The sequence below is a fragment of the Microcystis sp. genome, assembly GCF_048564745.1.
Taxonomy (GTDB): Bacteria; Cyanobacteriota; Cyanobacteriia; order Cyanobacteriales; family Microcystaceae; genus Microcystis; species Microcystis ichthyoblabe_A.
Genome location: NZ_JBLZRT010000012.1, coordinates 115,344 through 173,014, shown reverse-complemented (window position 1 = coordinate 173,014; position 57,671 = coordinate 115,344). Strand labels below are relative to the sequence as shown.

Here is a 57,671-nt window from a genome sequence, read left to right as displayed (position 1 = left end):
ATACTCAAGCAATCAAAGGGATTGGCTGAGAACGAACGGGGTTAATTCGGGAAGATAGTTCTGTTTTTAGAATAGGGAATTCAAGGGAAATAAAAATTTATAATTAAGTAGTCGTGCAAAATAAATTTCCTAGTGAAGAAAGGCAAAAGGCAAAAGGCAAGGGGGGGTTAGATGTGTGTAATTAATTTTGCTTAGGTACTTATTGTCAGCTAAGGTAAAATGGGTGACAGCACGTCAAATTATTCGGCTCTTCGTTACTTGTTATGGTTCGATAGGGGGGCATAAATCGACTAAATCCTTATCTGGCAAGAGACTTAATTGATTAGTTCGCTCTAGATAAAAAACAATTGACAAAAATCGCTAAATGTCTTTCTCTATAAGAGTTTCATTCCTTATAACCCTGTACGTTGCATCAGACAAACCGAAGAACCGCAATTTACTGTTCTGATAGCCTTGGGATGATTCAGAGCTAAACCCACAGGTCAAAAATTAAATCATAAAATCCTGCTTGTTTGGCTGGAAAATCGCCCCTTTCTATCCTAGCAATAATTGATGGTAAAGCTGCAATGAAAGCAGGGCTTCTCTCTTTCGGGTGTAGACTCCAAGCTCTAGGGTTGGTGAGGTTAATCCTCAGATAATCCGTCTGTTTGAGCTTCTCAGAAACCATAATTTCCCAAGAATCTAATTTTCCCTTTCCAGTCCAGATATTTAGGGCTGTTTTCATCCCTTCTGGCCAATTTTTTACAAACTGCTGCCGATATTCATTATACCAGATGATAGGCAGGGGTAATAACTCATCAAACCGGTTACATTTGAGCAAATATAGGCGACTTCCAAAATATTTAAATTCATAAAAACCTTGAGGATTTAATTTGCCCGTATCTGATTCAGAAAACTTACCATCAGAGGTGGGCGGTCCTGTCATAGGACGGACAAACATAATCCGAGGATTTGCTTCCATCAGATCAATTCCTTCAGCAATCCATTTGTAGCCTAGCTCTTGGTACATCATCATATCGCTATCAAAATGCAGCAGATAGTCACTCTGACATTCTTCTATCTTAAAAATCGAGCCAAGGATCGGATAGCCTTTATAGTTATGAGTAGGTTTTATGGCACTGCCGAAATGTTTTAGATATAGTCGTTCTTGATACTTGGCATCGTAATTAAAATCTACAATCCGGTCAACCACCCCCTTGTGCAGCAAAGTTTGCGCACATTGGCGTAAATCTTCCATCGTACCAATACCAGGACGATCAACTTTTTCCCCACTTAAAGCAGCCGTGTCTATGGCTAACACTTTTTCTTGAAAGGGAAAATTACACATCTTAACTATATGGGGGATAGTAAGCATCATAAATGGTAAGTCGGTCCGCGCTACAAAAAACCAAAGCGAACAAGTGGGAGATGCCATTAATCTTGCCTCTAACCATTTAGATATGGGACGGGGCTTATTATAACATCTTCACAGCTTTTTTTACCCCTTTTGGCAGTTTAAACCCCACCCCAGTTCCTAGTCTTATAGAGTTAGTTGACAAGACTGGGGTTTGTGAGGTAATTTTTTAGAAGATGCCCAACTCGGACGATTTATATCTAAGTATTTTATGACTTTCCCCTTTGTCTCGATTATTATTCCTGTTTTTAATGATGTAGAGCACCTGAAAACTTGCCTAGAAGCTCTTGAGCGGCAAATATATCCTACGGACGATTGGGAGATCGTTGTTGTCGATAACGGGCCCGATGATAGCATTAAAGATTGCGTGGCTCGATTTCCTCGATCCTCTTATCTGGTAGAAAGCATCCCCACGCAATTTGCTGCCCGCAACACGGGGATTAGGGAGTGCCGGGGTGAAATCATTGCTTTTACTGATGCTGACTGCCTTCCCGATGCCCACTGGCTGAGAGAGGGGGTAGAGGAGTTGGTCAATACTCCTAATTGTGGTTTGGTTGCAGGTCATATTGAGGTTTTTCCCGAAATCGAAGGCAAGGCCAATGCGGTTGAGCTTTTTGAGATGATCACAGCTTTATCCCAAGAAGAATTAGTTACGAAGATGAAATTTGGTGCAACTGCTAATATTTTTACTTTTAAACAGATTTTTGAAACCGTAGGATTTTTCAATCTCTCTCTTCCCTCGGGGGGAGATTTAGAATGGGGACGGCGAGTCAGTAGAGCAGGTTATCAAGTAGTTTATGCGCCAAAAGCCCTAGTCAAACATCCTGCTCGCAAAACTTGGCCTTCCTTAAGGTCTAGAACCATAAGGGTCATGGGGGGATTGCATCAGATCAATTTAATCAGTTACCCCCATCGGTCTAATTTAAACCGTTTCCGGGGCTTAATCCGTGATATTTGGCGAGATTGGCCTAACCTGAACGATTTTCTGGCTATCTACAAAGATGCCAGAATTCCCAACCAAAAGGATCGGATCAAGGTGGCCTTGGTTACTTTAGCAGTAAAGTGGACGAGGATTTCTGAGAAAGTTAGACTGTTTTTAGGGGGAGGATTAAAGACGGACTACAATAGGGATTTACAAGCAGTGGGTATTAAGTCAGAAAATATCTGATGTATAGGGGTTTTCCCTCGCCTGAAGTCAGTTCTTATACCCCCTCTTTAGGAATCGGCAGAGGAATTGTTTACGTCTTATTGGGGCTTGCCAGAGCTGATAACTTTTGTTTAATTTTAATCAGGATAGTTTTAATTTTATTCTTGAATAGATTAGAATTTTTGGTAGATATTTGAGTTTGGGTGATTAAATTTTCTGCTATCCTAATCCTCAACAACTTGGCGGTATCTTCAGAGATTTTATTTTCTAGGTAACTTAGCGCATTGCCTAAGGCATCATCTTGAAAATCTGGACAAAAAATGTTAGTATTTCCTTGCACTCGACTGACGAAAATGAGCCCCTTAATATAGGCAGTTGCTAGAGTTTCTAAATCTAAATCAGATGGCACAAAGTATTGCAAGATATCTTGGAGAGTCTCCTCACTTTCTGCCGCCGCTAAAGCGACACCATAGTTAAAAAAAACGGCTCGATTACGGAGCTGATTGTAGTAAGAAATATCAATGGGGGGATAGACGTTTTCTAGCTGAATCAGGCGCGGATCTTCCCTGGTTAAGCAATCCAAAACCTGTAAGATTCCTTTTAAGACCCTGAGTCCTTGCCGACTATGAGAGCTACAATTCTGACGGTATTGAGCTAAAAAATCAGGAATATGCAGTAATTTCTGACGGGATCTGGCGAAGCGAATCCAGATATCCCAGTCTTCACCCCCCGCAGTACCATCGAAATTGAACCAGCCTACTTTTTGCAGAGACTGCGAGCGCATCATGATGCCCGCAATCCCCCCCCAAGTATTGTGTTCCAGAATATTGGGCCAGCTAGGAACTTCACTTTGGTCGAGCTGGCCTAGTATAGTCTGGCCATCTTCTGCCACCACCCAAACGTTGGAGGCAACAGCGGCTGCTTCAGGGTTTTTGCTCAAGCTTTCTACACACTTAGCCATCATTGACGGAGCCAGCAGATCATCGGCATCTAAAGTGATTAGAAATTCGCCACGGATCAAAGTGCTGCCGTTTTTCCTAGCCGCTACTTGCCCCTGTCGCTCTTGATATAAATACTTAATCCGCTGGGGATATTTCTGGGCATATTGTTGGGCTACCTGATGGGTGTTATCGGTGGAGCCATCATTGATAATAATTATCTCATGGTTTTGATAAGATTGTCTCAAAACAGATTCCACTGCTTGAGCAAGTAGGTGTCCATGCTGATAACAGGGAATTAATACAGAAACTTTGCCAAGCTCAAAAGGGGAATCGTTCTCTAGCATATCTTGCACTTATAGGGGTTTAATCTCGGGTTTGCGTGATAAACCTTTGAGTTTTTTGCTTAGCCTACTTTTCCAAGTGCGGAAAATTGTTGTCAGGTGATCGCGGATCACATATTGCCAGCGCCAGGGCCAAGATAAATTCTTCAGCCTGTACTTAAGAAACAGATCGCGATTGGGCATATTTGGCCCGTGACCAAAGCCTGCCCAGTGGGTATATAGTATTCTTTTCCCATTTACCTTGTGAGTATTATCGGCAAACTCTATCTTGAATTTTGCCCACTCGGAGCCTAGATCGGGGATAGCCTCAGTAATGGCTTGGGTTTTCAGCCCCTTAATATCCACACAGTAGTTGACAAAGGGCTGGACAATACAATGGTCGGCAAAATGCTGTCTGATTGTGGCTGCTTGTTCAGCCAACTCTTGAATATCATCTAGGCTAAAAGCCCCCCGGGAAGAGATAAAAGAGCCTGCGTTGAAACCGTTTGCCCTATACTCTCGGATCATTTTATCTCTAAACTCCCCCTCTTTATAGACCTGATCGAATATACCTCTATAGTAGTACATAAATTCGACTTCAGAGTTGATATAGGTTCGGAACAGCTCTTGTAAGCTATCTAAAACAATAATGTCAGAATCTAGAAAGATAAAATGCTCTAGGGGTCCCCAGAAGATGGAAAAAATACGAAATCTGTGATTATGTATATCCTCGATACCCCTTACTTTTGCTCCCACTCCATCTAATAGCTCCAAGTTTATATCGCGATAAAAATTGAAATTGTATTTCTGAGAAATTTTACTGAGTTGGGATATATTATCATTAAAAGGTATAATATACAGAGGGCATTCAGGATCATAAGTCCTGAGACTTTCTAAGAAAGGAATCATCCATTCCAAAACCTGATCATTAGCTAAACAGTATATACCTACTTGTCCAAGCGTCTTCATGGGTAAGATTTATCAACGAGTTTACGCTATTCTACTAAGGGAAACTTTTCTTGTCAATGTCAGGGGAAAGGAAAATCCTGAACGCTTACGGCCAAGTAAATTGTGGCCAGGGCTACAAGTCCGTCAAGATACAAAGTTAGTATTTTGTTCCTTCCCTGTTCCCTCCTTTCAAGCCACGAGGACTCTAAGGACAGGCAAGATTTCAACCTAATTCGTTGCTAGGTCTTGCCGGAGCCGGTCTCTAAATCGGTTAACTGTGATATAAGTATTTTTAGATGCGAGCATGAGAAACTTATGAGCAACGGAATCTGTACTTTGGCTAATGATCGGGTTTACGATCAGCTAGTGGCTTTGCTGAATAGCATTGAGGCGAATGGGGGAAAAGACTTACCAGTCTGTGTCTACCCCTACGATGACCAAACCGAGGAAATTGCCAAGTTAATCGCTCAACGCCCCCAAGTTGAACTGTATCGCGAGCGGGAGTCGATGGAGAGGTGGGATAATTTTGCCAAGGCAGCCTGGGATTCCCATCCTACTGCCCGCCTCAGGTGGCAGCAAGCGGGAAGCAATGGCTATCATCGTTTTGGTACCCATCGTCGCTACTGTGCCTTTGACGGACCCTTTGACCGATTCCTCTATATGGATGCGGATACCTTACTTTTGTCTCCCATAGACTATTTCTGGGAAAAGCTAGACGATTATGATTGTGTTGTCTACGACTATCAGTATAAAGATACCTCCCACGTCTATGAAGTTAGTTCGCCAAAGTTACTGAAAATATTCTCCGAAGAACGGATCAAAAAAGAGATTTTCTGTTCAGGAATCTATGCTTCTAAAAAAAACTTATTTGAGGAAGAAAAGAGAAATTGGATTTTGGAACAATTCCGTTCAGGAGAGTCAGAGGTTATTTATCCCATGGCCCCAGATCAGACCCTTCTCAACTATATGATGATGAGAACAGGTACTTCTATATACAATTATGCTTTGAATACTCCTCCAGAAAAGAGAGTAGGTAACTGCGTTACCGATCCCAAATTTGTCGAAAAAGATAATTTACTGTATGACAAAGGATATAGGTTGATTTACCTTCATTATATTGGGATTTCCAGCAGTTTATTTACTAGATGTTGCCAGGGAGAAAATATAGATTTTCCCTATCGTAGTTTATTTTTATATTATCGCTATCTCTACGAACCTGAAAATTATCCTCAATTTAAATCCAGTCCCGTGTGGTACAATCAACCTAAAAGTTTAGGAAAAAGAATGAAGGAAAAATTACAGAGAATAGCCCGTAAAGTTTTTTCTAACTAATAATAAGGGGTTAACTTGTGACAGAAAAAATAGTAGGTATGCTCAGCAGCTATCCCAATTTAAATCAGGGAGATTGGCTATGGAAACAAACTCCTTATCCAATGGGAGTTTGGGGTAATATTTCCCTACAAGCTAACGCTCCTGAGCCAGATTACTTGTTGCTTTATCAGTTTGATTTTCCGCAACCAAAGAAAGAGCAAGACGGCTGGAAAAATTGGCTCAAAAAACCAGCAAAGCCACAGCTGGCACTTCCATCTATTTTGGGGAGAGTTCCCAAGGAACGCATTATCTATCTCTTAAGAGAACCGCCCTTACCGGAAGTGTTATCGACCAATATGGAAAATTACCGCATCGCCAGCGAGTATTGTGGCTATGTATCAGGTCCGGATGATTACGCACCTCAACCATACTATATGCCTGCCGACTGGCACATAAGCAACAGCTTTCGGGATCTGGCCGATTTGCCCTGTCCGGAAAAAATTCGCCTCTGCTCTTGGATTACCTCTGGAACTACCCGCACAGCCAATCATCGCCACCGTTTGGCCTTTATGCAGCTAATCAAAGATAACGAACTTCCTTTCGATTTTTATGGGCGAGGTTTGCCGGACTGGACGGGTTCGAGAGGCTCGGTACAAAATAAATGGAATGTCCTAGCTCCCTACTACTACAATCTAGCCATAGAAAACTACGCACAGAGCAGGTGGTATATCAGCGAAAAGCTCTGGGACCCGCTATTAGCTTGGTGTTTACCTATTTATTACGGTGGAGCGGATGCAGAGAAACTATTGCCACCGAAAAGTTTCTTACGCCTGCCCAGTTTGGATCAAAAAGGAGTTGATTATTTGCGAGAGGTCACTTCTAGTTTGGATGCTTGGCACGAAGCGAAAGAAGCGATCGCCGAAGCGAGACAAGTTATCCTGTATGAGCTGAATCTACTTAACTGGCTCTCTAATTTCGTGGTATCCTAAATGCCAATGGTTCTCTTGGGTTCTGCTGGCAAATCGGGCGTTGCTGAGTTGAGATATGAATCTTCTCTTGTGGGATTTTTAAAACCTAGACCCAAACTAACTTTTGGATACGATGCACAGTTGGCATTCATACCTTCATTCAGCAACCCCAATCGTTCTATATGATACCTATTAGCCGCAACCATGAATGCTCCTAAATCAGGACGAAAACCGGGACGGTAGGGACAGAATCTATTTTGTCGAGTACAGGATAAACAAGAGAGCCAAGCAATTGTTAAAACAACTCTTTCGTATATTGGTGGTTAAAAAATGCTGAAAAAAACTATTGGAGTCTATATGCCCTATTTTATGGGAGGAGGTGCTGAAGCTGTGGCTCTCTGGATACTAGAAGCCTTAAAAGAAAAATATGACTTAACTCTTTTCACCTTTTACTATCCAGACTGGGAAAAGCTAAATAAGTTGTATGAAACATCCCTCAGTCCCAAGGAAGTTAACGTTGTTTCCGTATTACCAAAAAGTTGGCAAGGCATCTCAGAGTTTCTCATCAGTAATAATCCTCATTTTCGTCAGATATCCATTCATTTAAGCCTGCGTTATTTAAAAGAAAGAGCCAAAAATTATTCCTTGGTGCTATCAGCTTGTAATGCGGCCGATCTAGGCGTACCAGGAATCCAATATATCCATTGGGTTAAAGTCCTTGAAGGTGGTAAAATACACCAGAATATGCCCTACCTAAATATCTCCAATTTTTCTGTAGATAACCTCAAAAAGAATCTATCTATTTCTAACTCTTTTGATGTAGCCAAAGCAGTCAAGGAAGTTTACGGGCTTGATAGTACCGTTATCTATCCTCCAGTGGTGATTCCTGTTAAGGATATTGCTCGGGAGCAAAAAGAGAATGCTTTTGTAATTAGCGGTAGGTTAACAGTAGATAAAAGTACAGATTTCGGCATTAAAGTCTTAAAAGCAGTGCGGGAGAGAGGATTTTCCATCAAACTCCATATAACTGGGGGCGCTGGGGGAGCTTTTAATAAAAAGTATCAACACTATATTGAACAATTGGTAGCTGAAAATTCCGACTGGATTCAACTGTATAAGGATCTTCCCTATGCAGATTATTGTAATATACTGTACAAATGTAGGTATGGTATCCATCCCAAGAAAGACCAGTTTGGTATCTCCGTAGCCGAAATGGTGAGAGCAGATATCATTCCCTTTGTACAGAAAATAGGAGGTCAAACTGAAATCGTCGGTAAGCACAATACAGAATTGCAATTTAACAGTATGGAAGAAGCAGTAGAAAAGATTATTGCAGTAATTAGTAATGAAAAGAAACAGGAAGAGCTTTTAATGTCCCTCTCCCATCAAAAGTCTCTTTTTTCATCAGAGAAATTTCAAAGGGAAATCAGTCAATTTGTGGATAATTATTTCTCTGACAACGTTTCCGAAACCTAGGCAAGAGATTCTAACGCTTGCACATATATATTATGTGGCTACATCATCCCAAGTCCACAGGCGTTTCGTCGGGATCATCTCACTGGTGCAATGATTATTAATGCTTAGGGCTGTCAAAAACTATAAAACCTTGAACTTTAAACACCAACTAAGTTGAGACCCGTAGTTTTTCCTCCTCTATTTTAAGATGAGTTTTGCCCCATAAGTGATCGGCCAAAACGAGAGGCGCGCTATATTGATCACTATCCTAAAATGGAAGCAGGGGATTTTTGCTTGAATCTATGACTGTAACACTGCTCGCACCACCGGCTGAAATAATTCACCTGTCCGGGATTAGCTGGAAAACCTACGAAACGCTGCTCGCAGAAATGAGCAATCGCCGTCTCCGGCTGACCTACAATCGTGGCAATTTAGAAATCATGGCTCCTTCGACCGGACACGAAAGATTCAAGAAAGTGGCGGGGCGATTTGTTGAGACAATGGCTGAAGAATCAGCAGTCTCGATTTATCCCCTCGGTTCTACCACCTTTAAACGCCCTCAATTAAGCGGTGCAGAACCGGATGAATGTTTTTACATTGATAATATTGAGGCGGTTCGGGGAAAAAAGCGACTGGACTTAAATGAAGACCCGGCACCGGATTTAGTCATAGAAATTGATGTCACCAGCAGTTCTCAAAATCGCCTTCAGGTTTATGCAGATCTAGGCGTGGCAGAGGTTTGGGTTTATAATGGGGAATCTCTGGTTATCCAACAATTACAAAATGGCACTTATATCACCTCCCCAACCAGTCAGTTTTTTCCTAATTTACCCATCTTAGAAATTGCTATATTTTTACAACAAGCTGGCCAGACAGATTACCTAGAGTTAGTAAAAGCATTTCGGAATTGGGTAAGAAGTCAGCTGAAAAAATAAATCTGAACCGGAGTCTCAAAAATGGAAATTAACAAGTTTCCCCTTTTGGGTCGTCGGTCGTCAATACCAAATCAGGTTACACCTCATCGACCCGAAGGTTAATGCGGATGGAGGGACTCGAACCCACACATCGAAAAGATACTAGAACCTAAATCTAGCGCGTCTACCAATTCCGCCACATCCGCAAATATGTCACCTTACCCTATCATAGCATAAGATACTATAGGAAAGATAAAATTTTTTATTCTTAATAATTTTATGCTCTTAGGTTTTGTCTTTCAGTCTCCCGGCCCCGTCCTCTGGGAGATCGGACCAATTTCGGTGCGCTGGTATGGATTTCTCATCGCTATGGCGGTATTATTGGGTGTCACCCTCTCCCAGTACCTCGCCCAAAAAAGAGCGATCAATCCCGATTTAATCGCTGATTTGGCCATTTGGTTAGTAGTGGGGGCCATACCTGCAGCCCGTCTGTACTATGTTCTCTTTCAGTGGCAAGAATACGCGCAAAATCCTGCTGATATTATCGCCATTTGGAAGGGAGGTATCGCCATTCACGGGGCAATTATCGGGGGTTTGCTGGCGGCCCTAATCTTTGCTCGCATTAATCGGGTTTCTCTTTGGCAATTACTCGATCTGGTGGCACCTTCAGTTATTATCGGTCAAGCGATCGGACGTTGGGGTAACTTTTTTAATTCGGAAGCTTTTGGCAGTCCGACTAATTTACCTTGGAAGTTGTTTATTCCTCCGGCTAGTCGTCCTTTAGAATATATCACCGTCGATTATTTTCACCCCACCTTTCTCTACGAATCTCTCTGGAATCTAGCAGTTTTTGCCCTACTTATCTATCTATTTTTCTGGGGGTTAAAACACCCTAGTAAATTAAAAATTGGCACCCTTACCCTAGTCTATTTTATCGCCTACAGTCTAGGTAGATTCTGGATCGAGGGACTACGCACCGATAGTTTAATGTTTGGGCTTTTGAAAATGGCGCAAATAATTAGTTTAGGAGCGATCGCTGTCGGTCTTTTCGGTTTATTCTGGTTATATAAACTGCAGCGTCCTTTACCGGATGTGGTGGCGACCGTCAGTTATAATCAAAAGTTACCCTAGCTAACCCCGACTATGGATCTAGTAACAATTTTTCAACAGGTTTTAAACGGTTTATCGATCGGTAGTGTCTATGCTATTTTTGCCCTCGGTTACACTTTGATTTTTTCCATTCTAGGAATTATCAATTTTGCCCATGGCGCAATTTTTACCCTCGGTGCCTATTTTACCTACGCTCTAGCGGGGGGAGTTTTCGGTTTTAATGGTTTATTAGCTAATGCCAAATTACCCTTTTCCCTGCCCTTTTTTTTGGCACTCTTGCTAGGCTGTATCCTTTCAGGTTTCACCTCGGTTCTTCTGGAAAGATTGGCCTTTAAACCCCTCCGGGTACGGGGTTCCGATTCTCTCTTAACTCTGGTTTCTAGCCTAGGGGCAGCCGTGGTGATTGTCAATGTCATTCAATACTTATTCGGGGCAGAAATTTATACTTTTCCCGATAGTATTTATGGCAATCTTCCCCCCGCAATTAATTTTGGTACAGCTGATCGCCCCGTGGCAATTCGCACAATTCAGATTATTATTTTTCTGGTTTCAGCAGTTATGGTGGCTTTGCTAACTTATTGGGTTAATTTCACCAAAATGGGCAAAGCTTTACAAGCGGTAGCTGAAGATGTCACCACGGCCAGTTTGTTGGGGATCAATCCCGAAAAATTTATCGTGATTACCTTTTTTATTAGTGGTGCCTTGGCAGGTTTAGCAGGAACTTTAGTCGGTTCTAGTGTTAGTATCGCTGGCCCCTATTTCGGTATTGCTTTCGGATTAAAAGGTTTAGGAGTGATCGTTTTAGGGGGATTGGGAAGTATCCCCGGAGCAGTAATCGGTGGTTTATTATTGGGTATTGCCGAAGCTTTTGTTCCCGCAGAATATTCCGGTTATCGAGAGGCGATCGCTTTTGCTATTCTCTTTATTATGTTGTTAGTTCGTCCCCAGGGTTTACTAGGCAGAAAGTTAATTCAAAAAGTCTAATTCGGTTTAATTAGCCCCGAGAAAAACTGTTTTTCCCGACAAGGAAGATTGATAGGCAGCGTATGCCACTTCTAGGGCATAAAGACTGGCTTGGGGAGTAACATAGAGATGAACCCGATCGAACAGATAATCTAGCACCATTGCGGTATCTTTGGCAAAAAGACCGCGACGGGTTTCCACTTCTAAAGCTTGGCTACCTTCACTATTAATTAACTGCCCTTTTTCCCCTTCAAAAATTAAGCTGCCCCCCTCCCCATGAATAGTGAAAGTTCGCTCATTTTGCCAAAAAACTTCGCCTTTGCCGTAGGTAACTTCAGCAATTAAGCCATTTTTAAATAATAACTGCGCCTCACACAAACAGGCTAGAAAATAATCGGATTCTGGAGCATTCCAATAACGACAATGACAGGATACGGACTCCACTTCCCCAAATAAATTAGTAAAGCGATGGATACGAGAAAGGGCAGCGATCAAAGGAAAACCGAATAAATCCCGATGAAATGTCCAGCGCCGGAGTGCTGGTCTGCCGGGGACGATCGTGGTATAACGGGCTAGGTGGATATTGCCGAGGCTGGCTAAATACTGCTGTTGGGTTTGATGCAGTCCCCCCAAAAGTTCAATATGTTCGACGTGCAGTAATTTGTTCTCGGTTTCGGCTAAGGTGATTAATTCTGCTGCCGCTGCCGGGTGAAAAGCCAGAGGATACTCGACGATAACGTGCTTGCCAGATTTTAAGGCAGTACGGGCGATCGAGGCATGGGCCTGATTAACGTTGGCAATGACAATCAGATCGAGATCGGGATGGCTGGCCAGGCTTACTGCCGAATCTAGGGCAGAAATTTGGTACTTTTGCGAGAAATTAGCGATCGATTCGGGACTATTACCACTAAAATACAGAAGCTGGGCGCGATCATCCGCTTGCAAGCTTTCAGCGCGACGTTGAGCGGCGAACCCTGTGCCAACTATACCAATTTTCAGGGGACGATGAGAAGTCATCAGGGGCATTCTGGCGACATTAATTATTGGGAAGTGGGGTGCGGGGTGTGGGGTGCGGGGTGTGGGGAGATAGGGGAATTTCAACTAATACCCCAAAACCCTAAAACCCCAACTCTCAACTCGTGAATACTTTCTACAGCAATTCTGCCTTTCCCAGCTTTATCTTGGCAATCAACTCATCTATTATCTCAAAAATAGCGCCCGAAAAGATGTGGGAGGGTGAATTCATATTTTTAATGGGCAACGCCAATTTTTTGCTCCTGTTTAGGCCCCGGATATTCTAAACCGCCATCGGTTGTCGGGGAGCATGACGACTAGGGGAGACCACCACGGGAGTTGGCGACACTGCACAGGTTAATTCTAGAGACTGTTCTAAACTAACCACCCGATTGAGTTGTTGCCATTCAGTGCTAAAAGGAGGCATCGCTAGAGCGCAGGCTTTCCAATGAGCTTCGACAGGAACATCTAGTTGTTGACAAGTGCCACCGCGCCGACCTTGGGTTTGATAGTATCGGCAGTATCGACAGGAAGAAGTAAGAAAGTTTGCGGCTTGCATGGTTTGGCTTTAAAAGGAAGATGATTATAGGGAACTCAAGGGATGACTCTCTTTTCGCTCTGTGTAATATTGTCCTACCCTGTGCCAAGGGGATTTTCCTGACTACCACAGCTAGGACTGATACGCCATATAGTTTTTAGTGATCCCCAAAAAAAATTTTGTTTTTAGAATCTTTTAATAGTTACTTTGCAAAAAGCAGCACTGTCTCAAAACAGAGGAGTTAAACTCAGTTGTGGCCGAGGTTATTGGGTCTAGTATCAGCAATAACAGAACGGGGATCAAGCCTTAGCCGAATAGAATTGATGAATACAGGTTCAATTAAGACAGAAAAGATCGGCCAATTGATTCCCGACTCAAAACCACTCTTTCCACAATACTATAAAAAAATTGAATCTTTTACCCCGCCCGACTGGGCAAAACAAAAAGCACAACATTGCCAACGCTCAAGCTCTCCGGAGGGACTGGGAGACTGACAACGAGGACAAATTGGCCAGGATCGGGTTCTATGACGTATTTTCTGGCTCCAACTCTCTAAACCGTCCGGTTGCTGGGGATTTTCTGGCGGTTTTTCTGGGGTGACATAACTAGGATGATCTTTAAGGGAATTAGGCGCGATCGCTTCTAGAGGAATTAACTGACTATCCTGCTGCCAACGGGCGGCAGAAAAGCGGATATCGCTCAGGGGAGTCTCTAACTGACTATTAAGCCGTTTTAATAAGCCATAGCGTTGTAAAGACAATTCCTGTGCTAAAGCGGCGCTACTGGTGGCCACCGATAAAACCCCGCGATTGAGGGAAAAAGGCCGGGTTTGCTCCAGCAGACGGGGATTAATAATTTTTGGCCATAATTGCAGCACTTGCTCATAGTGGCGATATTCTTCCCAACCCGCCTGTTGAGTGATAGCCGCCAAAATCTTGTCAAGAGAATGTAAAGACATCTGGAAAATCTAGAGAGTACCACGTTAGACTAGGACGAAAAAAACCCCTAACTTTTTAGCATAACCTTTAATACCCTCATGAAATCCGATCGATCCCCATCCTCCCAAGATTTGCCTCTCTCGATCGTCCATCAACCCAGTTCAGCCATCGATCCCGCTCCGCAACCAGAATACCTAGAAGCTGCTGTCATTAACGTCTATCCCCCAGCTAAAGATATCTTTTTTACCCCTTGGGGTATCCGGGCAATGGTGATCTTTTTGATTGCTAATAGTCTCCTTAGTCTCAATCAATGGTTAACCAGCACCACCCCCACGCCGAGGAAAGCTGAGAATTCCCCCCGCGAGCCGCACCAAAATAACTCCCGCCACCTCGATCGATTGATAGCGATCGCTCGTCCAGTACAGAAAACTCCTCAAACCAGTCCGATCGCTAATATTCCCGCTCCTCCCGTTAAAACTAGCCCGATAACTAACATTCCCGCCCCACCAGTGGTTCAGAGTCCCCCCAGAGCTAGAAATCTGACTAACGCCCTCTTACCCCCGAATCCGCCGCCCTCCCTGATGCCGGCCCATCAATTGCCCGTCAGTAAGATCAAGCAATCTTTACCCGTCGCCCCCCCGGATCCCGCTACCCCGCCCGTATCTTCCCTAGTTTCGGCACCACCGCCACCACCGCCCCAAGTCACCCCCGCCCCTTCGACTGCGATCATTAACGAACGAATGTTAGAGGAATTGCGCCAAAGGGAAGAATCACCCGCTAATTTACCCTTTTTTCAACGGGAAAAAGCCCGTCGTCTGGCCGATCAAAACCGACAGGATGCGGCGGAGTTAATGAAACAGTTACCGCCAGAATTACAAGTAGCCCCTTCTCCCAGTAGTCTGGCACCTTCAGAAACAGCCGATCCCCCCCAGTCCCCCGTCCCTAGTTCTATCATTATTGATAGGAGCGGCACTTCGGTAAACTACTAGGGTTGGTATCGGGAGGACGGCAATGGGTTTGTTAGATCGCATGGGCCAAGCAATTCGCGCCCAAGTCAATAGTCTGATTCAGGAAAATCAAGATCCAGAAAAACTGCTGGAAAAGGCGATCTTGGCGATGGAAGGGGAATTGATCCAAATGCGACAAGCCCTGGCGGCAGCTGTCGCTACCCAGAAACGCACCGAGCGCCAACGACAACAACAGGAAAAAGCGGCCCAAACTTGGCACGAACGCGCCCAATTAGCCCTACATCACGGTAACGAAGAACTCGCCCGCCAAGCTCTCAGCCAATGGCAAACCTATCAAAGTCAGATCGCCCCCCTACAAACCTCCCTGCAACAACAGACGGCTATTATACAAAAGTTAAAGAAAGAACTCTTGACAATTGAACGCAAATATGCTGAGATGAAAGCACAGAAAAGCCTTTATGTGGCCAGATTGCGATCAGCGAGTGCCAGTCAAAAAGCCCAAGAAATTATGGGCAGTTTGAACAGCAGTCAGATGGGGACTATTTTCGAGAAATTAGAAGCAAAAGTCTTAGAAGCCGAATCCCAAGCCGATTTAATCCAGTATAAAGACCCCTTAGAGCGACAATTCCAAGATTTGGAGGGACAAAAACAAATTGAAGCGGAATTACTCAAGTTAAAACAAGAAAAGTTGGATGGGTGATGTGGGGTGTAGGGTGTAGGGTGTGGGGTGTGGGCTTCGGCCGTGAGCTCAGCCGAACGGGTGTAGGGTGTGGGGTGTGGGGAGAAAAAAGCGTTCGACAAAAGCTCACGCCGAAGTCTGTCTCCTGTCTCTTGACTCCTAACTCCTATCGCCTATCCTAGCTCTCGTGGTTTATATTAGAGAATAAGCCGTTAGGCAAGATAGGAAGTTTTAAGAACAGTTAACTGATTTAGTACACACCGAGAGGAACAAGAGCGTCATGGGTTTATTCGATCGCCTTAGCCGAGTTGTCCGAGCTAACCTCAATGATATGGTGAGCAAGGCTGAAGATCCAGAAAAAATGCTGGAGCAAGCTGTCAGTGAGATGCAAGAGGATCTAGTACAGGTACGTCAAGCGGTCGCTAGAGCGATCGCCGAACAACGACAAACGGAACAAAAATACAGCAAAGACCAGTCAGAAGCCAATAAATGGGAACAAAGAGCCAAATTAGCCCTTGCTAAAGGGGATGAAAATCTCGCCAGGGAAGCTCTTAAACGCAAGAAAGATTGCACGGAAACCGCCGCCATTCTCAAAAATCAACTGGATCAGCAAACGGTACAGGTAGATAGTCTGAGAAAAAACTTGATCGCGCTCGAAAGTAAGATTTCTGAGGCAAAAACCAAGAAAAATATGTTAGTAGCTCGCTCCAGAGCCGCAAAAGCTAACGAAGAACTCCAAAAAACCCTCGGCAGTATCAATACCAGTAGTTCCGTGGGTGCTTTTGAGCGCATGGAAGCAAAAGTTATCGAGTTAGAAGCCAGTAGTCAAGCTTACGGTGAATTGGAGGGCATTGGCATCGAACATCAATTCGCTGCACTAGAAGCGGGTAGCGATGTGGAGGATGAATTAGCAATGCTGAAAGCACAAATGCCTGGCGGAGCATTACCCCCCAGCACAACTTCTAGTCAACCCACTTTACCCCAAGCAACCACCGTCAGGGATTCGGTAGTGGATGCAGAATTAGAGGAATTGCGATCGAAGTTAAAAGAACTGTAAAACTTTGAGAGCGTCGAGACGTACTATCTACGGTACGTCTCTATTTATTAATTTTGTTGTTGAGATAGGGAATATTAATTGCTAGTCATAATTAACCATCACTATTAGGCGGGATGATTTATCTAATTTACGTTCCTCAATTATCGAAGTAATTGCCTTACAAAAAAGAGCCGAACAACAGTACAACCAGGCACAAGCTGAGGTTTTAAAATGGCAAGAAATAGTTAAACTCGCTCTAGATAAAGGTGATAAGTCTCTGGCACAAGAAGCTAATATAAAGAAAAAACATCACATTAATACCGCAAATATTATTAAAAATCAACTGGAAAAACTGAATATCCAAGTTGATAAACTGAAAGAAAAATTGCCAATTTTAGAAAGAAAGATTAACGAAAAAAGTATCGGCAGTATAGATACTATTTACCCTTCAGCTTTTGAGCGCATGGAAGCAAAAAGTTAGAATCCAGTAGTCAAGCTGACGGTGAATTGGTTGACATCGGCATCGAACATCAATTCACGCTAGAAGCGAGTAGCGATGTGGATGATGAATTAGCACTGCTAAAAGCACAAATGTTACTGGGTAAAACTGCCTATCCACCTACCGTCAGGGATTCGGTAGTGGATGCAGAATTAGCGGAATTGCGATCGAAGTTAAAAGAAATGTAAAACTTTGAGATTGTCGAGACGTATTACAGCCCTTCTCATCAATATGAAGTATAGCCTAATCTGGTATCTAAGACCGAAGACTGTCTAATGTTAACCATTTCGGCGTTCCCCAGAACGAAAACTTCGTACCTCATCATTGTAAAAAAAATTCCCAAACAATGCCACTCAAAACCCTTTAATTCTGAAGATAATCCTAAGATTCAGCCCGAAAAAGAGCCAGAAAGGTGAGGATAGCTAGGATGGAAGTGAAAAGCAATTTTGACTCGAAATTATCCCAAGGGATCGATCGCATTTAACGAAACCCTTACCCCAACAGCATAAGACAAGAGAAGGACTTATTAAGGAGAAACCCAGCCATGAAAATCGGCGTAATCAAAGAAAGTGACCAAGGCGAGGCGCGGGTGGCGCTAGTGCCGGATACCGTCGCCCGTTTAGTCAAGGCGGGATTTGAGGTAATTGTCCAAAATGGGGCGGGAATTAGCGCTAACTTTGCCGATAGTGCCTATAGTGCCGTGGGAGCCGCCCTGAGCGAAAACAGCGAATATATCTATGAAACTGCTGATATTATTCTCAAAGTCGTCCCTCCTAGCGATAGCGAGATCGATCGCCTGAAAAATGGTGGTATCCTCATCGGCTTTCTCGATCCCCTGCGGCAACCCCGGCGCATTGCCAAATTAGCCGAGCGCGGGATTACAGCTTTGAGCATGGAATTAATTCCCCGCAGTAGTCGCGCCCAGAGTATGGATGCCCTCTCCTCTCAGGCTAACCTCGCCGGTTACAAAGCGGTACTCCTCGCCGCCGTTGAGCTGCCGAAAATGTTCCCGATGATGACTACCGCCGCCGGGACGATCGCCCCTGCCAAAGTGCTGGTATTGGGGGCAGGAGTTGCCGGATTGCAAGCTTGCGCTACCGCCCGCCGTTTGGGGGCAGTGGTGGAGGCTTTTGATATTCGTCCGCAAGTCAAAGAAGAAGTGCAGAGTGTCGGGGCGAAATTTATTGAAATGCCCCTAGAAGAAGATACCGTCGCCGATAACGGTTACGCCAAAGAGGTTTCTCTTAGCACACAGGAGCGCATTTGTCAAGCCCTAACCGAACCAATTAAGCGGGCTGATGTGGTGATCACCACGGCCCAAGTACCGGGGAAACAGGCTCCGCTGCTAGTCACCAAAGAAATGATCGCCACCATGAAACCGGGGTCGGTAATCGTTGATTTAGCGGCGGAACAGGGCGGAAATTGCGCCTACACCCAACCGGGACGAGAAATCATCGAAAATGGGGTAAAAATCGTCGGAGCCGTTAATCTTCCTGCCACAGTGGCCACCAATGCCAGCCAGATGTACGCCAAAAACCTGCAAATGCTGCTACAACTTCTAGTCAGCAAAGACGGCAGTTTAAACCTCGATTTTGCCGATGACATCATTGATAGTGCCTGTGTCACCCACGCCGGCGAAATCCGCAACCAACGCATTAAATCCGCCCTCAGTGAACAGTTATCCGCTTTTTAGCTATCAGGATTCAGGAGGCAAAAGGCAAAAGGCAAAAGGCAGAAGGCAGAAGGCAAAAGGCAGAAGGCGCAGCTTTGTTCTCCCCACACCCCACACCCCACACCCCACACCCGTTCGGCTGAGCTCACGGCCGAAGCCCACACCCCACACCCCACACCCCACACCCTATCCCCTATTTCTTTAACCAATGACTGCCCAACTTTTAACCGCTTTAGTGGTATTTGTCCTCGCTTCCTTTGTCGGTTTCGAGGTGATCAATAAAGTTCCTCCCACTCTCCATACACCCCTGATGTCGGGAGCGAATGCAATTTCAGGTATCGCCGTTGTTGGTGCGCTCCTCATCGCCGGAGGCACGGATTGGCACGAATTAACCGTAATTTTAGGGTTAATTGCCGTTATTTTGGCGATGGTTAACGTGGTCGGTGGTTTTGTCGTTACCGATCGAATGCTGCAAATGTTCAAGAAAAAAGAGGCTAAATCATGAATAATGCCCTTATCACAGGGATCGAGTTATCCTATCTACTTGCCGCCATTTTATTTATCATCGGTCTTAAACAATTATCTTCCCCCGCTACCGCCCGTCAAGGCAATTTTCTGGCTGCGATCGGGATGCTAATCGCCATTATTGCCACCTTAATCAATCAAGAAATCCTCAGCTATGGTTTAATCGCCGTGGCGTTGGTGATTGGCTCAATTATCGGCTTGGTTTCGGCGCAAAAAGTCCCGATGACAGCTATGCCCCAAATGGTGGCGATTTTTAACGGTTTAGGCGGTGCTGCCAGTGCTTTAATTGCCATGGGCGAATACTGGCGTTTACTGCAAAGTGGTGAAAATATTGCCTTTGACTCGATACTGATCGCTATTTTGGGTATATTGATCGGCGGTGTCACTTTTACCGGTAGTGTCCTCGCTTTTGCCAAATTACAGGAATTAATCAGTGGCGCACCCGTAACTTTTCCTTTCCAACAGCCCTTTAACATTCTCTTGCTACTCACCTTTTTAGGGGGTAGTGTCTATCTCTTTTTTGATCCCACCTCGATCGATGTTTTCCTGACCTTGGTGGCACTTTCCTTAATTTTCGGGGCTTTATTCGTGCTTCCCATCGGCGGCGGCGATATGCCCGTGGTTATCTCCCTCTTAAACTCTTTTTCGGGACTTGCCGCCAGCGTGGTCGGTTTTATCCTGATGAATAGTATGCTGATCATCGCCGGTGCTTTGGTGGGTGCGTCGGGGATTATCCTGACTCAGATCATGTGTAAAGCCATGAATAGATCCCTGGCTAGTGTACTATTTGGGGCATTTGGTACAGGTGCTAGTGCCGGAGGCGAAGCGAGCGCCACTTCTAGCCTTGATAAATCGGTTCATGCTATTGATTCAGAAGAAGGGGCTATGATGCTCGGTTATGCGCGTTCTGTGGTGATTGTACCAGGTTACGGCATGGCAGTGGCCCAAGCACAACACGCAGTGCGAGAATTGGCTGAACAGTTGGAAAAAAATGGCGTTGAGGTTAAATATGCTATTCACCCCGTGGCGGGAAGAATGCCCGGACACATGAATGTACTACTGGCCGAAGCTAATGTTCCCTATCCGCAGCTCTACGATATGGATGATATTAATCCTGAGTTTGAGCGCGTCGATGTGGCGTTAATTATTGGGGCGAATGATGTGGTTAACCCCGCTGCCCGTCACGATAAAGCTAGTCCGATTTATGGAATGCCGATTCTCGACGTGGATAAGGCACAGCACACGATCGTGATTAAGCGCAGTATGCGATCGGGTTTTGCCGGGGTAGAAAACGAATTATTCTACAATCCCAAAACCTTTATGCTCTTCGGTAGCGCTCAAGATGTGGTAGCACAATTAGTATCACAAGTCAAAGATTTGTCATAATTCTTAACAAATAGGACGGGGTTTTCACCCCGTCTTTTTTTGATCTGATTTTTCAGAGTTTAAAGATAATCAAGATCTAATTCCCCTTTGCTCACTTTTTCGGTAATTAAAGTTCTGACTAACTCTAATTCTTCCAGGGTTACTTTACCATCAGACCTCATAGCTAGGGCGATTCTTTCCCTTTCCCCTTGAGTGATCACGCCATCAACACTAGCCTGTTCGATAATAGCCCGCAACTTTTCTAGTTCCTGTTGTTCTTCTGCGGTTAACTCTACTTGATTAGGGCGAGATATTTCCATAAAAATTTCTCCTTGAGTGATCAATACAAACTTGATAATTTTTTTCTAAGTAGTAGAACCCATGGCAGTTATCCCCAGTCAGCATCAGGAATTACGGACGATGCCTAATCAGTTTACACTTCATATTTGCTCGGAAACCCTCTCAACAAATACGTTTGTATTAAGAAACATTAATAAAGCTGAGAGCCTTGACTATTGCCTCTGATCTATTCCCTTGCCTCACGGTTAACTTTAATTTTGTTCGACCACTTAGAGTTAGCGAATACATTATAGCAGTTATCTTAATGGTGAGAGAAAAGCTGTAGTATAACTTTGTGTCTTTGTGCTTGACGAAAAAGCTGCCTTGTCCGCTCCAGAAACTAGGTTAATTTAATCTAATTCTACCCCCAAGGCTCGCAATTTTGCCTCTAGCATTTGCCCTCGTTATTCAGCAGTTTCTGCCCGTTTTTGCACTTGCTTGAGTTTCTTTCCTAACTCTACAAAAGTCAAAAATCCCTCGCCATTCGGTTGATAAATCTGACAATCTTCTGGGGATAACTGGAAGCGAATCCCCAAAAGAGGACTAATACCAATTCTCCAAAGTCTGACTACAGAAGTTTAATCCCCCTAAATCCCCCTTAAAAAGGGTGACTTAAATTCGATGTGTAGTTTTCATTTAGAGAAATGGTATAACCCAATTATCGATCACTTCGATAATTTCTAGGTTAGACTTCCTCCCTTGCCAACCCCTAAGATGATTGTGAACGGGATGGAAATTAATTTTGCACGACTACAAAATGTGAGACGGGGAAGATCACGGAGTTACAGAACTGGTTAGGTCAAGATAAAATACCAGTGGTCGCTTTAATATCACCTAAATAGTCGGTTTTTTCTGTTTTTCCCCCGACTATCGGCTGCTACCACTGGTTTGCTGTTGTTTGTTGTTGTAATCCGAGGAAATATAGTTCTTGCGTTCCCAAGCGCCTGAACTGCATTTGTCTCTCTAGTAAAAATTGTAACAGACAATACCCATTTTGTGTAAAAAAAAGTAAACAATTTGGTAAAAAATTATTTTTTGCGGTAATCCTCAACCCTCTGAGGACAGCCCCAGATTACCGTTTCCTGTTTGTAAACCACCATACCTGGCTTTGCGCCCTTGGGTTTATAGACGTATTTGGGACGGGTATAGACGACGGGAACCTGTTCACTATGGCGAGCGCGGCTATAATAAGCGGCGTAATCGGCGGCAAATTGCAGATCGGCGGCTTCTGGAACTGTACCGGGAGTTAAACGGAGTAAAACGTGACTACCAGCGATTTCTTGACTATGAAACCAGATATCGTAATCGCTGGCGCTACGAAAAGTTAGCCGATCATTTTGACGGTTATTTCTGCCGATCCATAATTCTATTCCAGAGGGAGTAGTAAAGCGCATGGGTTCGGATTCTTTGTTATTCGTCCGATTACGCTGGTAATTGCTTTCTAGATACTTCTGTTGGATTAATTCTTCTTGTATCTCGTCTAATGCCTCTAAATCTTCGCCGCTGCTATAATTCTCTAGTTGACTTAAACTCGATCGCACTTGTTCGAGATAATTAATTTCACTGACCACTTCCTCTAATAAAGGTTCCACCGCTAACCGCGCTCTTTTTAATTTCTGATGTTGTTTATAAAAATATTGGGCATTCTGTACGGGATTTCTTTCGGGATCAAGAGGAATAATTACAGGGTTTCCTGTCTGGAAATCTGCCAAAGTAATGCTAGTCATACCCTGCTGTATTTGCTGCAGATTGGCCATTAATAAATCCCCTTGCTCTTTATAGCGATCAGCATGAGCAGATTCTGCTAGTCTTGTTTGAAATCCCGCCGCTTTAGTTTGCAGTTTAGTCAGTAAAGAGATGACTTTTTGGCTTAATTTTTGCTGTAGTTGTCGAAAGCTTTCTTGATTAATTTGGTCGCTATAATAACGGTTTAATAATTCTTGGACATTTTTAGCCGCTGCCAGTATCTCCCCACCGATAACTGTATAACCTTCTCTTGTCCATCCCGGTTGAAAGGTTTTATTTTCGAGCATTTTTAACCATTCTTGCCAAGCTGAAAAGAGCTTTTCCCAATCAGTATTATCTAACTGATCCGTGTTTAATTTCGGGTTAATCTTGGCTTTTTGCAACAGCGATCGAGCGATGACCGGACTAACACCACGATAGGTACTAACTAACTGTTTTTCGATAGTTTTAGGGATTAAACTAACCCTAGCTTGCCAACTGCTCAAGGATTCTTCTAAACTGGGATTTGTTGCCAATAAAACGGGGGGTAGTTGATAGATTTGTCCCGTTTGTACGGTGCGAACACTAGACTGGGTAGCATTGACTTGATGGGCAACGGTGACAATTTGATTGTCAGCCGCAGTTAAAATAACATTGCTATATTTGCCGATAATTTCTATATACAAATGCCACAGAGCCGGATCATCGGGACGTTTGGCAAATTGTAGATCGATGACTCTTTCCCACGGGGCAACAAATGCTAATTTTGTCAGCGCAAAACCATTGAGTTGATGACGCAATTGATCGCTGAAAGTGAAGGTATCAGGGACTTTCGGCGGTGGATCCCCAATATGCAGCCGCGCCCCTTGGGGATGCCAAGAAATAATTAACCATCCCTTGCGATCGAAGGTTCGTAAATGGAGGGCGATCGTTTGGCGATCAATTTGATACACTTGTTCTAGTCTCGCCGGCAGCCAAGTGGCGGCAATTTCGGCACAAGTGGCACTGAGGGTGGTAAAGTCTAGGGATTGCATTTTCAGTTATCAGTTATCAGTCATCAGTTATCAGATTTGAGTTTTAAGTGGACAGTGTTATCTAGCAGTTGCCGTTTTCTCTTCACTGATTACTGATTACTGTTCACTGAAAAGCCACCTAACCCCATCACCTTTTTACTTTTTACTTTTGTAAAAGGGTTTTTTAACGACGGTAGCGGGGTAGGTGGTGCCACGGATTTCCACTTCGATCGCCTGTCCGATCGAGGCGAAAGGTGTGGGAAGATAGGCTAAAGCGATCGCTGTGTTTAAAGTTGGTGATAAAGTGCCACTGGTGACTTTACCCACCACTTCCCCAGCGAATACTACCGGATAATCTTGACGGGCGATATGTTTGCCGGACATCTGCAATCCCACCAAGTGCCGATTCACACCATTAAGTTTTTGGTCTTCAAGGACATTGCGACCGATAAAATCGCCTTTTTCTGGCAGATGAACCAACCAATTTAAGCCAGCCTCTAGAGGACTCGTGCTATCGTCGATATCCTGTCCATAAAGGGCTAAAGCTGCCTCTAAACGCAGGGTATCCCTGGCCCCCAAACCGCAGGGAGTCACCCCTAAATTTAAGAATTCTGTCCAAAGTTGCTGCCCGATTTCAGGGGGGGCCATAATTTCAAAACCATCTTCTCCCGTGTAACCGGTCCTAGCGATAAAAACTTTTTCCCCGAAAAGCTGGCTTTCCCAGTGATTAAATAGCCCAAAATCGCTTAATTTTTCCCCGATCAAGGGCTGTAAAATTGTCGCCGACTTGGGTCCTTGCAGGGCGATTAAGACCCTTTCTCGGGATAAATCCTTTAATTTGACCCCCGATCCCTCTAAATTGCCTAAAATCCATTCTCGATCTTTATCGGTAGTTGAGGCATTAACAATTAATACGCCTTGGCTTTCGCTTTGGTAGTAAAAGATAATATCATCGATTATGCCACCGTCCGGGTTAAGTAAAACGCTATATTGTGCTTTTCCTGCCCTTAAACGGGCTAAATTAGAGGGAACTAGGGTTTGGAGAGATTGAACCAGATTATCGCCAGTTAAGATAAATTTGCCCATGTGGGAAATGTCAAACATCCCCACACCGTTGCGGACAGCATTGTGTTCGATTTTTAGGCCGCTAAACTGTATCGGCATCTCCCAACCCGCAAAAGGGGTAAATTTGCTGGTTTGTTGGGCAATTAGCTCGTATAAGGGGGTACGAATAGCGGGGGAAGTTGCTTCTTGATTGGCCACGGTGTTCTCGATCGAATGGTTTTCTGCCTAGAGTAGCATAGCAGTTATCAGTTATCAGTGATCAGTTATCAGTTATCAGTGACCAGTAAACAGTTATCAGTAACCAGTAAACAGTAAATAAGTAGGTAGGCGTTAAAAATTATCAGACACCAACGTTATCAAGGGGGGACTAAGGGTAGGGTTGATTCATGAATCAACCCTACTATGAATCAACCCTAGGACTAAGGGGGGATCGAACCTAAAATCCATTTTTAATTTAATTATAACCAGCTACTTAGTAAACAGTAAACAGTGATAAATCATACTAAATCCGTTGAGTACAAGCTAGTTATGCGGAGAGGCAGTCATGCAAGAGGCACTCATGCAAAGGGGAATAAATAATCAGTTTTTAATAACCGGATTTAGGAGCACTATCCACTGATAACTAATAACAAAGGCCGAAACTAAAACCTAATTTGTTAAGCTAAAAGCTTTGATGTACTTAGTTTATAACCTTCTTGTTAGGTAGGAGAATTGCCAGATTCTTTCTTTTGCCTCTTGCCTTCAGAAGCTGATTACTGATTACTGTTCACTGATAACTGAAAAAGTTCCCCACTCCCCACTTCCCCACTTCCCAATTCATAATTCCCACTCCCTTAACCTTTCTCGCACTATGTCAATGGGAATTGCGAAACCGCAGCCCAATCTAACGGCATTTTCTAGGGGTTTGGGAGTAGAGAGATTATCACAAAATAAACTCGCTTTCGAAATCACTCCCACCACTTGATTTTTATCGTTTAAAACTGGACTTCCCGACTGTCCAGAAACGACAAACATGGACAAACTTAAGGATTTTTCGTTATTATCATTAACAGTGCCTTTGCTGACAGTCCAATCTTTTTGATTAAAAGGATTACCGATCGAGATTACTGGTTGATTAGGGGCAATTGGTAGCGGTGCTAAAGCTAAAGGTTTTAAGTCTGGGGGGGGATTTTTTACCTCTAATACTGCTAAATCGAGCCAGTCGTCAGGGGGGGTAGTGTGGAGAATTTTAGCTTTTGAACGCTTGCGTATTTTTCCCTGGGGTGGTTGGCTATAATACTCCACAAAAATGCGGGCCCCTGCATCGACTTCTTGACGGGAATTCGTGACCACATGGCGATTAGTCACGATCCAAGCTCTATCTTGATCTCGTTTTAATAACCAACCCGTGCCGATACCATTGTTATTTTTGCCGCGCACGATAATTTTAACAATTGAGCGTTTTAAATTCACCAGAGGATCACTCTTAACACTGGGAATTATCTCTGGCATTTTTAATAATTCGGGATTGTCGTGAATTAATCTTCCCCGTTGGATTTCCTGTAAAATAAATCTAACTTCTGATAAATTGGGATCAATTTCTACGGCCTGCCGACACCAATTTAGACCCTCATCGATCTGACCGCTATTGATATAGGTATAACAGAGATTCTCGTAAATATTGGCATTTTTGGGGCTAATTTGGCGTGCCTGTTGAAAAACTGCCATCGCTTCCCCTAGTTTTCCCTGTTCCGCTAAAGCTTTACCTAAATAATTATAAATATCCCCATCTTTAGGGGCGTAAACTAAAGCCTGTCGATATATTTGCTCTGCTTGCTGCCATTTTCCCTGTTTTCCTAGTACTTCTCCTAATTGTTTGTAGATTTCACCCTGACTAGGTGTCAATTCTAGAGCTTGCTCATAGGCATAACTGGCCTCTTGCCAGAGTTGCTGTTCACTGTAGGCCTTTCCCAGATAAAAATAGGCTTTTCCCTGACTAGGATCGAGAAAAACCGCTGCTTGCAGAGCTTTCGCCGCCTCATCCCAACGTTGTAAACTATAGAGGGCTTTTCCTAGCTGAAATTGCGCTTTAAAAGTTGGTTTAATGATAATTGCTTTTTGGTAGGCATCGATCGCCTCTGACCATTTTTCCTCTTGGGCGAAGATATCTCCCAAAGCGACTAAATAATTACTTTGGGAGGGTTCCATCGGTGGTTTATCGTTAACTATAAAGCCACGATTATATGCTTGTAAGGCTTCAGAATAGCGTTTTTGACTTTGTAAGACCTGAGCGATTTTTATATGGGCTTGGACTGAATTTTCGTGAAAAGATAAAACTGTTCGGTAGGCAGACAGAGCCGATTCCTTCTCCCCCGCGGCCAAAAGTTGATCTCCTTGCCAGAGATAAGCCAAGGCAATAAGATAAAAAATAGCAAAGGGAGTGCCAGCGATAAAGGCAATAATTAAAAATATTTGCAGGGGTTTGCTAGAATAGCGGCGACCGATTTTAATGTCTTTTCTTTTCATTTCTTGGTTAGGATAGACAACAGGCTAGAGGTGGTTCGATAATCGACCTAGACCAATTTAGATGCGCGGGCCGCTTATACATATTTTTCCCCTTTCCTGTTGCCCTTTCCGCAATTCTAGCCCTCCTTCTTTCTAGGGTATAAATGTAATTTTGTCCAACTACTTACCGATTACTGCTGCAAGCGCTGGGTAGGATTAACATAGCGTCACCGAAGGAATAGAAACGGAAACGCTCTTGGATAGCTGCTTGATACAATGCCAGTAGTCTTTCCCGTCCGACTAAGGCACTGACTAACATCATCAAACTGGACTTGGGTAGGTGAAAATTAGTGATCATGCCGTCGATAACCCGCCATTGATAACCCGGATAGACAAATAAATTTGTTTTTCCCTGAAAAGCGGTTAATTTCTCGCTCTTACTTTCTTTAATTGCCCCTTCCAAGGCGCGAGCTACCGTGGTCCCCACGGCGATAACCCGGCCACCTCTAGCCTTTGTTTGGGCGATTTTTTCGGCAGTTTCGGCGGAAATCTGCAAAAATTCTTGGTGCATTAGGTGTTCTGTAATATTTTCTACCTCCACGGGACGAAAGGTTCCCACTCCCACATGAAGAGTGATATAGGCGGTATCTATACCCTTCTGGGCGAGCTTATGGAATAATTCGGGAGTAAAATGTAATCCAGCCGTGGGAGCGGCCACAGAACCCTGTTTATCAGCGTAAACTGTTTGATAACGGTCTTCTTCCGCCTCCGATTCGGTGACGTAGGGGGGGAAAGGAATATGACCGTACTCCTCCAACATATCCCAAAAACTGCGTCCGGGATGACGTTGAAATTCTAGCAGACGACCACTGGTGTTCAGATCTCGCTCGATTACTTTCGCTAACCATAATTTTTCTTTGTCTTCCGTTCGCCCTGTTTTCGGATAAAAAAGGACTTCTGAACCGACTTTAAAGCGTTTTCCTGGTTTCACTAGGGATAACCAACGATGGTCATCCTGTTCTTCCAATAGTAATATTTCTATGGGTGCGCCCGTGGTTTTACGGCCAAATAAACGGGCCGGAATCACGCGAGTGTCGTTGAAAACCAGCAAATCCCCCGGCTCTAAGCAAGTGGGTAAATCCCGAAAAATAGCCAAATTATGACTATTAGGAGAATCTACTACCAAAAGACGGGAACTGTCTCGGGGTTCTGCGGGATTTTGGGCAATTAACTCCGGAGGAAGGTGATAGTCGTAGCTGGAGAGTGATTGGTCAGGGATCATCGTCGTTATCATCATAAAGATCTTCGCAAAAGTTGGGTAATCCTACCCAGGCGAACTTCACTAAATCGGGGATTTCTCCCCTTGGTATCTGGAACGGTTTATCGTCAGACTAGAGATATAACACTAATCGTGACTTTTAGCCAACATCCCAGCGGCCACTATGGACTATCTCTATTTTCTTGCTAACGCTAGTTTAACGCTACGAGTCACCGAATACCTGCGATCGATGACTCATCTACCCTCCTCCGTCATGACGGTTATCCATCAGATTAATGGTTGGGTGGTCAAGGTCAAGTTTAATCAAATGCTTACTCCTTGCCAACACGGGGATTTTCGCGCCTACATGAATGAGTTAGGGATTCCCTATCAACCGGAAATGCGGCTCCAGATGGTTTTTTGGAGTTTGGAAACAGGACAATCCCCCATTGATGTCATGCGTCGTTACCAAGTGGCGATCGTGTCCCATGGTACCCCGGATCAGCAAGATATAGAGGCTTTTCGGCAACAATTTACTAAGGGTTTAGGATACTGTCCGGAAACTCTGGCCTAGAGTTTATTTTCTCTCGGGATGCTCTTCGAGGGTCACTACAGGACTTAAATCGTTGATGTGATCTATTAATTGATACAAGCGTCCGTAACTCTTGCCGTTAAAGTAAAAAACTAGACGGGGTAAATGGTGGCTGGAATCCCGATTCTCTCGTTCTAGAATTTGACTGGGTTCGATTTTGCCCTTAACTACGATATCGCCGAAGTTTTGGTTAATTTGTTCGATCTGTTCCCCGCTTAGTTCGTGATTAAGACGAATAACAAAGGATTCTCCCACAAAACGGCTGGAGTGATACACCCGATAGAAGTGGCGAATTGTTTGACAAGCGTGGTCTAGATCGTTGGTAATAGTATAAAAATTCCGATCTTCGGCGGATATCAGTCCTCTTTTTTGCAGATTTTCACTAATTTGTTCTTGCCAAGTTTGCCAGTAATCCCCATCAGGCTCATCAATTAATACTAGGGGTGCAGGTCCGTATTTACCGGTTTGACAGAGGGTAAGCGTCTCAAAGGCCTCATCTTGGGTGCCGAAACCACCGGGGAATAAAGCTACTGCGTCACTTTCCCGCAGAAAAAATAGTTTTCTGGTAAAGAAATATTTAAAATCGATTAATTTGGCATCATTTATGATATAAGGATTAGCCCCCTGTTCAAAGGGTAGCTGAATATTTAATCCGAAGGAATTTTCCCGGCCGGCGCCTTCATTCCCTGCCTGCATGATGCCACCCCCAGCGCCGGTTAACACCATAAAACCGTATTGACTAATACAACGTGCGAATTCTACTGCGAGACGGTATTCACTGCTCTCGGGTTTGATGCGTGCCGAGCCAAAAATGGTCAGTTTACGAATGTGACGGTAGGGGTAAAATACCTGAAATCCCTTTTCTAGATCTTCGATCGCATAGGTTAAAATTTTCCAATCGAGGCGATCGATTTCCTCCTCGGCAATTCTGACTATTGCTTCCAGAGATCTTTGAATCCATTTGCCATCTTTTAAGTGGGGCAAATGTTGCACCAATTTCAGCAAGTCTTCGGTTAATTGAGAATAAGAGTTGTCCATTTATCAGTTATCAGTTTTGCAGCAATCCAGATATGAATGCTAATTGTACAAAGTATCCACAAGTTAACTTGGTTTGGAGTTTGAAGAATTGCTCAGAAGACAATTCATAATTAAAATCAGCAACGCCGAATCATCTAAGGACTAATATGAATTTGACTGAGAATATAACGCAAGCGATCATAATCATCTTTAAGTAAAACACTTAACTGTCTGCCCACATTCACTAACCATTGTCGATCGGCTTGACGCAATTGATACATCTGACGGATAGAAGCGGCTGCCAAAGCTTCCACGGGAGTATTTTTGACCTGTAATAAAATTCTTAAAAAGTCTAATTGTTCACTAAAATAAACCACTTCTAACGACTCACATTGATAAACTGCCTGATGAATTTGTGGAGGGCGGGGAGGAATATATTGATAGATATAACCTCGCCCAGCACCATTACCATTAAATTGTCCTGACAGGGTTTCAAAACCGACAATAGTTGCCCGAAATTCCGTTTTTAACATAGCGAAAATCTGCGGCTGTTGTTCCCGCAATTCAGCCAAAGATAACCCCAAAGCTCTAGCGCGATGTACCGAATCGATCGGGGCAGTGGTGGCAAAGGTGACAATCCCAAAAATCTTATTACCCGTTTCTTCATCGTAGGCTTTTACCCAACTACCAAAAGCAGGCATAAAAGGGAAGTTTAACTCCTCCGGTTCCAAACATTGCGCTAAAAACTCGGTGGTCGTCGTCTCGATAACTTCGGCGATATGATCGGGATGGCGGTTATCCGTGGCCAATTGCGGTAAGGGTGGACGCATGGTTATTTTTTGCCTTTAGCTGGGGCAATAATTAGTTCTTCTAATTCCGAGAGATTAAAGGTGACTAACTTATCCCAGTTGCCCCCCTCAAAAAGAACGGCCACTTTCCCATCGCTTAAACGCTGGGCTAAACCTTCAAATTTATAGTAGGTATCATCGGGATTGGTGACTCGAACGGTACTACCTGGCAAAATCATAGGATTGACGACGAAATTATAATTACTGTCTCTTAGCTTATCAAAAATTAGTTATCGCTCGTCGAGTGTCGGCTGGCAATAAAATGAAATATGATGACGGGATTTGGCATCATCCCCAGAGGACAGACTACTGTTCCCCACAAATAGCCTTAACTGTGTTGGGAGTATAGTGATGGCCGCCTTAGCCTAAGGAAGACTGCGGCAAAAACAGGATTTGCTGGTAGAAGCACTCTCTGGTCGGGTGCGTCCCGGTCAGCAATTTATTCTCGCCCAGTTACTAAGTCTGATTGACAGTATTGACGAGACGATTGCCCAGTTTGACCGAGAAATTTGTGAAAAAACGTCTGGTTAAACGTTTAGAGAAGCTTGGTTATCAAGTTACTCTTGAGCCTGTTCTGGTTGTCTCTTAAATTGGTCTAGAATATTTCCGAGTTGGGCTGTCGCCTTTTCCTGACTTCAGCCATCTACTGCCGTGGTTTTGTGACCACATTGTCATTTTCAAGTCAGTCAGGAGACAGGAGACAGGTTTTAGGTGTTGGGGGTTGGGGTTTTGGGGTTTTAGTTCAATTCCCCCACTTCCCCATTCCCCCACTTCCCCACACCCGTTCGGCTGAGCTCACGGCCGAAGCCCACACCCCACACCCCTAATTCTTATGAGAGATTCCCTATCGAGCCGTCTAAGAGTACAACAACACTGCCTCAATCAAGTTAAATTAGCCGTGAGAAAGCAGGGCTTTAGCAGTCAACGCTCCTTAGCGAAAGAAGCTGAATTTAGTCTGGCTACTGTCAGCAACTTCCTGACCGGTAAACCGGTAGAACAAGCCACTTTTGAACAAATTTGTCGTCGATTATCCCTCGACTGGCAAGAAATCGCCGCCCTGAATTTTGAGCTAAAAACACCCCCTCAAGACAAAATTCCGGTTAATTCTGCATCCAAGAGCGAAAAATTGGACACATTGCCCCCCTATCCTAATGGGGCTGTTCCCCTTGGTTCCCCATTTTATTTAGAACGTCTTCCCCTCGAAGAACAGATAAGGCAGGAAATCAAGAAACCGGGGGCTTTAGTGCGGATAAAGGCCCCGAAAGAAATGGGCAAAACCTCCCTACTTTTGAGAATGCTCGATTTTGCTAAACAGCAAGGCTACCGCACGGTGAGTTTGAACTTAGAACAGGTGGACCAGGCGATTTTGGCTGATTTAAACCAATTTTTGCGCTGGTTGTGTGCCAATGCCGCCCGTCAACTACAGTTAAAACCGCAATTAGATGAGTATTGGGATGAGGATTTAGGCAGCAAGATTAGCTGTACGGTTTACATTCAAGACTATCTCCTGGAATCGATTACCGCGCCCATTGTTCTCGCTCTTGATGAACTTAATCAGATTTTTGAACATCCCCAAGTGGCCAAGGATTTTTTACCGCTGCTGCGTTCTTGGTACGAAGAATCCAAAACCCTACCTATCTGGCAAAAACTCCGTCTTATCGTCGTCCATTCCACAGAAATTTATGTTCCCCTGCAGCTCAATCAATCCCCCTTTAACGTCGGATTCCCCGCACAGCTAAGTCATTTTAGTCTGGAGGAGGTATTAAAATTAGCCCAACGTTATCAACTCACCTGGGAAAATCAGGAAAAAGTCCAACAATTGATGGAGTTAGTGGGAGGACACCCAGCTTTGGTGCAAACCGCCCTCTACTATCTCAGTCGGGAGGAAATAACCATGACGCAAATATTAACCGGTGCCACCTCCGTCACGGGGATCTATGCCCATCACCTGCGGCGCCATTGGGCAGTATTAGAACAACAGCCTGAACTAGCAAAAGCCCTCGATCGGGTGATGAGCGCCGTGGAACCAGTACAATTAGACCCAATTCTCGCTTACAAACTCAGCAGTATGGGGCTACTCAAACAATCGGGAGATAAAGTAGTACCAGGCTATGAATTGTATCGACGCTATTTTTTAGAGGTGAAATCCTCTATCAGTTATCAGTAAACAGTAATCAATTATCAGTGAGGGTGTGGGCTTCGGCCGTGAGCTCAGCCGAACGGGTGTGGGGTGTGGGGGGAATAAATAAAATAATCTCCTGACGACCGGCTCCTATCTCCTGACTCCTAACCCCACCAACAAACTTTTTGCCGCAAACCCTACTTATGAATATGTCAATCAAAGATACTGTCCAAAATACTGTCAACGTTAGTAATTTTAGTCGCTCGCAACTCGGTCAACCGGATGAGAACAATTTATATAAAGCAGTCGCCACAGTTACCGAGGGACATTGGCCGGAAAATCTGTCGGGATACGTTTTTATCGTCTGTCCTTTTCATAGAAAAAATGACCGTCATTTGTTCTCCGGCGAAGGTGTAATTATTAAATGGGACTTGCAAGGCAAAAATAATCAAGTTAACGTTCACAGTAAAAAACTAAAAACTTGGGATAGTTTTTGGCGAAAAGTTTTACCGATATTTAATATTAGTCAAGCAACTTTTCCCGCAGTGGTCAGCATTTTAGGTTCTTCGGAAATAGCGAATACTGCTATGGTTAAACTAGAAAAAGTTGCCGAAGATAAACAACTAGAAGAAACCAGATTAATTCTCACCGCCGATGCTGGACGTTACTGGGAAGTGGACCCCGTTTCCCTTGATACTATCACTCCGATTGGTTATTTTGACCAACATATTGTTTCCGTGCCTTTGTCTGTTTTCCCAGTCCTAGAAAATACCGCTCACCCCTTCTACGACAAAAAGACCCAAGAATTTATCACCTGTGAATTAAAGCTAAAACTTATATCGGGAGGTATGTTAAAAGATTTAGATAAATCGGTGTATATTGTTCTTTGGGATCAACAAAAAAAACTTAAACCCTGGAAACTACAGGGAACTATCCTCGATGGTAGTCCCCATTCGGTCATCGTCACCGAAGATTATATCATGATTCCCGATATGCCTTTTCAGATGGGAGTAGCCAAACTATTAGGTATCAGAATTAAGCCTGAAGAAACCTATCCAAAAACTCAAATTTATCTGGTTAACCGTCAAGATCTCAAGGAAGAAGAAACCACCGTTCCCTCGCGATTAATTACCTTCAATGGCGACAGTTATCACTTCCTTTGTCATTACCATAGTATCAACGGTCAAATTCAGCTTGTGGCCATCCAAAATGCCACTATTAGTTTAACCGAAGCGATCGAAAAAGACGATATCCAACATTTTACCGGTCAGGGTTATCCTCCCGAATACCACGGCATTCCCTGGATGTTTTCCTTTGACGTCGGAGTGCTGCGCAAAGTGGTTATCGAAGATGCCAGGGTGATGAGCGAACAAGCTTTCATCCATCCGGGTTGGTTCTGTACCAGTCTCTACACCGCCGACCCCCGGGAATCGGAACAGGGATACAGTGCCGTTTATCAAATTTATCTCGGTTATGTGCGCGAATTAATTTGTCGTCGTCAGTATATGGATTGTCGCGACCAAAGTAATCGCATCCTCAGCGATGCCGAACTTCCCTGTCATGACTTGCCCTCGGTATTAGCCAAGGTTCCCTTCGATAAGGATTGGAATCAGTTAACTGAACAGATTAGGCAAGAAAAAAATGCCAGTGATACTCATGTATCACATTTAGGTCGGGAACTACTGGATTTTTATGTTTGTCCTGATGGCTATATTTTAGATAGCATTCAGTTTATTCCCCAAGAACGGGCCTATCTATTGACGACGGTTTTAACCCCGACCAAAGTATTAGAAGCTTGGTTATTTAACCCTGACAATCTCAAGGACGGACCGATTGCTAAACTGAGTTTGCCGGAAGATGTTCACTTTGGTTTGACCTTGCATTCCGAGTATTTCGAGCAGGTGGTCCCTTCTCCCCGTCCTTCCGTCTCACAGGTAAATCGATTTCTGTCAGCCTTGCGAAGTCTTGTCTTGGTTCCCGTAGAATTTTTCTTGGGGAGACCCGCAGCCGTTTACAATCGCCAAGTAAAAAAATGATTGTTCTCAAAGGATACGACATTCTTGCCCAGGTTTACGAAAGCGTTAACTCAGAAGTCTATCGGGCCATTCGCACCGCCGATAATCAACCGGTTATCCTCAAAATCCTCAAGCAAGAATATCCCACCGCCCAAGAACTAACCCATTACAAACAGGAGTATAAAACCATCTGCGGCCTGAACTTCGAGGAGGCGATTAAAGCCTATGGTTTAGAAACCTACCGCAGAACTCCCGTGATTATTTTGGAAGATTTCGGCGGTATATCCTTAAAAAAATGGCTAGAGGGCAAAAAAACTCTAGCCTTAAGGGACTTTTTAAGCCTTGCACTCCGAATAGTGGCTAATTTAGAGAAAATTCACAACGCCAAGGTTATTCACAAAGATATTAATCCTGCCAATATAGTTCTTAACCCCGAAACCGGACAGATTAAAATCATCGATTTTGGCATTGCCAGCGTCCTGCGGCGGGAAAATCCCGGGCTAAAAAATCCCAACGTCCTGGAGGGGACTTTAGCCTATATTTCTCCCGAACAAACCGGACGGATGAATCGCAGTCTCGATTACCGCACGGATTTTTATTCTTTGGGCGTTAGCTTCTATGAACTTCTCACCGGACAATTACCTTTTCGGGCTAAAGATGCTTTGGAATTAGTTCACTGTCATCTGGCTAAACAACCTTTGGAGATTAATAGTCTCGTCAGGGAGGAAATTCCCCCGGTGGTGGAAGCAATCATCAGGAAACTGATGGCTAAAACCCCGGAGGAACGATACCAAAGTGCCTACGGTATTCGGGCAGATTTAGAAGAATGTTTAAGACAACTAGAAAAAACGGGTAAAATTGAGGATTTTGTCATCGCTAGGCAAGATCTAGCCAATCAGTTCCAAATTCCCCAAAAACTCTACGGTAGGGAGATAGAAATCGCCACTCTTCTCACTGCTTTTCAACGGGTAGCCACGGCGGCTAAAAACTCCTCTCACACCGAACTGATGCTAGTTACGGGTTATTCTGGCATGGGTAAAACCACCCTAGTTAGGGAAATTTATCAGCCAATTACTGAAAAACGCGGCTTTTTTATCTCCGGTAAATTTGACCAGTTTCAGCGCGATATTCCCTACGCTGCCGTGATTAGCGCTTTGACTCATCTCGTCAAGCAACTTTTGGGGGAAAGTCAGCCACAACTGCAACTATGGCGACAAAAACTCCTCAAGTCTTTGGGGGCGAATGCACAGGTTATTATTGATGTGATTCCCGAATTAGAATTAATTATCGGTCCACAACCAGAGGTGTTACAATTAGGAGCGATCGCTACTCAAAATCGCTTTAATTTAGTCTTTAAAAATTTTATTCGGGTCTTTTGTTCCCCAGAACATCCCTTAGTCATCTTTCTCGATGATTTGCAATGGGCAGACTTGGCTAGTCTCCAGTTAATAGAATTAATTATGCTCGATGGCGATATGGACTATTTATTTTTAATTGGTTCCTATCGCAGTAACGAAATTAATTCCACCCATCCCCTAAGTGCTACTCTCGATAAATTAGAGCAGGGGGGCATAATTATCAATCAAGTTATTTTAAAACCTCTGGGTCTTGAACAGGTAAATCGGTTAATTGCTGACACCTTAAATCATTCTCTTGATTATGTGCAATCTTTGTCCGCTTTAGTCTGGCAAAAAACCCACGGGAATCCTTTTTTTGTCAATGAATTTCTCAAAACTATCTACTGGGAAAATTTGCTATTTTTCCAACCAGGGCAGCAAACAACCACTAAAACCGATAATAATAGGGGCTATTGGCAATGGCATCTCGGCCAAATTCAAAGGATTGGCAGTACCGACAATCTGATTCAATTTATGATGGGTAAAATGCAGAAATTACCTCCCGAAACCCAGGAAATTTTAAGTTTAGCAGCTTGTCTTGGCTCAGAATTTAATTTAAATATTCTGGCAGTAATCTCTGAAAAATTACCTCCAGAACTTTTACCAATTTTAACTTCTAGTAGCGAAGCTGGTTTAATTATTCCCCTCTCAGAATTAGATGAACAATTACTGATTCAAGAATATAAATTTGCTCATGATCGTATTCAACAAGGGGCCTACGCTCTCATTGAAGACAGCCAAAAATCTTTAATTCATCTAAAAATTGGTCGCCTACTTTGGCAGCATAGTTCTGTCAACGAATTATCGGAAAAGATTTTTAAAATAGTCGATCATCTCAATCTTGGTTATCAACTAATTAGCGATGAAAAAGAACGGGAGTTAGTGGCTAACTTGAATTTACTAGCAGCCCGAAAAGCCAAAGCGGCTAATGCCCAAACTGGAGCCTTAAAATATATTAAAATCGCTCAAAAACTTCTCAAAAAAGCAAGCTGGAAGAATAACTATCAACTGACTTTAGATATTTATTCTGAAGCCACAGAAATCGCCTATTTAAGTGGGGATTTTGAGCAGATGCAGTGTTGGGCTAATCTCGTATTAAAACAGGCAAAAACCACCCTAGATAAAATCAAAGTTTATGAAGTAATCATCGAAGCTTATCACTCCCAAAATCAAGAACTAAAAGCGGTACAAATTGGCTTATCTGTCCTCAAAAGCTTAGATTTCGAGATTCCTGAATCCTTACAATCATCAGCTATCCAGGAAGAACTCACTAAAACTCGACAAAAATTAGCGGGTAAAAATATCGAAGATTTAATTAATTTACCGCAGATAAATGAAGAAGAAAAATTAGCAGTAATGAAGATAGCAAGTGCTATATTTTCTCCTGTTTTTATTGCCGCTCCTCATCTTTTACCCATCCTAGTATCAAAACAGGTTAACTTATCAATTGAGTACGGCAATAGTTATCTAGCGGCTTTTACTTATGTTAATTATGGCTTAATTCTTTGTGGTCTTTTAGAAGATTGGGAAACGGGTTATCAATTTGGAAAATTGGCTTTAAACATTGCCGATAAATTTCATGCCAAAGCCCTGATGCCGAAAATAATTGCCGTCTTTTCCACCACTATTAGTATCTGGAAAGAACCGATTAAAAATTCCCTGTCCTTGTTAAAATCTTCCTATCAAACCGGTTTAGAAATGGGGGATCTCTACTACGGAACGATCTGCGCCTATCTTTACTGTTTTCATTCCGCTTTTATCGGACAAGAATTAACAGAATTAGCTGGAGAAATAGCTAACTATGATCTGGCTTTTGTTAAGCTCAAACAAGAAAACCCCCGCAACTATCTAAAAATCTACGGACAAACAGTTTTAAATCTGCTGGGGCGCTCGGAAAATCCCAGCCGTTTAGAAGGACAATACTATCAAGAAACTCTTATGTTACCGTACCATCTAGAGGCTAATGATCTTTACGGTCTCTGTGCTTTATTTGTCAATAAATTATACCTTTGTTATCTATTTGGACAGTACAAACAAGCCATTGAAAATGCTAATCAAGCCCAAAATTATCTAGGAGGAGCTACCGCCACTTTCTTGATTTCTCTGCATAATTTCTATGATTCCCTCGCCCATTTAGCTATTTATAATCATCTGGACAATGACCAACAACAGCAAGTATTAGAACGGGTGACGAATAATCAGAAAAAGCTGTGGGAATGGGCTAATCAAGCACCCCCTAACTATCTCCATAAATTTTATCTAGTGCAAGCGGAAAAGGATCGGGTGCAGCAATCCTATCTAGAAGCCATAGAAAACTACGATCTAGCCATCGCTAAAGCCAAGGAAAATGAATACATTAATGAAGAGGCACTAGCTAACGAACTAGCGGCGAAATTCTATCTCGATTGGGGTAAAGTAAAAATTGCCAAAACCTACATCAATGAAGCTGCTTATCTCTATTCTCTTTGGGGAGCAACAGCTAAAGTCAAAGATATAGAAAGCCGCTATTCTCAGTTAATAGTCCATAATTATGGTTCCAATTCCCCGACCGAAACTAGGAGAACTACCACCAGAAAAAATTCAGTTAGTCATTCGGGAGATCTGTTAGATTTAGCCACGATTATGAAGGCATCCCAAGCCATTTCTAGCGAGATAGTTTTAGATCAATTACTTGCCACCCTGATGAAAATTCTCATCGAAAATGCTGGGGCGCAGCTGGGCTATCTTATCCTAGAAAGCGGCGGACAACTATCGATCAAGGCCTCTGGTTCAGTGCAGCAAGATGGGGTGACAGTCTTTAAATCTAATGCGATCGAAGAACATCTTCCCGTCTCAATTGTTAACTATGTAGCCCGGAGCGGTCAAACCGTGCTTAATGACGATGCTGCCCATCAGGGCAGTTTCAGCAACGATCCCTATATTAAAACCCATCAAACCAAATCGCTGCTCTGTTCCCCCCTCCTCGACCAAGGACAACTGCGGGGAATTGTCTATCTAGAAAATAATCTCACCGTTGGGGCTTTTACCCAAGAAAGATTGGAAGTGCTGCAACTGCTCTCCAGCCAAGCGGCGATCGCAATTACTAACGCCAAACTCTACGCCGAAATCAAAGCCAAACAGAGACAACTAGCGCAATTTTTAGAAGCCATGCCGGTGGGGGTATTCGTCCTCGATGCTGGCAGTCAACCCTATTATGCCAATCAAACCGCCCAAGAGATTTTGGGAAAAGGGATAGTTAATATCACCACGGCTAATCAGTTGGGGGAAACCTATCAGTTATATCAAGCTGGAACCAATCGATTGTATCCCACCGAAGACCAGCCGATTGTCCGAGCTTTAAAGGGGGAAAAAAACACGGTGGATGATCTAGAAATTCACCAAGGAGAGAAGATTATTCCCCTAGAAGTGTATGCCACGCCCGTTTTTGACGAAAAAGGAGAAATTATATATGCGATCGCCGCTTTTACCGATATTACCGAACGAAAACAGGCGGAAGCGGAACGGATTCGCTTTACCGAAGAATTAGCCGAGTATAGCCGCACCCTAGAACAGAAAGTGCAGGAGCGCACCCTAGAACTCAGCCAAACCCTAGAAATTCTCAAGGCCACCCAAGCAGAATTACTGTTTGAAAATGAACTGCTCAGAAGTACCGAAGAATCTAGCACCTTTGACTACCAAGTGGGGGGCAGTTTACCCATGGATGCCCCCACCTACGTGGTCCGCGCCGCCGACCGTTATCTCTATAAAGCCCTCAAACGCGGCGATTTTTGCTATGTTCTCAATCCCCGTCAAATGGGTAAGTCTAGTTTAATGGTACGCATGATCGACCACCTCCAACACGAGGGGGTCTGTTGCGCTCCCATTGATTTAACCCGCATCGGCAGCGAAAACGTTACTTCCGACCAATGGTACAAGGGGATAGCCTTCGAGTTAGGACGACGTTTTGGCCTGCTCAAAAGGGTCAATCTCAAAGCTTGGTGGCAAGAACGGGAAGATGTCTCGGCAGTACAGCGCTTGGGCGAATTTATCGAAGAGGTGTTATTGCTGGAAGTAGGGATAGTAGAAGGTTCTCCCCCGAAACCGATCACGATTTTTATCGATGAAATCGATAGCGTTTTAGGCTTAAATTTCGCGGTTAATGACTTTTTTGCCCTGATTCGTTCCTGCTATAACCAGCGCGGTTTTAACCCGCTCTATCGGCGTTTGACCTTCGCTTTCTTCGGTGTTGTCACCCCCTCCGATTTAATTACTGACCACCAAATCACTCCTTTTAATATCGGTCATTCGATTCAATTGGAGGGTTTTAAGGAACACGAAGCCCAGCCTTTACTGCGCGGATTGGCCGAGAAAGTCAGTAACCCGCAAACTGTCTTAAAAGAAGTCTTTGCCTGGACAAACGGTCAACCTTTTCTGACCCAAAAACTCTGTCAGTTAATTCGCACCGCCACCTCGCCGATTCCCCCCAATAGTGAGGCCTCCTGGATTGAGGACTTAGTACAGAAGAAGATCATTGACAATTGGGAGGCTCAGGATGAACCAGAACATCTGCGGACTATTCGCGATCGGCTCCTCAACAGTCGTCGCTCCCAGTTGCTCCTGAGACTCTATGAACGGATTTTAAGGGAAAAAGAGGTGATTGCCGAGGATAGCCCCCCAGAAAAAGAGTTACTTTTATCGGGGTTAGTGATCAAAGACCGGGGCCGCCTGCAAGTCCATAATCCCATCTATCAAGCAATCTTTAACCTCCATTGGCTGGCCCTGGCAAAATCAACCTAATACTAAATCCTGTTTAATAAGTTATAGGATAGTGGGAAGTTAAAGTTAGATTGGGAGTTATCAAACTATTAAAAGCCGATTCGTTATTACACTCTAAGCAGTCGCTGATTTAGCAGCACTCGCTCCTATCATTCGAGAGATCAAAACCCTGGAAGTCCCCAAAAACTCCAAAATCTGAATCGCTAGTTGGTGAGAGGAATGTCAAGATTTATTAAATATAGAGAAATTGCGGCATGGGATATAATATACATGGTTGCCTATTAGTCTAAGTCAAATGAACATTAGACCTCTTGCAAAAATCAAAAATCTTCCGTTAGGTGAGGAGTCAGGCTTCGGCCGTGAGACTTCGGAGTGAGACTTCGATGGATCAGATAGTGATGCCATTCAGACTTAAATTGACCTTTTAAATACAGCAACTTTTTCTGGAATGTAGTGATTAGGAAAAATTTAAGAATACTTTCTCACCTAGCCCGAGCTTTTATTTAACTAATTCCGAGGATAATTACCGTGAAAACAGCGAAATATCCCGAAAAAATTGCCGCTCTCTGGACAACATTCCTCTTGGGAACCCTATTTCACACCCAACTGGGTTTAATGCCGCTCTTCCATGGTCAATCGATCGTCGAGAGTCATCAAACTAGCAATCTCGATCCGATTTTCTGGGGAATGTTGCTCTTTTTTTTGTTGCCAATGTTAGCGATTATCGGGGTCAATTTTAGCGAAAGTCGCTCCTTGAGAAAAACCCATTTCTGGCTAACAATTCTCTATTCTATCTTAAATTTAGCCCATCTCATCGCTGATCTTCTGGTCAGACCGATCGCTTGGTATCAAATCGCTCTCATGGCAATTTTATTGATCATCGGACTGATTTTAAATCTAGTTTCCTATCAATGGCTGCGGTTAGCGATCGCCCATCCGCACCATCTCTCGGAAAGTCATTAGCAGTGCCAAGATCAAGAGGATGCCTTTTGATCTTAAGTTGGTGCTTATTAGGGTAAAAGCCAGCTTAAACCAGAGCTAAAGGGATTTTTTCGGATAATTTAGCTTAAAAAATCTAATTAATCCCTATTATTCCCTAGATCAGCCCATAAATTGCCCCTGTTTCTGGTCTGCTGCTGCCACCTCATCTCACCAAGTATGGATCTTTTTAGCTATGATAGTTCAGAAGCAAGCCAATAAAGGGAACTTTTGGGGCTGGTTATTCATCAGAAAACTCCTAATCGGAGGAGTTAAGCAGACGATATAGTTCAGATTAACGGCAAATATTGGTTAATAGTAATAACGAGGTAATTATTTTGATGAAATCTCTCATTCGTTGGACGGCAACTCTTAGTTTAGTGGGAACGACAATGTTGACTTCGCTGCTGGGCAGCTATTCTAAAGCACTCGCTTTACCGGAAGAACAAATCGTCAAAACCTTGCAGTCTGTACCTGTCTTCGCTATTGCCGATGATCAAGGAGTCCCCTTAATTGCCGTGGGAGAAAAAGAACAGAAATTCACGGGGGTTTTTATTAGTAAGCAGGACGCACAAAACTTTTTTGAACGACTGAAAAAAGAGAATCCTGAAGTGGCCAGCAAAGTTAAAGTTCAGGCTGTTTCTTTGGCACAAGTCTATAAAATGCAAGCCAGTCAAACCGAACAAAATCGTTTAATTATCGATTTTGTTCCCAAAGAGTCGGAAGTAGAATCGGCGAAAAAACTGCTCAGTGAAAGAGGTCAACAGTATCAAGGTGGTGTACCTTTATTTGTGCCGAAAGCGGGAAAAGAGAGTAATTTTCTGGTAATCAGTCGCAATAATCAGGATTTTATTCCTTTCTTCTTTGAAAAAGCCGCCGCTTTGCAAATGGTAGAACAATATAAAAAAGCTAATCCCGCCGAAGCAGCCACGGTGAAAATTGATGTTATTCCCTTAGAAAGTGTCATCGCCACCCTACAACAAAGTAACGATGAAGCTTTAACTAAAATTCTCCTCTATCCTAGCCAAGAAACGATTGATTTTATCCGAGCAAATAGCAACCAAAATGCTCCCAACCAAGCGCCGGCAAATCAGCCACGCCCTAATAATAATACCAATAATCCCCCCGCCCCCAATCGTTAAGCCTTGTGTCTGCTAGTATTTCCGGTCAAGAATTAAGTCAATGGCGCCAACAGGCGATCGCTGATTTAGAGCAAGCGCAACTATCTCCGAAGGAAGTGGATATCTTTCTGCAAGCAGTGACAGATTTAGATTATCTTTCCCTGCGCTTACAATCCTTTCGGGAACGAGAAAAAATCCCCTTGAGTTATTCTTGGTCGGAAATTACTAAACGCTGGCAAAAACGCCTGCAATCAAGGGTTCCCTTGCAGTATTTGCTCGAATCGGTGGTCTGGCGTAATTTTACCCTAAAAGTCTCCCCGGCGGTCTTAATTCCTCGTCCCGAAACCGAGTTATTAATCGATATTGTTGGAGAAACCGTCAGAGGAGACGACGGGGGAATCTGGGTAGATATGGGAACCGGTAGCGGTGCGATCGCTATTGGTTTAGCCAGTATCTTGACAAAAGCAGAGATATATGCTATTGATTACAGTCAAACGGCTTTAGCGATCGCCAAAGAAAATATCATCAAGACGGGTTTTGCCGACAGAATTATCTTAAAACAGGGTTCTTGGTGGACACCCCTAGAGAAATGGAAAGGACAGATTAGCGGTATGGTGTCCAATCCTCCCTATATTCCCAGTGCAGAAATCCTCGACTTACAAATTGAAGTGCGGGAACATGAACCCCGTTTGGCCCTGGATGGAGGTGAAGACGGATTGACCGCGCTGCGCTATCTAGTGGCCACTGCTCCCGATTATCTGCGATCGGGAGGCCTTTGGCTAGTGGAAATGAGAGCCGGTCAAGGGGAAAAAGTAGCGCAAATGCTGGAAAATCAGGGCAATTATCGACAAATTCAGATTATTAACGACCTAGCAGGTTTTGATCGCTTTGTTTTGGCCGAGCGAATTTAGCGCAATGCACCCGCTTCGCAGTCCCGCAGCCAGAGACGCACCGCTTGGCCGATGGTGCCTTGACTGGTTTCTAGGGGAGGTAAGGGGACTTGAGCGGGTTCCAGGGAAGCTAATTGACTGTAAACCGTCACTAATCGCCATCCTTCCCCAGTTTTAGTTAAGAATAACCAGTGATAATTCTGGAGGCTGACAGAGCGATTTTTGCTATACTGACGCTCTAAAGTCGTAAAAAAAACCTGTTGAGTGTCATCGGCAATTTGACCGGAATATTGACTAGCACTTAAAGGTAGGGGTGCAAATTCGGGACGACCGGCAATAATCACAAAAACCGGTGTAGATAATTCTTGATCGATTTGGGAGCGGGTAATAACTCGATTAGCATAACTGGGTAAATCTGACAAGAGGCGATCAACTAAAAGATTTAAATCCTCTGGACAGCTAGAAAGAGGACGACTAACAGCTGGCGAGTTAATCCCGAAAATAACCAGTAATACCCCTAAATATCGGCTAATTCTTGACAAATTTTTGTCCATGCTACCTTTGGCTCCTCGGCACCGGTGATCGGTCGTCCAATTACTAGATAATCAGCCCCAGCTTTAAGCGCTTGGGCCGGAGTCATCACCCGACTTTGATCCCCTTTGATTGACCAGGAGGGACGAACTCCGGGGCAAACTAAGAGAAAATCCTCTCCACAGACGCGACGCAATTGCGCCACTTCTTGGGGAGAACAAACCGCCCCATCAATTCCCGATTCTTTGCCCAATAATGCCAGATTTAAGGCATATTCCGATAGCTCTAGGGGAATTTTGAGGTCGAGGGCTAATTCGCGGGCGTTAAGGCTGGTTAAAACGGTGATAGCGAGAAGTTTTGGCGGCGATAGCAGGTCAGAGATTGCCTCCTTAGCCGCCGTCAATGCTTGCCGTCCGGCTGTTGCGTGCAGGGTGAGTAAATCCACTCGATAGCGACTGGCGGAACGACAGGCCCCGGCGACCGTATTGGGAATATCATGAAATTTGAGATCGAGAAAGATCTTTTTTTGTCTTTCTTGCAGAATTGCTAGAATTTCTGCACCGCTACTGACAAATAATTCTAGTCCCACTTTCCAAAAACTGACTTCCGGCAACAGATCAAGCAGTGCGATCGCTGATTCTAAATCCGGCACATCGAGAGGAACAATAATTCGGTCTGAGTTGGTCATATTGGGGCGATACAGTGGGGGTGTGGGGTGTGGGGTGTGGGGTGTGGGGAGAGGGAAGCGGGGAGAGGGAAGTGGGGAAGTGGGGAAGTGGGGAAGTGGGGAAGTGGGGACGGAGTTTAAAGGCAGTACAGCTTAAATCAGAGAAAAATCCAGTCGGCAAAAGTGGCAGCCTGTCCGCAGTAAATGCCATCACGATCGATGATATTCCAAACGATCGCTTTTTCAATGCGAAATAGTTGACCGTTTTTCGTGATCCTTACCCCGTGATAATCGTTGATATAGCCCTGTTTTTTGACTAAATCCAGCATTTTTTGGCGTTCTTGGGCGGGTTCCTCTCCCTCTACCGTTGCTCGCGAAGGAGTTGCTAATAATTCTTGCCAAGTTAAACCCCAGAGATCGAGGGCGCAGCGATTACCATAATTGAAGATCGGATTAGTTTGTGTACCGTGGGAAACTAGCACAAAAGGGGCATAAAAGAGCATTTTACTCTGTTCTTTGCCAGTACCGATCCAGGGTAAAAGCGATCGCCCGATTAACTGTTCATAACTATCCAGCAGCAATTCTGTCCAAGCTATAATAGCTAAATCTTCCCAAATTTCCATAAAATTATCTTGAAAAACCGGTTTAATCTTCCCTTTGCCAATATTTATAGGCCGCGTAGGCTAAAGTAATCACTCCCGTCAGAATTGCCGACTCATCCACTAAAAATTCCGGATGGTGAAGGGGGGGATTGAGGAGGTGAGGAGAACCCACTCCCAGACGGAACATTGTCCCCGGGGCCTGTTGCAAATAAAGGGAAAAATCCTCGGCCCCCATGGAGGGTTCCGAGAGAATTAAAACCCGATCCTGTCCCCAAGCTTCTAAACCAGCTTCTTCCACCAAACGGGTTAAAAATTGGTCATTTTGCACCGATGGCACACCCCGGCGATATTTTACTTGACATTTTGCGTTATAGGTGCTACAGACATTCGTGACCAAACTCTCGATCCATTCCGGGAGATGGGCGTGGGTTTCTGGGTGCAGCGATCGCACTGTTCCCGCCATGCGTACCTGATCGGCGATGACGTTGGGGGCGCGACCACCGCTAATCTGCCCGATGGTGAGGACAATGGGACGCAAAGGGTTTTGAGTCCGACTAATTGCCTGTTGCAAAGTGGTGATTACTTGCGAGGCGATCCAGATAGCATCGATCGCCTCGTGGGGCCGGGCCCCGTGGCCGGATTCCCCTTGAATAAAAATCTCCAGATCGTCGGCAGCCGCAGTTAAGGCCCCGTAACGAACCCCGATTGATCGGGCCGGAATCGAGGGGAAAACGTGCAGCCCGAAAACGGCGCTGACATCCCGCATCACCCCTTCCTGGATCATCCAACTGGCCCCCTGGGCGATTTCCTCTGCTGGTTGAAAGAGAAAGCGTATTTTTCCCCCCAAAGGTTCCGAGAGACGGGAAAGCACCATCGCCACCCCTAAACCGACGGTAGCATGAACATCGTGACCGCAGGCGTGCATAATCCCCGGTTTGCGGGAAGCAAAGTCTAAATCGGTTCTTTCTTGGATTGGTAGGGCATCCATATCGGCCCGGATGGCTAAAATCCTTCGATCACTGCCTTTTCCTGCCAATTCTCCCTTAACTCCCGTTTTTCCCACCGCTTCCTGCACCGATAGACCACAGGAAGACAAAACCCCGGCAATATAGGCGGCAGTTTGATATTCTTGCCCGCTTAACTCTGGATTCGCATGAATGTGGCGGCGAATCTCCACTAATCGGGGTGCGAGACTCTCGGCTATGTTTTTAATCTCGGAGAGCATGAAACCAGTTTTACAGTATCTTTAGGGTTAATCATAGATCATTTTTTACCTGAAAAGTTGGGTTTGGCTGATTTTCAGTCTCAACTGTCTTCTCGGCATTCTTTCAACCTAGTACTAAGCTAATTTGTCAAGAGGATGCACGAGTTACTATTCATCTCTTGATTCGGCAACGCCTCTTGAGAGAAAATTCCAGCTATGATAGGAAACATTGTCTAGTTAGGAAAAAAACATGGTTCAGTCTTCCGAAAAAATTGAAGTTAAGTACGGGGAAAGAGAAATTGCCGAAGGAACATTAATTACTTTTCCCAATCCACGCCCTGGCAGAAATTACGATATTCATATTACTCTGCCGGAATATACCTGTAAGTGTCCCTTTTCCGGTTATCCCGATTTTGCCACTATTTATCTTAGCTACGTTCCCGATCAAAAGGTGATGGAATTAAAGGCGATTAAACTTTATATTAATAGTTATCGCGATCGTTATATTTCCCACGAAGAAGCAATTAACCAAATTTTAGATGATTTGGTGGCCGCTTGCGAACCCTTGCAGATGAAAGTTAAGGGGGATTTTCATCCCAGGGGTAACGTACATACCGAGGTGGAGGTGATGTATAAAAAAGAATAGCATAATGGTCTAGTTTGGGGATGGGTTAGCCCCCATCTCTAGCTGTTCTAGTTTTTATTGTCTGAATGGAGATATTAACTCAGAAAGCGATTATACTCAATGATTGAAGACTATTGGCCGGCGATCGATGAACCAAGACAACGAGATTAGTCATTTACTAGACCTCATGCCTGCTTCGGGACGGATGATGACGCGCATTGTCAGCAAACCCGAAAGCAGCAAGGTAATCGAAACTAATTTTCCCCTACCCTGGCAAAGAGGAGTCAGACCGATTCCAATTAATTTTGACCTCTGGCGGCAATTATCAAGATCCCAACGGGATTTAGTCTTGTTAAGGGCCGTCTGTGTTTTAACGGCAGTAAAATGGTTTAAACCCGATCTCGATCGAGTAATTGCTCTGGCTGGTATCATCGGTTTAACCGTGGAAACCCTACAAACCGATGCCGTGGGTATGGCAGTGGCGGGGGGTTTAACTGCCTTGGCAATTAACCGGATTTGGCGGGAAAAACGCAGCCCCCAACGGGAATTAGACGCGGATGAAGCCGCCCTAAAAGTGGCCGTTAGACGCGGTTACACGGAAACCGAGGCTGCTAAAAGTTTATTATCGGCTATTGAGACTATAGCTGAAATTGAGGGGCGATCAAGTCTCAATTTTAACGAGTTATTGCGCTGTCAAAATCTGAAAAAATTAGCCAATCTCTCCTTTGTTGGTGTTCCCGATCAGGTGAGACAATCTTAAGGTTAGTTGTTTTGGCTACTGGCTTTCTTTTTACCGATTACCGATCACTGATCACTTAAATCCCTAACCATAAAATAACTACTATAAAAATATTTTTCCCCTTGCTCAATGGCTGCAATTGACTCTTTAGAAAAAGCCTTAAAATATTACTTTGGCTACGATCAATTTAGACCGAATCAACGCCAAATAATTGAGGCTGCTTTAAATAATCAGGATTTATTAGTAATTATGCCCACTGGAGGCGGTAAATCTCTCTGTTTTCAGCTACCTGCTTTAATCAAAAAAGGGGTGACGGTGGTGGTTTCTCCCCTAATTGCTTTAATGCAGGATCAAGTAACTGCTTTAGCTGATAATGGCATCGGGGCAACATTTCTCAATAGCACTTTAAACGCTAAACAAGTCAGAGAAAGAGAATCTTTAATTCTGCAAGGAAAAATTAAACTGTTATATGTCGCCCCAGAAAGATTATTATCGCCTAGTTTTTTAGATTTTTTAGCTGTTATTGATAATTACCTCGGTTTAGCCTGTTTAGCTGTGGATGAAGCTCACTGTGTCTCCGATTGGGGTCATGATTTTCGCCCTGAATATCGACAAATTAAACAAGTTCGTCAACGCTTTCCCTCTGTGCCAATTCTCGCTTTAACTGCCACCGCTACCCAACAGGTGAGGGAAGATATTATCCAACAATTAGGATTGCGAGATACTTCCATTCATATTGCTAGTTTTAATCGTCCTAATCTTTATTATGAAGTTCAACCTAAAACCAGTAAATCTTATCAGCAATTGTATCAATATATTAAAGGACAAAAAGGATCAGGAATTGTTTACTGTATCAGTCGCAAAACCGTCGATCAAGTTGCCGAACAGTTACAAAAAGATGGTATTAATGCCCTACCCTATCACGCCGGTATGAACGATCAGGAAAGAAGCGAAAATCAAACCCGTTTTATTCGGGATGATGTGCAGATTATGGTGGCGACAATTGCCTTTGGTATGGGGATTAATAAACCGGATGTACGCTTTGTCATTCATTACGATTTACCCCGCAATTTAGAGGGATATTATCAAGAATCGGGCCGTGCGGGTAGGGACGGAGAACCGGCTAAATGTACCCTCTTTTTTAGCTTTGCCGATGCCAGAAAAATTGAGTATTTTATTAACCAAAAAACCGAGCAAAATGAACAACAGAAAGCTCGTCAACAATTGCGACAGGTGTTAGATTATGCCGAAGGGACTGAATGCAGAAGATCGAGTGTACTAGGCTACTTTGGAGAAAGTTTTGCGGGTAACTGTGGTAACTGTGATAACTGTCGGAATGGGAACAATTCTGAGGATTGGACAATCGAGGCACAAAAATTTTTATCCTGTGTAGCGCGGACGGGACAAAAATTCGGTATGATGCACATAATCAACGTACTCAGGGGAGGAAAAGGTGAAAGAATCACCCAATATCAACATCATTTATTATCCACTTATGGCATCGGTAAGGATAAAACTCTCGGGGAGTGGAAACGTTTAAGTCGTTCCCTTGTCCAGCAAAATATATTAGTAGAAACTGAAGACGATTTTAGAATCTTGAAACTTAATCAACACAGTTGGGAAGTGATGCGGAAAGAACGTTCCGTGTTTATTGCCGTCCCCCAAAAAGCTAACGGTCAAATCTTGGGAGACGACAATCCCAATATGGTGGAAAGTGATTTATTATTCGAGCGCTTGCGGCAACTGCGGAAGAAAATTGCTGATAGTCAAGGGGTTCCTCCCTACGTTATTTTCCATGATTCTAGTCTGCGTTTGATGGCCCAATCAAAACCCCGGAGTTTAGAGCAGTTTCGTCAAATTTCTGGAGTAGTACAAAGCAAAGTTCAACAGTATGGGGATATATTTATAGCGGCAATTAATGATTTTTGTCAGGATAGTCTTCCCTCTACTCAATTCCTCACTCTCCAATACTATCAAGATGGTTTGAATGTGGAAGAAATCGCTCGCAAAAGAAGCTTAAAAGTCTCAACCATCTATGAACATTTAGCTAAATTGCTGGAAGCTGGTTACGAAATTGATATTAATCAGTTAGTTTCTAAGAATAAACAGGAATATATTCGTTTAGCGATTAAAAAAGTTGGCGTTCAATCCCTGAAAACTCTCAAAGAAAATCTGGGAGATAATTATAGTTATGAGGAAATTAAATTAGTTGTTGCTTGGCAAAGACGACTTTAAAAGCTATAGGAGAGCGGGAATTATGAATTATGAATTATGAAGTGGGGAAGTGAACTGATAACTGATAACTGATAACTGATAACTGAATTAAGCAAACCCTATTTAGGGGACAAACGTTCTTGAATTTTATTAATTGCCCAGCTTAAAATCGCCCCCGCAATTAAAATACTAATAGCAGGATTGAATAAGGGCAGCCAAAGACGCTGAAAAAGTTTAAATCCTAGGGGAATTCCCGTGGATTCACCGATAACAGCCACGGCAAACCAGAGAAAACCCGCTATCACTAAAAACACATCAAATATTAAGATTCTATTCAACCACTTGACAAATTGCTCTTTCATTGCATTAAAAACTTAGGTTATTTATACAGTTTATTCACGAAAAAGTATAGCATTGTCACCTTAATCCCAAGCTCTCCAGAGCCAAGCTAGTCCGGCAGTCATGATTAAAACTTTAGTTAACCAATCTCCCCAGCGCACATATAAAGTTCTCGTATCCCGTCGATAAATTGTTTCGCTATGGATTTGATATTTATCCAGATCCGATAGCCAAAGGTGATTACCGTGGGGATCGACAAAAGCAGAATAACCCGTATTGGTGGCCCGGGCCATCCATCGATCGGTTTCGATCGCTCGCATGGTATCCTGAGCATGGTGTTGAGCGGGCATGGCGTGGCTATAATGGGCGTTATTAGAAGCAGTAATAATAAATTCGCCTCCCCTAGCAGTTTGACGGCGAAAATGTTCGGAAAAAGCCGACTCGTAACAAATGCCCACAATGATTTTACCGAAAGGACTGTCAATAATTTGATCAGGATTTCCCTGGATTAAATGCGCTTGCAAGGGAGAAAGGCGATCAACAATTCCGCCCAAAATTTCCTGAAAAGGAACGTATTCGCCTAAAGGCACGAGAATTACTTTATCATACCGACTAATCACCTGTCCCTCGCCATCAATGGTCAAGAGACTATTATTATAACCCTTGTCCACCTTGCCAAATGCACCCAACCAGATCGGCGTTTTTTTGGCTAAAATTGCCGAATAAATCGAGCTATTATTGACTAAGTTCTCCCAATAGTAGGGTAAGGCGGTTTCAGGAGTTAAGACGGCATCTACTCCTTGATCGGCGAGAATTTGATAACCAGAGGTGTAACCTTCGATCGCCTTTTGAAATCCTAGGGGCGAAAGTTTAATTGTGTTGGGAATATTGCCCTGAATTACGCCAATTTTTATCCCTAAATCCCTTGACTTTTCGATCGGTTTATGGTATGTGTTCCATCCCCAGAGATGCAGGCTCAAACAAATGAGGAGGGGTAAAGAGAGAAAAGCGAGATTTTGCCGCGATTGACGGATTAGGAGCAAGCTTTCGGCGATTAAACCGTTAACTGCCACAATTGCCGCCGTTATCGTCGTAAAACCCGATAATTTTCCCAATTGCAGAATCAATAAATTATGGGGACTTTGACTATAAGCAAGGGTAGTCCACCAGAGAGGGGATTGACTCCAGAGAGATTCTAACCCACACCAGAGGGCAGTACCGATGAAAACCCGCAGGAGAGCATCCCTAAAAGATGACTGATTAACACTTTTGTTGACATAAAACATAACTAACGTCCAAGTTAGCACGATCGCCGTTCCCCAAAAAGTAATAAACAGCCAACAAAACAGAGCAATTGACAAACTCGCTAACCAGGGGACACCCATCCACGTCATCGGGTGAATTCCCGTGATCCAGAATAAAGCGAGGCCATGGTAGGCAAAACCCCAGCCAAAACCGTATAAAAGCTGTTTTTTTAGGGATTTTTCCCCTAATCTCACAACCATCCACAGGGGGACGAGAGAAATCCAAGCGAGTAACCACCAAGAAACTGGCGCTACTGTTAACCCCATCCCCACACCGGCCAAAATTGCCCAGAGAAAACGCACCATTTTTCACTCCAGTCAGGTTAAACTGGTCTGACCCACTAGATCTCAGAGTAGCTAGAGGGAAGACAAAAAACAAGAGACAGACAGAAGTTTTGGCTACATCTACAATAGAGCAGTTAGTGAGTAAAAAAGCCCCTCGATCAGATGCGATGGCACGCTATAGACTCAGATAAACAGGGAGATGGGGAATGTTACCCTCACCCTGAAAGTCTAAACCCAGACTAAATAAGTGATTGAATAGATGGATAATTTTAACCCCAAAATAACAGCCCTGGCTCTTGTCTTGAATGTCGAGGAAAATCTCGAAGATATTTTTCGGAAAATAGCTAGTATGAGCGCTCATCAATTGCAAGCGCGGCACTGTTCAATTATGTTAAGCTCTCCACAGGAATTAAAAGGGGAAATTACCGATTATCTAGAAGTTTTTGCCCATGATGATGAGCTATCACCTTTAGCTGATCAAGAAATAATTAAACTTGATCAACTTATTGCCGGCACTGTAGCGGCGACGGGGAAACCTTTACTAATTAAGGATATCACTCGATCGCCATTTGCCAGTGCAGCCCCTTATTCCAAAAAATCAAATAATAATAGTTTTATAGCCGTACCGATTATCCTCAATCAGCAGGTAATCGGAGTAATTAATCTCAGTTTTCCCCTAGACAAAAAACATTTTGAACTATTAGATTTAGAAATCTTGCAGTTATTCGCTCAACAGGCTGCCCAATCCCTGCAAATTTTTCATTTGCAAGGGATGTTAAAATCTCGTTTTGTGGCCATGGCAGTGACTAGAGAAATAGCAGAAATTCAGTCCGAACATTCGATCGCTGTCCATCCTTATCCCCCGAAATTAGCCAAAATTGTCGCTAAGGCTTTTTTTAAAGAATTAACTCAGGCCGGTTTTGGCACCCATGAAGTTATTGAGATTGCCAATGAGGTTTTGAGTTTACTACAAAAGACTCTTAATAAACATAAAAATCGTCTGGAAGCAAAAGATTGAGCGCTAGTCAGGGGTTAAAATCTACTAACTTGCCACTCCCGTGCAGTCCCAAGTAATAATTGAGATGGTTAACAGCTTAATTTACTGATCACCGCTGCCGTCCTGCCGTCCTAATTCATAAACACCGGAGGCAACACAAGCGAGAATACCGACACTAATCGGCCAACTTTTTCCTAAACTAATCTCGATTAACCAATCGGATAAACCGCCGAGAATGAGAAAGGGAATAATACTAAAGATAGAGGCATAAAAAGCATTTTGGGATTCTCTGGCGACGCGAGTTTTTTCAAACTCCTCTAGGGAAGTATAGAGGAAACGCTCGGCAAAATTAAACCAGCGATCAAAAATTTCTATAAACCAATTTCGCACCCCGGCTAACCCCAAATATAATGCTAAAGACCAGAGACAGCTACCGGCAATAAAAGCCGGAGAAATATTGATAGTGAAGGGCAGAAAGTCGATTACCATAAATGAGAGCCACAGAAGTGGTAAATTTGAGCGAACGGCTTGATCGATCTTAACAAGTCTTGACCCTTGCACCAAAAAGATGAAAATTCTTCAGATTGTTCCTTCGATTTCCCTTGTTTACGGGGGTCCTAGTCAAATGGTACTCGGTTTGTCAGCAGCCTTAGCCCAACTGGGCCAAGATGTGACTATTATCACCACCGATTCCAATGGTGACACGGGACAAGCACCCCTAGATGTGCCTTTGGGGGTCCCTGTTAGTCAAAATGGCTATCAAATCTATTATTTTCCCTGTTCTCCCTTTCGGCGCTATAAATTTTCCCTTGATCTGTTTACTTGGTTGGCTAATAGGGCAAAAGATTACGATATCGCCCACATTCACGCTTTATTCTCCCCGGTAAGCAGTATATCAGCTTCGATCGCCCGTTACCGTCAACTGCCCTATATTCTCCGTCCCCTAGGCACCCTCGATCCGGCAGATTTGCAAAAAAAACGGCAACTTAAACAAATATATGCCAATTTTCTGGAAAAACCCAATTTAGCGGCGGCGGCGGCGGTTCATTTTACCAGTCAGCAGGAGTGTCAAATCGCCGAAAGATTTAATATAAAAACTAAGGATATTATCATCCCCCTAGGGGTAGATTTTTTTAACCCACAAGCTTTACCAGTAAAGGGTTTTGAGCTTCCCGAAAATAAACCGATCATTCTCTATATGTCCCGTCTTGATCCGAAAAAAGGTCTAGATTTATTGCTGCCCAGTTTAGAAAGGTTGTTAGAAAAAGGCCTAGATTTTCATTTTGTCTTAGCAGGAGGTAATCCCCAGGACCGGGAGTACGAAAATCGGATTAAAAATCAGATCGAGCGGTCAATCTTGGGCAAAAATACGACAATTACCGGATTTGTCACTGGAGAAGTGAAAAATAGCCTCCTCGCTAGGGCCGATTTATTTGTTTTACCTTCCTACTATGAAAATTTTGGCATTGCGGTTGCAGAAGCCATGGCCGCCGGAATTCCCGTGGTGATCTCGGATCGGGTGGATCTGCATCCTGCGGTGGCAGCAGCGGCCGCGGGATGGGTGACAGCTTGTCAGCTTGAGGATTTAACTAATACTTTGGAAGCGGCTATCACTAATCCTGAAATTCGCCAACAACGAGGGAAAAATGCCAGGGATTTAGTCTTAAATCAATACAGTTGGTCAGCGATCGCTGAACAGCTGTTAACTGTCTATCAAGATTTAGTCTGCGCTATCGATCGTCCCCTGCTCGATCGAAGTCACAGACGGATTAAGATTTAGGCCATCAGGATAACCAGCACTAAAAATGCCAGTAGGGTTAAACCTGATTGCAGAAAGACGGGGAGTGCAAAAGAATTCATAACAGTGGCTCACTTTCTAGGGACGGCTCTATTCCCAATATACGCTTTCATCTCCGCTAATTCCTCATATTTTTGGGCGCAATGTCATCATCCCATCATTTATTCATCCCATAGGGAAAATTTGAGGCAAATTGTACCGCATTCAAACTGGGTAGGGAACATTTTAATACAAATGTACGAAACTTAGTCACTCCCCACCCCGTTAAGTAGCTAAGTAGTTAGGTGTTAAAAACTATCGGATCCCCCCTTATCAAGGGGGGATTAAGGGGGTATCGAACCCAAAATCTATCTTCAATTTAATTATAACCAGCTACTTAACTTAAGTTTCAGCGTCGTGATTATAATTAGGGAATGATAGAAATTCTTAGGCAATAGGATCACATCAGTGTTGATAAATCATCTTTTCTTCGGCGCTTTCCTACCCCTTGATACTCTCCTGTCCACTCAGGGGATTATGGTTATGCTCCTGGCCGCTTATGCTTTAGCCATGTGGATGTTTCTAACTAGCGCCCCAAAAGTTCATACAATCATGGTGACAGATTTGGAGACAGCCCGACAATTTTATGAAGGACTTTTAAATTTACCCACCGCCGATGTCCCCCTCCATTACTATTACAATTATGAGCAGACGATGGGCAATAATATGATTGACCCATTTTATATGTCTAGTAATCCGGCTGTGACTACTGCCAACCCTTCTTTGGGAGATCAACCCCAGGGTTTATGGTATCAGTTAAAGAAAAATACCCAACTGCACATCGTTGGTGGGGCAACCGCAGGTTATAAGGATCGTCATCGTCACGTTTGTTTTGATCACGATTGTTTAGAACAAATTCTGATGCGGGTGGAATCACGACGCTTAAAGTATAAAGTTCGTCGCAATAAACCTTTAAATTTTTTGGTCAAAGATAATGCTGATCGCGTGATTGAAATGGCCGAAGTCTCGAATTAGTTAACAATTAGATTGGGGGCAACCATAACGGTAAATAACTAAACTATGAATGCTCAACTGCTCACAATCGTTTTAATTTCTTTAGGGGTAGGTATTGGTTTGGCCATTCTACTCCTGATTTTAGTCAAGTTAAGACGCTGCAACCAACAGGTAAATAGTATCGTCGATTATCACTCTCTCATCGGTTTAATCGGAGTTGTTCAAATCCCCTTCGATAAAAATAGCAAGGGGAAAGTGCGAGTTAATGTCGGGGATAGTCTGATCGATATAGTAGCGATAACGGAAGGGGAAGAACAATTTAATGTCGGGGATCAAGCATTTATCCTCAATTTCCAGGATAATAAAGTTTTAGTCATTGCGGAAAAGTATATCAGAGGCGATTTGTAATTTCTTCTAGACCAAAGGGTAACTAACTATGAATAGTCAAAATAATTCCTATCTCATCCAAATCAATCCCAATCAATACGACAACAATAACAATAACAGTGCTGGCAATTTATTATTGAATAGTGTTCCCATCGCTTTATTGATATTTCTGGGGATCGGTGCGATTTGGTTTATCAATTCTTTTTTGTGTATTTGTAAACCCAATGAAGTAGTCATCCTGAGTGGGATGAAACGCAAATCAAAAGATAGACAAGATGCAGGTTATCGAGTTATATCGGGGGGTCGGGCGATTCGTATTCCAATTTTAGAAACCGTTAAACGCATGGATGTCACCACAACCCCGATCAGAATTGAGATTAAAAATGCCTATTCTAAGGGCAATATTCCCCTGAATATAGTGGCAATTGCTAACGTGAAAGTTAGTTCTAAACCTGAAATAGTCGGCAATGCGATCGAACGTTTTTTAGATCGAGATCGAGAAGAAATTATTCGCGTAGCTAAAGAAACTTTAGAAGGAAACTTGCGGGGTGTAGTCGCAACAATGACCCCCGAACAAGTGAACGAAGATCGCCTAAAATTTGCCGAAAGTATTACCAGTAACGTTAGTAAAGACCTGTTTAAACTCGGTTTAGAAATTGATAC

General features: G+C 43.7%; 52 protein-coding genes and 1 tRNA gene (1 of these 53 only partly in view). 31 read left to right on the top strand and 22 right to left on the bottom strand.

The window, feature by feature from the left end:
- Positions 1–469: 469 nt before the first annotated feature.
- Positions 470–1,414, bottom strand: coding sequence for a hypothetical protein (locus tag ACOCD9_RS02160; RefSeq protein WP_419546250.1), 945 nt, complete (start codon positions 1,412–1,414; stop codon positions 470–472).
- Positions 1,415–1,604: 190 nt separating this feature from the next.
- Between ACOCD9_RS02160 and ACOCD9_RS02155 the strand changes: the two genes are divergently transcribed.
- On the top strand, positions 1,605–2,561 hold the full coding sequence (locus tag ACOCD9_RS02155; protein WP_287700448.1) for a glycosyltransferase: 957 nt from the start codon (positions 1,605–1,607) through the stop codon (positions 2,559–2,561).
- 70 nt (positions 2,562–2,631) lie between these two features.
- Here ACOCD9_RS02155 and ACOCD9_RS02150 read toward each other — a convergent pair whose 3' ends face one another.
- The gene (locus ACOCD9_RS02150) at positions 2,632–3,825 is read right to left on the bottom strand and encodes a glycosyltransferase family 2 protein (RefSeq protein ID WP_419546249.1); all 1,194 of its coding nucleotides are present in this window, start codon (positions 3,823–3,825) and stop codon (positions 2,632–2,634) included.
- A 9-nt stretch (positions 3,826–3,834) separates the two neighbouring features.
- Positions 3,835–4,770, bottom strand: a complete 936-nt coding sequence (locus tag ACOCD9_RS02145; protein ID WP_419546248.1) for a glycosyltransferase — start codon at positions 4,768–4,770, stop codon at positions 3,835–3,837.
- Between the two features lie 294 nt (positions 4,771–5,064).
- Here ACOCD9_RS02145 and ACOCD9_RS02140 point away from each other — a divergent pair, with 294 nt between their 5' ends.
- From ACOCD9_RS02140 to ACOCD9_RS02125, 4 genes are all read left to right on the top strand, one after another.
- The gene (locus tag ACOCD9_RS02140; protein ID WP_287700443.1) at positions 5,065–6,081 is read left to right on the top strand and encodes an Npun_R2821/Npun_R2822 family protein; all 1,017 of its coding nucleotides are present in this window, start codon (positions 5,065–5,067) and stop codon (positions 6,079–6,081) included.
- Between the two features lie 17 nt (positions 6,082–6,098).
- Positions 6,099–7,049 carry a glycosyltransferase family 10 domain-containing protein gene (locus ACOCD9_RS02135; protein WP_287700442.1) on the top strand — a complete coding sequence of 317 codons (951 nt, stop codon included), beginning with the start codon at positions 6,099–6,101 and terminating at the stop codon, positions 7,047–7,049.
- 309 nt (positions 7,050–7,358) lie between these two features.
- Positions 7,359–8,504 carry a glycosyltransferase gene (locus ACOCD9_RS02130; protein WP_287700441.1) on the top strand — a complete coding sequence of 382 codons (1,146 nt, stop codon included), beginning with the start codon at positions 7,359–7,361 and terminating at the stop codon, positions 8,502–8,504.
- A 281-nt stretch (positions 8,505–8,785) separates the two neighbouring features.
- The gene (locus ACOCD9_RS02125) at positions 8,786–9,418 is read left to right on the top strand and encodes a Uma2 family endonuclease (protein ID WP_419546247.1); all 633 of its coding nucleotides are present in this window, start codon (positions 8,786–8,788) and stop codon (positions 9,416–9,418) included.
- 102 nt (positions 9,419–9,520) lie between these two features.
- On the opposite strand, the gene ACOCD9_RS02120 is transcribed toward ACOCD9_RS02125, so the two are convergent.
- Positions 9,521–9,603, bottom strand: a tRNA-Leu gene (locus ACOCD9_RS02120).
- A gap of 73 nt (positions 9,604–9,676) precedes the next feature.
- On the opposite strand from ACOCD9_RS02120, the gene lgt reads away from it, so the two are divergent.
- Positions 9,677–10,528, top strand: coding sequence for a prolipoprotein diacylglyceryl transferase (gene lgt, locus ACOCD9_RS02115; RefSeq protein WP_419546246.1), 852 nt, complete (start codon positions 9,677–9,679; stop codon positions 10,526–10,528).
- 12 nt (positions 10,529–10,540) lie between these two features.
- Complete coding sequence (locus ACOCD9_RS02110; protein ID WP_287700435.1) at positions 10,541–11,491, top strand: branched-chain amino acid ABC transporter permease; 951 nt, start codon at positions 10,541–10,543, stop codon at positions 11,489–11,491.
- 6 nt (positions 11,492–11,497) lie between these two features.
- Here ACOCD9_RS02110 and ACOCD9_RS02105 read toward each other — a convergent pair whose 3' ends face one another.
- From ACOCD9_RS02105 to ACOCD9_RS02095, 3 genes are all read right to left on the bottom strand, one after another.
- Positions 11,498–12,496, bottom strand: a complete 999-nt coding sequence (locus ACOCD9_RS02105) for a Gfo/Idh/MocA family protein (RefSeq protein ID WP_287700433.1) — start codon at positions 12,494–12,496, stop codon at positions 11,498–11,500.
- A gap of 271 nt (positions 12,497–12,767) precedes the next feature.
- A complete protein-coding gene (locus tag ACOCD9_RS02100; protein ID WP_419546245.1) occupies positions 12,768–13,043 on the bottom strand; it encodes a hypothetical protein in 276 nt (91 codons plus the stop codon).
- Positions 13,044–13,419: 376 nt separating this feature from the next.
- Positions 13,420–13,980, bottom strand: a complete 561-nt coding sequence (locus ACOCD9_RS02095; protein WP_419546244.1) for a DUF721 domain-containing protein — start codon at positions 13,978–13,980, stop codon at positions 13,420–13,422.
- A 78-nt stretch (positions 13,981–14,058) separates the two neighbouring features.
- On the opposite strand from ACOCD9_RS02095, the gene ACOCD9_RS02090 reads away from it, so the two are divergent.
- From ACOCD9_RS02090 to ACOCD9_RS02055, 8 genes are all read left to right on the top strand, one after another.
- A complete protein-coding gene (locus ACOCD9_RS02090; protein WP_419546243.1) occupies positions 14,059–14,949 on the top strand; it encodes a hypothetical protein in 891 nt (296 codons plus the stop codon).
- A 22-nt stretch (positions 14,950–14,971) separates the two neighbouring features.
- Positions 14,972–15,628, top strand: coding sequence for a PspA/IM30 family protein (locus ACOCD9_RS02085; protein WP_419546242.1), 657 nt, complete (start codon positions 14,972–14,974; stop codon positions 15,626–15,628).
- A gap of 259 nt (positions 15,629–15,887) precedes the next feature.
- On the top strand, positions 15,888–16,664 hold the full coding sequence (locus ACOCD9_RS02080; protein ID WP_002794189.1) for a PspA/IM30 family protein: 777 nt from the start codon (positions 15,888–15,890) through the stop codon (positions 16,662–16,664).
- 97 nt (positions 16,665–16,761) lie between these two features.
- Entirely contained in the window at positions 16,762–17,124 is a 363-nt protein-coding gene (locus tag ACOCD9_RS02075) for a PspA/IM30 family protein (protein ID WP_353737343.1), read from the top strand.
- A 26-nt stretch (positions 17,125–17,150) separates the two neighbouring features.
- Positions 17,151–17,330 carry a hypothetical protein gene (locus tag ACOCD9_RS02070; RefSeq protein WP_287700422.1) on the top strand — a complete coding sequence of 60 codons (180 nt, stop codon included), beginning with the start codon at positions 17,151–17,153 and terminating at the stop codon, positions 17,328–17,330.
- A 356-nt stretch (positions 17,331–17,686) separates the two neighbouring features.
- The gene (locus ACOCD9_RS02065; RefSeq protein WP_287700420.1) at positions 17,687–18,835 is read left to right on the top strand and encodes a Re/Si-specific NAD(P)(+) transhydrogenase subunit alpha; all 1,149 of its coding nucleotides are present in this window, start codon (positions 17,687–17,689) and stop codon (positions 18,833–18,835) included.
- Positions 18,836–19,022: 187 nt separating this feature from the next.
- Positions 19,023–19,319: an NAD(P) transhydrogenase subunit alpha gene (locus ACOCD9_RS02060; RefSeq protein ID WP_002733247.1), complete on the top strand. Its 297-nt coding sequence runs from the start codon at positions 19,023–19,025 to the stop codon at positions 19,317–19,319.
- Positions 19,316–20,725 carry an NAD(P)(+) transhydrogenase (Re/Si-specific) subunit beta gene (locus ACOCD9_RS02055; RefSeq protein WP_002801273.1) on the top strand — a complete coding sequence of 470 codons (1,410 nt, stop codon included), beginning with the start codon at positions 19,316–19,318 and terminating at the stop codon, positions 20,723–20,725. Before ACOCD9_RS02060 ends, ACOCD9_RS02055 begins: the two co-directional genes overlap by 4 nt.
- Positions 20,726–20,784: 59 nt before the next feature.
- Here ACOCD9_RS02055 and ACOCD9_RS02050 read toward each other — a convergent pair whose 3' ends face one another.
- From ACOCD9_RS02050 to queA, 5 genes are all read right to left on the bottom strand, one after another.
- Positions 20,785–21,024: a hypothetical protein gene (locus tag ACOCD9_RS02050; RefSeq protein WP_287700418.1), complete on the bottom strand. Its 240-nt coding sequence runs from the start codon at positions 21,022–21,024 to the stop codon at positions 20,785–20,787.
- A 1,047-nt stretch (positions 21,025–22,071) separates the two neighbouring features.
- The gene (locus ACOCD9_RS02045) at positions 22,072–23,802 is read right to left on the bottom strand and encodes an Rqc2 family fibronectin-binding protein (RefSeq protein ID WP_419546241.1); all 1,731 of its coding nucleotides are present in this window, start codon (positions 23,800–23,802) and stop codon (positions 22,072–22,074) included.
- Positions 23,803–23,937: 135 nt separating this feature from the next.
- Positions 23,938–25,044, bottom strand: a complete 1,107-nt coding sequence (gene gcvT / locus ACOCD9_RS02040) for a glycine cleavage system aminomethyltransferase GcvT (protein WP_419546240.1) — start codon at positions 25,042–25,044, stop codon at positions 23,938–23,940.
- A gap of 618 nt (positions 25,045–25,662) precedes the next feature.
- Complete coding sequence (locus tag ACOCD9_RS02035; protein WP_419546239.1) at positions 25,663–27,351, bottom strand: tetratricopeptide repeat protein; 1,689 nt, start codon at positions 27,349–27,351, stop codon at positions 25,663–25,665.
- A 163-nt stretch (positions 27,352–27,514) separates the two neighbouring features.
- Positions 27,515–28,612, bottom strand: a complete 1,098-nt coding sequence (gene queA, locus ACOCD9_RS02030; RefSeq protein ID WP_419546256.1) for a tRNA preQ1(34) S-adenosylmethionine ribosyltransferase-isomerase QueA — start codon at positions 28,610–28,612, stop codon at positions 27,515–27,517.
- Between the two features lie 160 nt (positions 28,613–28,772).
- Between queA and ACOCD9_RS02025 the strand changes: the two genes are divergently transcribed.
- Entirely contained in the window at positions 28,773–29,162 is a 390-nt protein-coding gene (locus ACOCD9_RS02025; protein WP_002733765.1) for a hypothetical protein, read from the top strand.
- A gap of 3 nt (positions 29,163–29,165) precedes the next feature.
- Here the strand turns inward: ACOCD9_RS02025 and ACOCD9_RS02020 are convergent, their stop codons facing one another.
- From ACOCD9_RS02020 to ACOCD9_RS02010, 3 genes are all read right to left on the bottom strand, one after another.
- A complete protein-coding gene (locus ACOCD9_RS02020) occupies positions 29,166–30,218 on the bottom strand; it encodes an LOG family protein (protein ID WP_287700410.1) in 1,053 nt (350 codons plus the stop codon).
- Positions 30,219–30,352: 134 nt separating this feature from the next.
- Complete coding sequence (locus tag ACOCD9_RS02015; RefSeq protein WP_123230290.1) at positions 30,353–31,027, bottom strand: HAS-barrel domain-containing protein; 675 nt, start codon at positions 31,025–31,027, stop codon at positions 30,353–30,355.
- Positions 31,028–31,029: 2 nt separating this feature from the next.
- Complete coding sequence (locus tag ACOCD9_RS02010; RefSeq protein ID WP_002732940.1) at positions 31,030–31,224, bottom strand: NAD(P)H dehydrogenase subunit NdhS; 195 nt, start codon at positions 31,222–31,224, stop codon at positions 31,030–31,032.
- A 214-nt stretch (positions 31,225–31,438) separates the two neighbouring features.
- Here ACOCD9_RS02010 and ACOCD9_RS02005 point away from each other — a divergent pair, with 214 nt between their 5' ends.
- From ACOCD9_RS02005 to prmC, 7 genes are all read left to right on the top strand, one after another.
- Entirely contained in the window at positions 31,439–31,576 is a 138-nt protein-coding gene (locus ACOCD9_RS02005; RefSeq protein WP_287700408.1) for a hypothetical protein, read from the top strand.
- A 301-nt stretch (positions 31,577–31,877) separates the two neighbouring features.
- Positions 31,878–33,212, top strand: a complete 1,335-nt coding sequence (locus ACOCD9_RS02000; RefSeq protein ID WP_287700406.1) for an AAA-like domain-containing protein — start codon at positions 31,878–31,880, stop codon at positions 33,210–33,212.
- Positions 33,213–33,370: 158 nt separating this feature from the next.
- Positions 33,371–35,203, top strand: coding sequence for a carotenoid oxygenase family protein (locus ACOCD9_RS01995; RefSeq protein WP_419546238.1), 1,833 nt, complete (start codon positions 33,371–33,373; stop codon positions 35,201–35,203).
- Positions 35,200–41,355, top strand: coding sequence for an AAA family ATPase (locus ACOCD9_RS01990; protein ID WP_419546237.1), 6,156 nt, complete (start codon positions 35,200–35,202; stop codon positions 41,353–41,355). Before ACOCD9_RS01995 ends, ACOCD9_RS01990 begins: the two co-directional genes overlap by 4 nt.
- A 507-nt stretch (positions 41,356–41,862) precedes the next feature.
- On the top strand, positions 41,863–42,297 hold the full coding sequence (locus tag ACOCD9_RS01985) for a hypothetical protein (RefSeq protein WP_287700400.1): 435 nt from the start codon (positions 41,863–41,865) through the stop codon (positions 42,295–42,297).
- Positions 42,298–42,653: 356 nt separating this feature from the next.
- Positions 42,654–43,454 (top strand): Tic22 family protein, encoded by an 801-nt coding sequence (locus ACOCD9_RS01980; protein WP_287700472.1) that lies wholly within the window; start codon positions 42,654–42,656, stop codon positions 43,452–43,454.
- Between the two features lie 5 nt (positions 43,455–43,459).
- Positions 43,460–44,344 carry a peptide chain release factor N(5)-glutamine methyltransferase gene (prmC, locus tag ACOCD9_RS01975; protein WP_287700398.1) on the top strand — a complete coding sequence of 295 codons (885 nt, stop codon included), beginning with the start codon at positions 43,460–43,462 and terminating at the stop codon, positions 44,342–44,344.
- On the opposite strand, the gene ACOCD9_RS01970 is transcribed toward prmC, so the two are convergent.
- The 4 genes from ACOCD9_RS01970 to ACOCD9_RS01955 all read right to left on the bottom strand — a co-directional run bounded on the left by ACOCD9_RS01970 (position 44,341) and on the right by ACOCD9_RS01955 (position 47,348).
- A complete protein-coding gene (locus ACOCD9_RS01970; RefSeq protein WP_419546236.1) occupies positions 44,341–44,877 on the bottom strand; it encodes a hypothetical protein in 537 nt (178 codons plus the stop codon). The two genes, prmC and ACOCD9_RS01970, sit on opposite strands and share 4 nt — an antisense overlap.
- Positions 44,841–45,542, bottom strand: a complete 702-nt coding sequence (gene pyrF / locus ACOCD9_RS01965; RefSeq protein ID WP_419546235.1) for an orotidine-5'-phosphate decarboxylase — start codon at positions 45,540–45,542, stop codon at positions 44,841–44,843. The genes ACOCD9_RS01970 and pyrF overlap by 37 nt, the downstream gene beginning before the upstream one ends.
- Before the next feature lie 137 nt (positions 45,543–45,679).
- Complete coding sequence (locus ACOCD9_RS01960) at positions 45,680–46,144, bottom strand: MEKHLA domain-containing protein (protein ID WP_104397245.1); 465 nt, start codon at positions 46,142–46,144, stop codon at positions 45,680–45,682.
- Between the two features lie 22 nt (positions 46,145–46,166).
- Entirely contained in the window at positions 46,167–47,348 is a 1,182-nt protein-coding gene (locus ACOCD9_RS01955) for a M20 family metallopeptidase (RefSeq protein ID WP_419546234.1), read from the bottom strand.
- 229 nt (positions 47,349–47,577) lie between these two features.
- On the opposite strand from ACOCD9_RS01955, the gene queF reads away from it, so the two are divergent.
- The 3 genes from queF (at position 47,578) to recQ (ending at position 50,926) form a co-directional block, all read left to right on the top strand.
- Entirely contained in the window at positions 47,578–47,973 is a 396-nt protein-coding gene (queF, locus tag ACOCD9_RS01950) for a preQ(1) synthase (RefSeq protein ID WP_287700390.1), read from the top strand.
- A gap of 127 nt (positions 47,974–48,100) precedes the next feature.
- Positions 48,101–48,712: a DUF3318 domain-containing protein gene (locus ACOCD9_RS01945; protein ID WP_104397241.1), complete on the top strand. Its 612-nt coding sequence runs from the start codon at positions 48,101–48,103 to the stop codon at positions 48,710–48,712.
- 108 nt (positions 48,713–48,820) lie between these two features.
- Positions 48,821–50,926 carry a DNA helicase RecQ gene (recQ, locus tag ACOCD9_RS01940; protein WP_419546233.1) on the top strand — a complete coding sequence of 702 codons (2,106 nt, stop codon included), beginning with the start codon at positions 48,821–48,823 and terminating at the stop codon, positions 50,924–50,926.
- A gap of 98 nt (positions 50,927–51,024) precedes the next feature.
- Here recQ and ACOCD9_RS01935 read toward each other — a convergent pair whose 3' ends face one another.
- Positions 51,025–51,267, bottom strand: a complete 243-nt coding sequence (locus tag ACOCD9_RS01935) for a hypothetical protein (RefSeq protein ID WP_002740130.1) — start codon at positions 51,265–51,267, stop codon at positions 51,025–51,027.
- A gap of 60 nt (positions 51,268–51,327) precedes the next feature.
- Positions 51,328–52,854 carry an apolipoprotein N-acyltransferase gene (lnt, locus tag ACOCD9_RS01930; protein WP_419546232.1) on the bottom strand — a complete coding sequence of 509 codons (1,527 nt, stop codon included), beginning with the start codon at positions 52,852–52,854 and terminating at the stop codon, positions 51,328–51,330.
- A 238-nt stretch (positions 52,855–53,092) separates the two neighbouring features.
- Between lnt and ACOCD9_RS01925 the strand changes: the two genes are divergently transcribed.
- Positions 53,093–53,851, top strand: coding sequence for a GAF domain-containing protein (locus ACOCD9_RS01925; RefSeq protein ID WP_287700385.1), 759 nt, complete (start codon positions 53,093–53,095; stop codon positions 53,849–53,851).
- 81 nt (positions 53,852–53,932) lie between these two features.
- Here ACOCD9_RS01925 and ACOCD9_RS01920 read toward each other — a convergent pair whose 3' ends face one another.
- Positions 53,933–54,319: a hypothetical protein gene (locus ACOCD9_RS01920; protein WP_287700383.1), complete on the bottom strand. Its 387-nt coding sequence runs from the start codon at positions 54,317–54,319 to the stop codon at positions 53,933–53,935.
- A 79-nt stretch (positions 54,320–54,398) separates the two neighbouring features.
- Between ACOCD9_RS01920 and hpsP the strand changes: the two genes are divergently transcribed.
- From hpsP to ACOCD9_RS01900, 4 genes are all read left to right on the top strand, one after another.
- A complete protein-coding gene (gene hpsP, locus ACOCD9_RS01915; RefSeq protein ID WP_419546231.1) occupies positions 54,399–55,610 on the top strand; it encodes a hormogonium polysaccharide biosynthesis glycosyltransferase HpsP in 1,212 nt (403 codons plus the stop codon).
- Positions 55,611–56,075: 465 nt separating this feature from the next.
- Positions 56,076–56,642 (top strand): glyoxalase-like domain protein, encoded by a 567-nt coding sequence (locus ACOCD9_RS01910; RefSeq protein ID WP_016517333.1) that lies wholly within the window; start codon positions 56,076–56,078, stop codon positions 56,640–56,642.
- Positions 56,643–56,687: 45 nt separating this feature from the next.
- Positions 56,688–57,029, top strand: a complete 342-nt coding sequence (locus tag ACOCD9_RS01905; protein ID WP_002757816.1) for a hypothetical protein — start codon at positions 56,688–56,690, stop codon at positions 57,027–57,029.
- 28 nt (positions 57,030–57,057) lie between these two features.
- On the top strand, positions 57,058–57,671 hold the 5' end (the start) of the coding sequence (locus tag ACOCD9_RS01900; RefSeq protein WP_419546230.1) for a flotillin family protein. Its footprint extends 721 nt past the window's final position; the window shows 614 of its 1,335 coding nt (coding positions 1–614); it begins with the start codon at positions 57,058–57,060; the stop codon falls past the right edge of the window.

Excerpts from the sequence above, each read along its gene's own strand:
- ACOCD9_RS02160 (WP_419546250.1), bottom strand. The coding sequence starts at position 1,414 with ATGGCATCTCCCACTTGTTCGCTTTGGTTTTTTGTAGCGCGGACCGAC.
- ACOCD9_RS02155 (WP_287700448.1), top strand. The coding sequence starts at position 1,605 with ATGACTTTCCCCTTTGTCTCGATTATTATTCCTGTTTTTAATGATGTA.
- ACOCD9_RS02150 (WP_419546249.1), bottom strand. The coding sequence starts at position 3,825 with ATGCTAGAGAACGATTCCCCTTTTGAGCTTGGCAAAGTTTCTGTATTA.
- ACOCD9_RS02145 (WP_419546248.1), bottom strand. The coding sequence starts at position 4,770 with ATGAAGACGCTTGGACAAGTAGGTATATACTGTTTAGCTAATGATCAG.
- ACOCD9_RS02140 (WP_287700443.1), top strand. The coding sequence starts at position 5,065 with ATGAGCAACGGAATCTGTACTTTGGCTAATGATCGGGTTTACGATCAG.
- ACOCD9_RS02130 (WP_287700441.1), top strand. The coding sequence starts at position 7,359 with ATGCTGAAAAAAACTATTGGAGTCTATATGCCCTATTTTATGGGAGGA.
- ACOCD9_RS02125 (WP_419546247.1), top strand. The coding sequence starts at position 8,786 with ATGACTGTAACACTGCTCGCACCACCGGCTGAAATAATTCACCTGTCC.
- lgt (WP_419546246.1), top strand. The coding sequence starts at position 9,677 with ATGCTCTTAGGTTTTGTCTTTCAGTCTCCCGGCCCCGTCCTCTGGGAG.
- ACOCD9_RS02110 (WP_287700435.1), top strand. The coding sequence starts at position 10,541 with ATGGATCTAGTAACAATTTTTCAACAGGTTTTAAACGGTTTATCGATC.
- ACOCD9_RS02105 (WP_287700433.1), bottom strand. The coding sequence starts at position 12,496 with ATGCCCCTGATGACTTCTCATCGTCCCCTGAAAATTGGTATAGTTGGC.
- ACOCD9_RS02100 (WP_419546245.1), bottom strand. The coding sequence starts at position 13,043 with ATGCAAGCCGCAAACTTTCTTACTTCTTCCTGTCGATACTGCCGATAC.
- ACOCD9_RS02095 (WP_419546244.1), bottom strand. The coding sequence starts at position 13,980 with ATGTCTTTACATTCTCTTGACAAGATTTTGGCGGCTATCACTCAACAG.
- ACOCD9_RS02090 (WP_419546243.1), top strand. The coding sequence starts at position 14,059 with ATGAAATCCGATCGATCCCCATCCTCCCAAGATTTGCCTCTCTCGATC.
- ACOCD9_RS02085 (WP_419546242.1), top strand. The coding sequence starts at position 14,972 with ATGGGTTTGTTAGATCGCATGGGCCAAGCAATTCGCGCCCAAGTCAAT.
- ACOCD9_RS02080 (WP_002794189.1), top strand. The coding sequence starts at position 15,888 with ATGGGTTTATTCGATCGCCTTAGCCGAGTTGTCCGAGCTAACCTCAAT.
- ACOCD9_RS02065 (WP_287700420.1), top strand. The coding sequence starts at position 17,687 with ATGAAAATCGGCGTAATCAAAGAAAGTGACCAAGGCGAGGCGCGGGTG.
- ACOCD9_RS02060 (WP_002733247.1), top strand. The coding sequence starts at position 19,023 with ATGACTGCCCAACTTTTAACCGCTTTAGTGGTATTTGTCCTCGCTTCC.
- ACOCD9_RS02055 (WP_002801273.1), top strand. The coding sequence starts at position 19,316 with ATGAATAATGCCCTTATCACAGGGATCGAGTTATCCTATCTACTTGCC.
- ACOCD9_RS02050 (WP_287700418.1), bottom strand. The coding sequence starts at position 21,024 with ATGGAAATATCTCGCCCTAATCAAGTAGAGTTAACCGCAGAAGAACAA.
- ACOCD9_RS02045 (WP_419546241.1), bottom strand. The coding sequence starts at position 23,802 with ATGCAATCCCTAGACTTTACCACCCTCAGTGCCACTTGTGCCGAAATT.
- ACOCD9_RS02035 (WP_419546239.1), bottom strand. The coding sequence starts at position 27,351 with ATGAAAAGAAAAGACATTAAAATCGGTCGCCGCTATTCTAGCAAACCC.
- queA (WP_419546256.1), bottom strand. The coding sequence starts at position 28,612 with ATGATCCCTGACCAATCACTCTCCAGCTACGACTATCACCTTCCTCCG.
- ACOCD9_RS02025 (WP_002733765.1), top strand. The coding sequence starts at position 28,773 with ATGGACTATCTCTATTTTCTTGCTAACGCTAGTTTAACGCTACGAGTC.
- ACOCD9_RS02020 (WP_287700410.1), bottom strand. The coding sequence starts at position 30,218 with ATGGACAACTCTTATTCTCAATTAACCGAAGACTTGCTGAAATTGGTG.
- ACOCD9_RS02015 (WP_123230290.1), bottom strand. The coding sequence starts at position 31,027 with ATGCGTCCACCCTTACCGCAATTGGCCACGGATAACCGCCATCCCGAT.
- ACOCD9_RS02010 (WP_002732940.1), bottom strand. The coding sequence starts at position 31,224 with ATGATTTTGCCAGGTAGTACCGTTCGAGTCACCAATCCCGATGATACC.
- ACOCD9_RS02000 (WP_287700406.1), top strand. The coding sequence starts at position 31,878 with ATGAGAGATTCCCTATCGAGCCGTCTAAGAGTACAACAACACTGCCTC.
- ACOCD9_RS01995 (WP_419546238.1), top strand. The coding sequence starts at position 33,371 with ATGAATATGTCAATCAAAGATACTGTCCAAAATACTGTCAACGTTAGT.
- ACOCD9_RS01990 (WP_419546237.1), top strand. The coding sequence starts at position 35,200 with ATGATTGTTCTCAAAGGATACGACATTCTTGCCCAGGTTTACGAAAGC.
- ACOCD9_RS01980 (WP_287700472.1), top strand. The coding sequence starts at position 42,654 with ATGAAATCTCTCATTCGTTGGACGGCAACTCTTAGTTTAGTGGGAACG.
- ACOCD9_RS01970 (WP_419546236.1), bottom strand. The coding sequence starts at position 44,877 with ATGGACAAAAATTTGTCAAGAATTAGCCGATATTTAGGGGTATTACTG.
- pyrF (WP_419546235.1), bottom strand. The coding sequence starts at position 45,542 with ATGACCAACTCAGACCGAATTATTGTTCCTCTCGATGTGCCGGATTTA.
- ACOCD9_RS01960 (WP_104397245.1), bottom strand. The coding sequence starts at position 46,144 with ATGGAAATTTGGGAAGATTTAGCTATTATAGCTTGGACAGAATTGCTG.
- ACOCD9_RS01955 (WP_419546234.1), bottom strand. The coding sequence starts at position 47,348 with ATGCTCTCCGAGATTAAAAACATAGCCGAGAGTCTCGCACCCCGATTA.
- queF (WP_287700390.1), top strand. The coding sequence starts at position 47,578 with ATGGTTCAGTCTTCCGAAAAAATTGAAGTTAAGTACGGGGAAAGAGAA.
- ACOCD9_RS01945 (WP_104397241.1), top strand. The coding sequence starts at position 48,101 with ATGAACCAAGACAACGAGATTAGTCATTTACTAGACCTCATGCCTGCT.
- recQ (WP_419546233.1), top strand. The coding sequence starts at position 48,821 with ATGGCTGCAATTGACTCTTTAGAAAAAGCCTTAAAATATTACTTTGGC.
- ACOCD9_RS01935 (WP_002740130.1), bottom strand. The coding sequence starts at position 51,267 with ATGAAAGAGCAATTTGTCAAGTGGTTGAATAGAATCTTAATATTTGAT.
- lnt (WP_419546232.1), bottom strand. The coding sequence starts at position 52,854 with ATGGTGCGTTTTCTCTGGGCAATTTTGGCCGGTGTGGGGATGGGGTTA.
- ACOCD9_RS01925 (WP_287700385.1), top strand. The coding sequence starts at position 53,093 with ATGGATAATTTTAACCCCAAAATAACAGCCCTGGCTCTTGTCTTGAAT.
- ACOCD9_RS01920 (WP_287700383.1), bottom strand. The coding sequence starts at position 54,319 with ATGGTAATCGACTTTCTGCCCTTCACTATCAATATTTCTCCGGCTTTT.
- hpsP (WP_419546231.1), top strand. The coding sequence starts at position 54,399 with ATGAAAATTCTTCAGATTGTTCCTTCGATTTCCCTTGTTTACGGGGGT.
- ACOCD9_RS01905 (WP_002757816.1), top strand. The coding sequence starts at position 56,688 with ATGAATGCTCAACTGCTCACAATCGTTTTAATTTCTTTAGGGGTAGGT.